This is a genomic window from Pseudomonas fjordensis, assembly GCF_976987115.1.
Genome location: NZ_OZ336860.1, coordinates 5,677,171 through 5,733,124, shown reverse-complemented (window position 1 = coordinate 5,733,124; position 55,954 = coordinate 5,677,171). Strand labels below are relative to the sequence as shown.

Genomic DNA, 55,954 nt, shown 5'->3' with positions numbered 1-55,954 from the left:
GCCTGGTTGCAGCAGAGACCAACGGCGCAGATAAATTCCTGAAAGGGATTATGGGGCTGCTCGGTGGAATGGACTCCGGGGCAAAAGAGTCTGCTCTGGTCGAATGGTCACGGTATCTGCTTTCGTCCAGTACTGGTGGCGGTCGTGCCGGTGGCGTTTACTTGAAGGCCGACACCCTCAAGGTTAGCCGCGAAGGTGATAACAAGAAGGGCGAGATTCATGTCCAATTGTTGGGCATGGACATGAGTACTCCTTACCTGTCGCACAAAGGCATAGATGTGGTCCTGCCCTCGGAAGTAGCGGATGAGATCCAGCCGCGCGCGGAGATGGATCAGTACGGAGGCGTGGTCAAGTCGCCCTACTCGTGGGGTAGCAATATCGTCCAACGTCTGCCGTTCACTGGTGCATTTATCACCGGCGCTACAGGGGAGTTCGGCACCAAAGTTGACTTGGACTTCAAGCTCACGCGCTCCAGCGACGGCGAAGGTTCGGTCGAGTTTGTAGTGGTGCATCGTAATGACGGCAGTGAAGTTGGCCGGATTGTGCGCGAGGCTAAATTTGCGTCCATCCCAGAGCTTGACGATGTCCAGGCGCAACTCAAGAGCGCGCTAAGTGGCTTCATCATGGGGGCTTACAGTACGTCCATGGGCCAGGCAGTAATTGCGGAAGCCGCAGGTGACTTTGCTCGTAAGACCAAGGTGGCCAGCTACTCGCTGACCTACAAGGGCTTCGACCAGTTAAAGGAGTCGTTCGACGAATTCAAGGCCGCTAGCAAGCGTGAGGAGTTCACCGGCTTTTGCAATGAAACAGGCCTATCAGGTTATCAGAGTGACTTTGGAGTCAAGGGCAAGGATCACAGCGATTCGGAGTGCGCGATCGCTCAAAAGCTGGCCACCGATGCCAGGTTTGAAGAGTCCTACATTTTCAAGGAAGACAAGTCGTTATTTTCCGGCCTGTTCGTGAGCAAAAGCTTCACGCTTGAGACGAACTGATCACCACCTTTCCTAGAACCTGGAGTGCGGTCCGCCGTACTCCACGGTCACCAAAAAAAATCTCAAGACAAAGGCAGGCCTTTCATGACGAACGTTTCCAAATGGGCAATCACGGCGTTCTGCTCGGTGCTGCTGGCCGGTTGCGGTTCAAGCCAGGATAAAGCTGAAGAACTGGTCAAGTTGATGGGCATGGACGTCCAATACAAGATGGTAGTGCAAGTCGCCACGTCGGGTTATGCATCCAAATATCGCGAAGTCGCGCCAGAAAAAATCAAGGCTGTGATCGAGGACAACATTTCCCAGGACCTACTGAAAGATACCTTGGTCCAGGTATACGCAGATCACTTTGATGCCGACGAGCTCGAACTGATGATCGAGGCCAACAAGCATCCTGATCAGGCGATGAAAATTATTATGGGCTCTAAGGACGGCATGAAGTTGGCAAAAAAATCCATGGAGGTCCAGGTGGATCTGCAGCGTGATATGGCCAAGGCGTTCGAGGATCGCGATGAGGACATTGTCGACGAACTGGACGACCTCCGAAAGGAAGTCCGCGGCTGATCCGTCATTTGCTCCGAACCACGGTAATCGACATAGCTACTACGAACAGTTCCAGGTAGCGCTCGGCAATTCATGGAGGGTGGGATGAGGCTTGTTTTGGTAATGCTGCTGATGCTCAGCGGCTTCGCTCACGCCGGTTGCGGCAGCATCAACAACGACGATCAACGCGCCTACTGATACGTCAAAGAGGGGAATGGGAGCTGCGCGAGCATTAAAGACGACGATCTGCGCGCTACCTGCTATGTGGAGGCCGGCAATGGCAGTTGCGGGAGCATCAAAAACGATGACTTGCGACGTCAGTGTAAAATGGTAAAGCGCTGACTGGCTTGCTTTAGCCAGGCCGGATGAAGGAATCTCACCTACAAAAAATGCCAGTCAGGTAACTGACTGGCATTTTTAATTCTGCGGCTAACGAATCTTCCAAGCTGAAAATGCGGGTGCTTCAACCGCTCAACCCAGCACTTCGCCCCTGGTCTTGCGCTTGAATCGCCGGCGCAAGAAAAACACCACAAACAAAATCAGCAGCGTGCCTACGGTGAGGAAAATCGTGTTGAACCAAGGAAACGGCTCTTCGCGACTGTTCGTGGCTTCGATGTCTGTGATGTTTGGGAACACGGACAAGATTTGAATGCGCCAGCCGTAATAACGAATGAGAGCCAGCTGCTGGGCATCTCGTGAGTAACCCTGGGCCTTTGCCTGTACGTCGGCCGAGTCAAACTTGAAGTACCACGGAAAACTCCACCCGGTATCTTCATTGCGATAGACCATTACCTTTTTCGATGTTGGGTGTTCAGTGTTAATGAAATACACATCCCGGGTAGGGCCGTCTGCTGGGTTTTCAGCATTGATGACGCCGTCATCGTCCACACGTTTTACCTCAACGCCGGTGATGGCCACCACGTCGTACTGCGGCAAAACGTAAAACAGACCCAGTCCCGCACCAGTGATTACGAGCAAGATTGCGCCGATAACCACCCCTTTAATCCACTTCATTTATGTGCTCCATTCTGATCGTCGAATTCTGCCCCAATTCGATCTTGGGTTTTCACCTTTGACCGCTGGGGTGCTACTAAACTTGGTTAGCAAATGTGTAGGTGCTGCAGTGATAGTAACGACGGCTCAAAAAAAGCCCAGGAAATCTCCCGGGCTACTTGTGTGCTGAAGCATGCGATCGCGTTCCGATCGCCCTGGCTTATGCAGGTGCTGTATCAAATTCCAGGCATTCGGAAAATGAGGTGAACTCAGGTCGCCGGCAGACCCAGGCGGTAAAAGCGGTGTACGCCACCGACAAGCCTGTGATCAGAGCCATTGTTTGCTTCTTCTCTCGACTGTTTCTCGCAGCAGCACGCGCTTGAGATTCACCTTTGCGTCGAGCACTGTTCGAAAAGAGAGACGCGATCAGCATTCCAATCACCGCATAGAACACTGTGATGAGAGTGAGCTTGGCAACAATAACTAGGGTGATACTCAGAGCTCCCTGGTTTGTCCGGAAGGTCGCGTATACGGCGTATGCAATGGCCAAGATAATCCCGGTACCCAACGCTATCCCTGAGACCAAGCCAGGCATTTCAAGCCAGCGAAGGATCAGAGCCGAAACGGCACCGATCGCGGGCAGCGCATTCGTGATCGCAGCATCGGTGTAGTCGGTGTAGATCGTGGCAGCCTCTGTGTGGTGTCTCCAGATCGCCAGGCAGGTGATCATAGAACCTATCAAGAGCGTGTATTTCCATGCCGGGCCTGCCCAGAAGGCCTGCCACATGCGTAGCACTGCTGGTTTCTCAGCTACAGGCTGAGCAGGGCGCACTTGCTGTGCCGAAACCACATAGGCTGGGCTCTGAGAGGAGGGCGCCGGTTGCACACTTTGAGACGGTGTCTGAGCCACCTGATGCTGCTGAGCAGATAGCTGTCTTTGTTGATGGAATTGTTCCTGAGCGATCCGGTACTGCTCATCACTTTGGGCGCTGGCAAGCTCCTCTGCCTGGCGCTGAGCTTCATACTCATCTTTGCGCAGCTTCTCTTCTGCAGCGTATGCCTTACTTTTTTCAACGCGTGAGTAATTATCCAGAAAGGTGACACGAGCTCCCATGGTTTGATCGAGACACTTCTGGGTGGTGCACTGATCTCGCACGGACTTCCGGTCATCCATATCGACACGATCCATTGGCAACCGGGGTGGGTCGAGCGAAACGCAGATGAGAAAACTCGCCTTTGCCACGAGGTCGAGGCTCGCGATCAGTGGATTTTTGAAGGCGGTCATTCGGCCACCTGGGACAACCGTATTGCCAGAGCCGATCTCTTAGTATGGATTGATCGATCGTCGGTACTTCGGTTTTGGCGTGTGCTTCTTAGAACTTTGACCCAACGTGGTAGCCCTCGCCCCGACCTTCCAGAGGGTTGCCCAGAGCAGCTAGGGAACCTTCTAGAGTTATTCAACTTCATGTGGACTACCCGTAAATCGGCGCGTGCCAAGATGAAGCAGCTTGCGGCAACGGTGCCATCAACATGTCGCGTCGTCTGTCTGCGATCCAACCGCCAAACCAGGCAATTTCTGTCGAGTATTGGGGAAGTGCATTGTGTAAAGTCGTCGCGAAAAGTCCAAGTTCAGGCAAAACCGCTGCGTGATTGAAGGGAGCTGAGCGCCAAAGTCACGTTGTATTACTCAAGCCGGCACCCACTGATGCGGCAGCAGTTGGTCGATCTCACTCGCTCGCTGCGTCGGCAGCCGCGTCAGCACATCTTTCAGATAGGCATATGGATCATGCCCATTCATGCGCGCCGACTGGATCAAACTCATGATTGCTGCTGCCCGTTTGCCGCTGCGTAACGAGCCAGCAAACAACCAGTTCGAGCGTCCAAGTGCCCACGGCCTTATCTGATTTTCGACTGCATTATTATCTATGGGCACAGCCCCGTCCTCGAGATATCGAGTCAGTGCCGTCGGTCGCGGTAGGGATGGCAGTTACCTGCCATCCCTACCGCGACCGTGCCGTCCAGCGTTTTAGGCTGTAATCCAGAGCTTTGGCGATAGCCGACCCTTCGGGCACAAGATCGCGCTGGGCCAACATCCAGGTATGTAGTGCGTCGATAAGGGGCGCCGCTTTTTCCTGGCGTATTCGCCAGCGATTTTCGTCGGTCATTTCCCGCGCTTGCCGTTCAATTTCGTACAACCCGCCAATTGAGTGCAGCGCCTGCTCAGCCAGTTGGCTTTTATTCGTCGCGTGCAAATCGAAAAACTTGCGGCTGACGTGGGCCAGGCAGCCGATTTCGGTGATGCCTTGCTGGAAGCTGGCTTTGTAGCCGGCAAAATCATCGCAAACCAGCTTGCCATTCCACTGGCCCAGAAAGTTGCGTGCATGTTCGCCCGCGCGGCTTGGGCTGAAGTCGTACACCACTGCCTTGAGTGGGGATTTCATGACCATCCGGACAGCCATTCCACCAACATCCGGACGCTGATTCCACGTTGATCCGGACACTCATTCCACAAGCATCCGGACACCGACTCCACGGCCATCCGGACACTTTCAAGCAGGCAGCAACGCAGGATTATTCATTGGCCTCTTTTATCGAAGCGAAGAGGTCGTCGTGGAGCGTTTATCCATGCGTAAAATCCGAGAGGTACTACGCCTAAAGTTCGACGCCGGCCTGTCCGTGCGCAAGATCGCCAAAAGTTTATCCATTGGCCATTCGAGTGCGGGAGATTACCTTTGCCGGTTCGCTGCCAGCGGGCTTCAGTGGCCCATCGATCTCTCAGATGCCGAGCTGAATCGACGTCTTTTTCCGCTGGCAGTACCCGCGCCAAGCGACCAACGTCCGACGCCGGACTGGGCTCATGTCCACGCCGAGTTACGCCGTCCCGGCGTCACCTTATCGGTCATAATGATCTCTTGCTGCGCGCCAGACCTCCGCCAGTCCTCGACGAAAATGCTATTGAGGAAGCAGTCGCCCGCTGATTGATCATTGAGAAATATAAACTATGCGCGTTGGGCAGCAAATCAGTCCCGATAGAGGGCGTATGAATTTTGGTGTATATCCGAATATATCCTGCTGACTATAAATTATAGTCAGCAGGATATATTCGGATATTTTCCGCCGGTAGCTATGCACAGCACTGCAGCGTTACCCCTGCGTTCATCACTGAAGGATGGTGTATCCTTGCGTGCAACTGCTGAAATAGGCACTACAGCCGCCGGGGAGACATTCTATAAGAATGCACACTACGTGCTCGCAACAAATACGCCTTTTTACGGGCTGATACTCATCTGGTCATCCATGCGAGATTCCACATATTTCATCGTTCGCAGCATCCAGAACAGTGCCCAGGTCAGTCTGTAACACCTCTTTCGGCTGGCTTCCACCGAGGTAGGAATTGCAGGGGCCGAACTATAAAGCCATACCCCAAGCATTTCTGCGTGTCGCCAACACCTTAATGACAGCCTTTAGTGCTGGGACCGGCTGGTAGCCATCACAAGCGTCAAAGGCGTAGTCAGGAAAGTAATCGATGCTTTCGTAATTTATGGCAAAAATGTGACCTTCACGCAGCAAGCTGCAAAGGTCAACCTTTTGCTCATCAGCCGTCCGCGCCGTTAACTTACTCAACTGTGCAGCCGTAAAGCCAGTCCCCCGAGAACATAATCCGGTGCTTGCCTTTCTCGACGAGCAGGGCGATTCTCAGAGTGTTGTCCATCGTATGTTCATTAATAGCAACAGCTATACAGTGGTCGAAAAAATTTCATTCAAGGTCGATCACATTATTCTTTTTCTCCCAATACTCTGTGACCCAATGAGGTTGATCATGAAAGGCAAACGTAAGGCCAATACAACCAAGTGGCTCATGAAAGGTCAATTCGAGATGGAGGCTAGGCTAATGCTGCAAAAACGATCCCGTGATGCCTCGAACCATTTTCTTGACGCTGAAGCTACGTTTGGAGTCGAGTCTGAACCGGTAGGTTTGCTAGCCGGGAGATTGCGTTGAGTTATCTAAATATTCTCAAAGCTCGCCGCCTGATGTTGTACAAACGCTACCGATAACGGATTGCCGCGGTTTGATCAAGCATTCCTGGCTGGAGAGCGGCGGCGTTTATGGCTATCGCAAAATCCATGACGATCGCGCGAGGTCGGTGAGGATTGTGGTCGTCATCGTGTGGCGAGGCTGATGCGTCTTGAAGGTCTGCGTTCTCAGACAGGTTATCGACGCCGCCCTGGAAGTACGGCGGTAAGCCAGCGGTCGCCTCACCCAATTTGCTGAAGCGCCAGTTCGATGTCGTGAAACCCAACAAGGTTTGGGTCGAGTTTGAAAAGCGTTACGCAATGAGCTTGCAAAGTGTCTAGAGAATCCGGGGCGATTCAGTATTATATAGAGGACCTATATATTGTTCTATCTATCCTGTGGCGCACCACTCTTCACACCCTAGGTCGTGGGCTAGAGCACAATGTTATTGTAGTGGTCAACCCATCCCGGATTGTGGTTTAAGTTTTTCTTCAGCCACCGCTGGCGGTAGCCCGCCATTGTGCTGATGTGGCCTGATCCACTTGTAGCGGTGCATCAGGTAATGGCTGATGTCCCGCTGGGCTTCCATGGCCGTCAGGTAACCAGTCGCTGGAATCCACTCTGATTTCAGGCTGCGAAACAGGCGCTCCATCGGCGAGTTATCCCAGCAGTTCCCCCGGCGACTCATGCTCTGTTCGATCCGGTAACGCCATAGCCGCTGCCGGAACAGGCGGCTGGTGTACTGGCTGCCCTGATCGGAATGAAACCGCACCTGCTGTGGCTTGCCGCGCTGCTCGTAGGCCATGTCGAGGGCCTTGATCACCAGCGCGGCATCCGGCTTTGTGGAAAGCGCCCAGCCAATCGTCCGCCGGGTGTACAGATCCAGCACCACGGCCAGGTAATGCCAGCGACCTTGCGCCCAGATGTAGGTGATATCGCCGCACCAAACCCGGTTCGGGTGCTGGACAGCGAATTCACGGTTTAGTCGATTCGGGATATCCGGACGCTCAACCGTGGCCTGTTTGTAAGCGTGCGAGCCCGGCTGTTTGCTGACCAGGCCCAGCTCACGCATCAACCGACGCACACGAAAACGGCCGATCGTCACTCCGTCTTCGCGCAGCATGCCCAAAATGCTGCGGCTGCCAGCCGAGCCTCGACTTTGGCTAAACAACTCGTTAACCCGACTACGTAGCGCAACGCGACGAGCATCGACACGACGACGTCGAAGCCGATGGGTGTAAAAGCACGATCGCGGCACATCGAAAGCTGAACAGACCACTTCTACCGACTCCTGCTCACTCAATTGGTCTATCAGCGCGTACGATCGAGTTCGTCCGACATCAAGAGAGCGGTAGCCTTTTTTAATATCGCTTTCTCCCGCTCCAGCCGGTTGATCCTGGCTTCCAGCTCTTGGATCTTCTGCTGCTCGGGTGTGAGCGCTTTGCTCGTTGGGGTAACGCCCTGGAGCTCATCCTGGAGCTGTTTTATCCAGCGGCGTAATGCCGAGTCCGCAACGCCCAGCGAACTACAGGCTTCGATATGGCTGTAGCCTTGATCCAGCACCAAGGCAGCTGCTTCGCGTTTGAACTCGGTGGAAAACGTACGTCTTTGCTTGCTCATCGAACACCTCTTAACGGCGAGGATTTTCGCCTAAATCGGTGTCCCGAATCAGTAGACCACTACAAGCCGTCGTGGTTTAGGCAGGCTGGTCACGCCGGCAATTCAGATTGCCGGAATTTTCATGTCATGGTCGATCTAGCGAGGCGATACCTGTCGCTTTGGGCGTCTCTTGGGTTGAGGCGCATCATCGTCAAGTGCAAGAAGTTCAGATTCGCTTCTGACCCGAGCGACAACATGGCCAATTTCCACACCATCTCTCATTGCGTAGGAGAGCGAGAGCAGTGTCACTGGATGAATATTCAGCTGCTCGCTAAGCGCGTCAATCTTGTCGAGCGTGGGGCTGGTGCCTCCACGCTCGAGTAGTCCCATGTAGGATCTTGCAGCGGTTAGAGAGAAGTCGTCTTGAGTTAGATGAAGCTTGTGCCTAACTCTCTTTAAAGCCTGTCCGAATGCTTCTCTGAGCCTCACCTTATGATCCCCAAAAAATGAGGATAAAACGCTAGTTATTCGATGATAACGACGTTGTATATAGGTCTTTTGTGAAGCGTTACCGATCAGAGATTTTGCTCATAAGCCCCCTACGCTAGCGCGCGAGACATGGAGCTTTGGTGGAGTGCCCGTGTAGCCTACGAGCTGTTATGGGTGTGCCTGGTATAAATGGGCGCTAATCCTGGGTCCTGCGAAAAGATTGTCTGGACACCTATGACTCTTCCCAGACTCGCGGTCAGACAAGTATCCATGCTAGTTTTTTCTTCAGCGTCGCAGAGGTAGGCCAGTCTGTTCTGACGGGTTGATCAACTTTGTAGCGACTCTGATACTTTGCTCATTTATCGCAAAATAGGGTTGACGACACCTGTCAGAAATTCGCGATTTTAGACGGTTAGCAATCTAAGCGGCGAAAAAATGTTGAGGTATGGACATTGAGTTGATTTATTGTAAGTGATTGAAATTAAATAGTATTTGTCGTGTCCATAGTTATCAATGAAACCGGTAATTCATATGGCAATATTCCCACTTCACATATTCCACGTACCACTTGCCCGGTGTGCAGATCCAAGTGCCCATGATCTTGCTGCCGTCTTCGCTGGTGTAGGCGTTGAGGTTGACAGTGTGCGGGTCGCCTTCGAGCTTTTCCCATTTGCAGGCATCCAGGACCGGCAGTGGGTGGGTGTCGCGCAGTACGGTGATGGGCTTGGACATGATGACTCCGAGGCAAGGTAAGAAGATTCGAACCCTATAGCGTCGCAGCCAAGGCGGGTGGTCTGGACTCGACATCGGTATGCCCAGAAGCGCAGCAGAATGCGATCCCCGGGGCAGAGTGCAAATCCATGTGGGAGCGGGCTTGCTCGCGAAAGCGGTGTGACAGTCAAACAAATTATTGACTGACACACCGCTTTCGCGAGCAAGCCCGCTCCCACAGGGGGCATCAAATGAAATTTCCCAGCGTGAATAAATCAATTCCTCGCAGTAACTGCGAAAGATTTCCGATGTCGCGCCAGAATTCGCAAGAAAATTCAGACCTGGCCCTCGTATCATTCACCTCAGTACCCCGTGAGAGCCTTGCAATGAACCCAATAAAAACGTGGTGGGATATCAGCCCGCCCTTGAGCACGGCCACCCCGACCTGGCCGGGTGATACGCCGTTTCAGGAAGAGCGCGTGTGGCAGTTCGGCCCGGAGTGCCCGGTGAATGTGGGGCGCGTGACGCTGTCGCCGCACACGGGCGCCCATGTGGATGCGCCGCTGCATTACAGCGCAGGCGGTGCGCCGATTGGCGAAGTGTCGCTGGACGTGTACATGGGCCCTTGCCGCGTGTTGCATTGCCTGGGCAGCGGCGCGTTGGTTGAGCCCCATCAGTTGCAAGGGCGTGTGGATAACGTGCCCGAGCGCGTGCTGCTGCGCACTTATCCACAAGCGCCGCTCACTGAATGGGATTCGAATTTCACCGCCATCGCCCCACAGACCATTGAGCTGCTGGCCAGCCTGGGGGTGCGCCTGATCGGTATCGATACGCCGTCCCTGGACCCGCAACAGTCCAAAACCATGGATTCCCACAACGCCGTGGCTCGTCATGGTATGGCGATCCTCGAAGGCATCGTGCTCGATGACGTACCGGAGGGCGACTATGAATTGATCGCGCTGCCGCTGCGCTTCGCCAACCTGGACGCGAGCCCTGTGCGCGCCATTCTCCGCCCGCTCAAGGAGCCCACGCGATGAGCCAATGTCCTTTCTCACCAGACTATAAGCCTGCTGATAACCAACCCTCGGAAGAATGGCATAACGCCGAATTGAATTTCTCCGAGTCCATGAGCTATGGCGACTACCTGGACCTGGGCAAAGTCCTCAGCGCCCAGCACCCGCTGTCGCCGGACCACAACGAAATGCTCTTCATCATCCAGCACCAGACCTCGGAGCTGTGGATGAAGCTGATGCTCCACGAACTCAAGGCCGCCCGCGAACATGTGCGCCTGGGGGAGCTGCCGCCGGCGTTCAAGATGCTGGCGCGGGTGTCGCGCATCTTTGATCAACTGGTGCACGCCTGGGCGGTGCTGGCCACCATGACACCCTCGGAATACAAGGCAATTCGCCCGTTCCTGGGACAGTCGTCGGGGTTTCAGTCGTTTCAGTACCGCGAGATCGAATTCATCCTCGGCAACAAAAGCCCGGCGCTGCTGCGGCCCCATGCCCATCGCCCGGAGTTGCTGCAGCAATTGCAGGTGGCGATTGCCACGCCGTCGCTGTATGACGAAGCGGTGAACCTGATGGTCAAGGCGGGGCTGGCGATTGATCCCAAGCGCGCCGAGCGCGACCCGACCGCCGCCACGGTGCACGATGAATCGGTGGAAGCGGCCTGGCGCGAGGTGTATCGCGACCCGAGCCGTTACTGGGATTTGTACCAGTTGGCCGAGAAGTTTATCGACCTGGAAGATTCGTTCCGCCAGTGGCGCTTCCGGCATGTCACCACGGTGGAGCGCATCATCGGCTTCCAGCCGGGTACGGGCGGTACGGAAGGCGTGGGGTATTTGCGCAAGATGCTCGACACGGTGTTGTTCCCCGAACTTTGGCGAGTACGCTCCACGCTCTAAACAAAAAGCCCCGGATTACCGGGGCTTTTTTCTAGGTGAAATACAGTCAACTGTGGGAGCAGGCAAGCCAGCTCCCACAGGGGGTCACTGGGTTACTGCAACCTTCCCGTTTCTGATCCTAAACCGGTAGGCGATATAGATAATCCCCACCCACACCGGCATCGCATACACCGACTCGCGAATCCCCGGAATCGCCAGCATCACCCCGATAATCATCACCATGAACGCCAGGCACAGGTAGTTGCTGAACGGGAACCAGAAGGTCTTGAACGACGGCGTCACGCCTTGCTCGCCCATGGCCTTGCGGAACTTGATGTGGGTGAGGCTGATCAGCGCCCAGTTGATCATCAACGAGGCAACCACCAACGCGAACAGCAACTCCAGCGCACTGTGCGGCGCCACGTAGTTGACCACCACGCACAGCATCGTCACCAGCGCCGAAATCGCCAGCGCCCGCAACGGCACGCCTTGTTTGTTGAGCTTCATCAGCGCCTTGGGCGCATCACCTTGTTCGGCCAGGCCAAACAGCATGCGGCTGTTGCAGTACACGCCGCTGTTGTACACCGACAACGCCGCGGTCAGCACCACGAAGTTGAGGATGTGGGCGGCGGTGTCGTTGCCGATCAGCGAGAAGATCTGCACAAACGGGCTGCCGCTGTAGGCATCGCCTGACGCGCCGAGGGTTTGCAGCAGTTGATCCCACGGGTATAGCGACAACAGTACGGTGAGTGCGCCGACGTAGAAGATCAGGATGCGGTACACCACTTGGTTGATCGCTTTGGGGATCACCTTGCGCGGTTCGCTGGCCTCGGCGGCGGTGATGCCGACCAGCTCCAGGCCACCGAATGAGAACATGATGAAGGCCATCGACATCAACAGCCCCATGCCGCCATTGGGGAAGAACCCACCGTGGCTCCACAGGTTGCTGACCGAGGCTTGCGGGCCGCCGGTGCCGCTGAACAGCAGGTAGCAGCCGAGCACGATCATGCCGACAATCGCCACCACCTTGATGATCGCAAACCAGAACTCGGCCTCCCCGAAGAACTTCACGTTCAGGGTGTTGATCAGGTTCACCGCGACAAAGAACACCAGCGCGCTGACCCAGGTTGGAATCTCTGGCCACCAGAACTGGATGTACTTGCCTACCGCCGTCAGTTCGGCCATGCCCACCAGCACGTAGAGCACCCAGTAGTTCCAGCCCGCCAGGAAGCCTGCGTAACCGCCCCAGTATTTGTGTGCGAAGTGGCTGAAGGACCCGGCCACCGGCTCTTCGACGATCATCTCACCGAGCTGGCGCATGATCAGGAACGCGATAAACCCGGCCACCGCATACCCCAGGATCATCGACGGCCCCGCCGACTTGAGTACCCCGGCCGAGCCGAGGAACAAGCCTGTACCAATCGCCCCTCCCAAGGCGATCAGCTGAATGTGCCGGTTCTTCAGGCCTCGCTTGAGGCCCACCGGGTTAACCATGTCATCCGCCATTAACATTCCCTTCTACTTGTTTTTCTCAAGGGTGATTGCACGCCGCATCGGCCCCTCAGAACTGCTGAGGGTCAGATATTACTCTGCGTAAACTTTTCGTAATACAGCTGAACGCCATCAAGTGCCTGATCCACCAGCCATTGTTGGATGGATTCGACCATCGGAGGGGGGCCGCACACGTACATATCCGCCGATCTGTCCCGCAATTCGGCCAGGTCGAAATGCTCGGTGAGGTAGCCGCGTTTGCCCGTCCACTCGGCGCAGGCGTCGCTCAGCACTTCGGTGTAGCGAAAGTTCGGGATTTTCGCCGCGTAGGCGTGGATACGCGCCGCTTCACATAAATCTTCGGCGCCGCGCACGCCGTAGTACAGGTGCACAGGTTGTGTGCAGCCGTTGACGGCCAGCTCATCGAGCATGCCCAACAACGCCGACAACCCGGTGCCGCCCGCCACCAGTACCAACGGTTGGGTGACGTGGCGCAGATAGAACGCACCCAAGGGCGCCTCCATCAGCATTTCATCACCCACCTGGCAGCGTTCACGCAGGTAGTTGCTCATTACTCCATCGGGCAGCAGGCGTACCAGAAACTGCAATTGACTGCCCGGCCGGTTGGCGAAGGAGTAGGAGCGCCAGCTATCGGTGCCGGGCACCGACAGACGCGCGTATTGGCCCGGCAAAAAATCCAGTGGCTGGTCCAGTTGCACCTGCAAGATGGCGGTGCTGGTCGAGACCTGCTGCACCGCGCTCACCGTGCCGCGCACCTGCACGGGGCCTGGGCGTTGCACAGGCTTGAATCGAAGTCGAAATAGAAGGTGGCGTCGGACTTCACCCGGGTCTGGCAACTGAGCATCTTACGTTGTTGCAGGTCGAGGCTGGAGAGGGCTTCCTCGTCGACGTAGTCCTGGGTGTACTCGCCGGATTCGCAACGCCCCTGGCAGGTGCCGCACACGCCTTCGCGGCAATCGAGCGGGATCTTGATGCCGTTGCGCAGGGCCGCGTCCAACAGGATTTCCTGGGCGCCCACCGGGAAGAACAGGGTTTTGCCATCGGCAAAGCTGAAGGCCACTTTGTGATTCATTCACATAACTCCGGGGATAAGTATGAACCCCCTGTAGGAGCGAGCTTGCTCGCGAAAAACCTCAACGATGACGCCGTGCATCCTGGATGCTCGCGGTGTACTTGCGTTTTTCGCGAGCAAGCTCGCTCCTACAGGGCGATGCACCACCGTTACAGGTGGTAGAAATCCAGCACCGAGTTAATCGTGTCGTTGAGCAGCAAGGCGTGCTTGCGCATGATCAACCAGCTGTCGCCCGCAGGCTTGAGGCGGTAAGTGGCATGCCCGTAGAACTGCTCTGACGTGGCCAGGCGATAAAATAACGTGTGCCAGTTCAAACGCACCTCCAACGTGCCGTCGGCCTGCTCGGCAATGCGTACGTTATTGATCAGGTGCAAGGTGCGCGGCATCGGCGTGGCGGAGGCGGCCTTGCCGGTGCGCAGGCGGAACACGCGGTCTTCCAGGCCCGAACGGTTGGCGTAGTAGATCAACGACATCTCGCGCTTGGGGTCTTGGGTGTAGACGTGTTCGGAATCCCATTGCGGCAGGTGGAATTCACTCTGTGGGTCAAATAACTCCACGTAGGCGTCCCAGTCCTGGGCGTCGCACAGCTCGGACTTGCGGTAGAAGAACTGCTCGATCTGGTACTGCAATGGCGCATTCATCACTTCACCTCCCGCAATGTCAAAGCTCGCTGGTCCAAACCCTTGAGCAGAAACTGCTGCCAGTTGCGATGCTGGTTGACGTACAGGCCTTCATGGGTGAATTCGGTGCCGGTCATCGCCGGTTGGATGCCGATGGCCTCGCTGTTGGGTGTCGGCCCGGTTTCCCAGCGGTGGCTGCCGCGGGAAATATCACTCCAGCGTTCCAGGCGGCCCTGAAAGCCGCGCTGGGCTTCACGGAATTCCACCAGGTCGTCGGGCGTGCCCATGCCGGAAACGTTGAAGAAGTCTTCGAACTGACGAATCCGGTTTTCGCGATCGGCGTCGGACTCACCCTTAACGCCCAGGCATTGGCTGATGATCTCAGTCTTGTTCCAGGCCACCGGGCGGATGATGCGCAACTGCGAGCTGATCTGGTCGAGGAAAAACAGGCTGGGGTAGATGTTCAGGTTGCGTAGGCGGTGCATCATCCACTCGGCCTTCTGCTGGCCGTGTTCTTGCACCAGGCGCGGCATGATGGTGGCGTAGCCGGAGCGTACGCTGGGGTTGGGCATATCGCTGAACAGCACGCTATGGCCGTTGTTGAAGGCGAACCAGCCGTCGTCGGTATTTGCGTCGCCGGCGCCGAGCTTGCTGTAGTCCAGCGTGGTGCTGGAACCTGCGCCGTTCTCGGTGTTGACCTGCTGGCGATGCTGCACGGTGGCCACGTAGTTGTAGTGCACGGTGCTGACGTGATAACCGTCCAGGCCGTTTTCGTTTTGCAGCTTCCAGTTGCCGTCGTAGGTGTAGGCGGACTTGCCCGGCAGCACCTCCAACTCACCGGTGGCCGATTGCGCGACCATCATGTCGAAGAACACTTTGGCGTCGCCCAGGAAGTCTTCCAGGCTGTTGGTGCCGTTCACGTCCAGGCTGATAAACACAAAGCCCTTGTAGCTTTCGATGCGCGCTTTTTTCAGGCCGCGGGTGGCCTTGTCGAAACCTTCCGGGTATTCCCCCGGCGCCTTGACCTTTACCAGTCGGCCATCGCTCTTGTAGCACCAGGCGTGGAACGGGCAGGTGAAGGTGGACTGGTTACCCTTGCCCACGCGGGTGAGGGTGGTACCGCGATGCTGGCAGGCGTTGATCAGCGCGTTGAGCCGGCCTTCGCCGTCGCGGGTGATGATCATCGGCTGGCGCCCGGCGCGCATCGTCACGAAGTCGTGGTTATTGGCCAGTTCGCTTTCGTGGCAGGCGTAGATCCAGTTCTTCTCGAAGATCAACTCCATCTCCAGGTCGAACAGCTCGGGCTCGGTGAACATGTCGCGGGCGATGCGGAACACTTCATCCGCCGGGCGAAAGTCCAGGCAGCTTTCGATAAAGGATTTCCATTGCTCGACGGTTCTTGCACCACTCATGGGAGGCACCTTTTGATCATGGCTAAACGGTGAGCCATTAAGCGGCTGCGATGCGGTGGCGGGCTATCCGCTTAATGGGGGAACGTAGGCCGCAAAGTTGGGCAGCAAATACCCATGACGGTGCGCGCCGGTGACGGCATGCGCTACTGTGATAGCGGGCGATGGTGGTAAAACCCTGGGGTTTATCCACATAGTCGACTGTTGCTATCCACCCAGTGAGCACTGCACTGGCGTGGCCTGGAACTTGCTGTCGAGGTTCAACGACGCGCCGCCAGAGCGCGCAAATGCCTAACCGCCGTGGGTGCACCCTGATGACTAGTCAGACACGCGATATTCATATTCAACGCTTCGACCTGGAGGGCGCGTGCAGCTGGATGTCCGGCATCTGCGGGCCCCATCGCCTGGCGACGGCAACGCCCGAGCGCCTGCGCTTTCACCACAGCGCCAACGTGTTCAAATCCCGCGCCACCACCCTGGGCGTGATCGAGTACGGTACCGATGTGACCATCGACATCGAAGACGCCGAGCACTTCAGCAGCTACAGCTTGAGCCTGCCGTTGGTGGGCGAGCAGGAGCTGAGCAAGAACGGCGAGCGTCTTAGCTCCAACCGCGATCAGGGCGTGATCATTTCGCCCAATGAGCATCAGGTGCTGGCGATTTCCGGTGACTGCCGCAAGTTGCAGGTGGTGATCACCCGTGCGGCGATGAGCGAGTCGCTGGAAGGTTTGCTGCAACGGCCCATCGATGCGCCGCTGCGCTTTGAGTCGGTGATGGATGCGGTGGACGGGGCCCCGGCTTCGTGGTGGCGCATGGCGCGTTACTTCATCGCCGAACTGGAATGCAGCAGCGAATTGTACGAACAGGCGGCGTTTACCCGCGACCTGGAAAGCTCATTGATCAAGGGCCTGATCCTGGCGCAACCGAATAACTACTCTGAAGAACTGCGCGACGTGCTGGGGGTGAAACTGCCGCACTACCTGATCCGCGCGCGGCAATTTATCCATGACAACGCCCGTGAAGCGCTGCACCTGGAAGACCTGGAAGCGGCGGCGGGCGTGTCGCGGTTCAAACTGTTCGATGCGTTTCGCAAGTACTTTGCACTCTCGCCCATGGCGTATCTGAAGAAGCATCGGTTGGGGGCGGTGCGCCAGGAAATTCTGGAGCAGGGCTCGATCCGCACCATCTCTGAAATCGCCCTGGGGTGGGGGTTTACGCATTTGGGGCGGTTTTCGGCGGAGTACCGCAAGCTGTTCGATGAGTCGCCCAGCCAGACATTGCAGCGCAAGCGCCTGCGCGTTACTTGAACCGGCTGGGGATCAAAATGTGGGAGCTGGCTTGCCTGCGATAGCGGTCGGCCGATCAATACGATGCCAACTGATCCAACGCCATCGCAGGCAAGCCAGCTCCCACATGGACTATGGGGTGCCTGGAAAATCTCAGATCAACTCTTCAACCAGTTGGAGGCAATGAGTCAGCCCCGGCGACTGATCATTCACCCGCCGGCTAAGGATGATCGGCGAACTCGCCGTCGTCTCCACCACCGGCGTATAGCCAATATCCGCCCGATGCAGCACCTGCACCGACGCCGGCACCAGTGTCACTCCCATACCTGCGCCCACCAGGCCGATAGCGGTCTGCAATTCGTTGGTCCACTGCGCCACCTTCACGCTCAAGCCATGGGCGTCGAACAGCGCGATCACATGGTCGGCATAACTGGGGCGCGGGTTGCCGGGGTAGAGCACAAAGGGTTCGACGGCCAACTGGGCGAGGGTGGCCGGGGCGCCCAGCAACCGGTGACCGCTGGGCAGCACGGCCACCAGGCGGTCTTCCACCAATACACGCTGGACGATGGCCGGGTCGTCAATGCGAATACGCCCGAAGCCCACGTCAATGCGCCCGGCCTTGAGCGCTTCGACCTGCTGCAACGTCGTCATCTCCGACAAACCCAACTCCAGCTCCAGGGCCTCGTGAGTGCGCAGGCGCCGAATCAATTCCGGCAGCACGCCGTACAAGGTCGAGGGCGCAAAGCCGATGCCCAGCCAGGTTTTCTCGCCTTGGCCGATGCGCCGGGTGGTGTCGCAGACCTTGCCCAGTTGTTCGAGCAACACATTGGCATGCTCATAGAAAAACCTCCCGGCCTCTGTCAGCCGCAAGGGCCGGCTGCGTTCCAGCAGCACCACTCCGAGCTCATCCTCCAGTTGCTGGATCTGCCGGCTCAACGGCGGCTGGGCGATGTGCAAACGTTCGGCGGCGCGGGTGAAGTTGAGGGTCTCGCCCAACACCTGGAAGTAGCGCAGGTGACGCAGTTCCATATCGACTCCTTTCATACCTTAAGAGTATTGCACGAGACCAATTCTATATTGGAAGCCCGAAAAAATGCGGAACAGAATCGACGCAAATCTAAAAAGAACCCAACGGGTATTGCCATGCCGATTTGCGCCATCGAGTCGATCGAAACTGTCATCGTCGACCTGCCCACCATTCGCCCGCACAAGCTGGCGATGCACACGATGCAAAACCAGACCCTCGTTATCATCCGCCTGCGGTGTACCGACGGTATCGAAGGCATTGGTGAAGCCACCACCATCGGTGGCCTGAGTTACGGCAACGAGAGCCCCGACAGCATCAAGGTCAACATCGACCGCCACTTCGCGCCGCTGCTGATCGGCCAGGACGCGAGTAACGTCAATGCCGCCATGTTGCGCCTGGAGCGCAGTATTCGCGGCAACACCTTTGCCAAGTCCGGTATCGAAAGCGCCTTGCTCGACGCCCTCGGCAAACGCCTAGGGCTGCCGGTCAGCGAGTTGCTTGGCGGGCGTGTGCGGGACGCGTTGCCGGTGGCCTGGACCCTGGCCAGCGGTAATACCGAACAGGACATCAGCGAGGCCGAGAAGATGCTCGACCTGCGCCGTCACCGCCTCTTCAAATTGAAGATCGGCGCGGGCGAGGTCAATCGAGACCTGGCCCATGTGATCGCGATCAAAAAAGCCCTGGGTGAACGCGCCAGTGTGCGCGTCGACGTCAACCAAGCCTGGGATGAAGCCGTGGCCCTGCGGGCGTGCAAGGTGCTCGGTGACCACGGTATCGACCTGATCGAACAACCGATCTCACGCAATAACCGTGGTGGCATGGCCCGGCTCAACCTGTCGAGCCCGGCGCCGATCATGGCCGATGAGTCCATCGAATGTGTCGAAGACGCCTTCAACCTGGCGCGTGAAGGCGCGGCCACGGTGTTCGCCCTCAAGATCGCCAAGAACGGCGGCCCTCGCGCCGTATTGCGCACGGCGGCGATTGCCGAAGCGGCCGGCATCGGCCTGTACGGCGGCACCATGCTTGAAGGTGGCATTGGCACCCTGGCCTCGGCCCATGCCTTTCTCACGCTGGACACCCTGGCGTGGGGCACCGAACTGTTCGGCCCGCTGTTGCTCACTGAAGACATTCTTGCCGAGCCACCGGTGTACCGCGATTTCCAGCTGCATGTGCCCACTGCGCCGGGCCTGGGCCTGACGCTCGATGAAGAGCGCCTGGCGTTCTTTCGCCGTGACAAACACTAAGAGGCCTCTGCCATGTTGTTCCACGTAAAAATGACCGTGAACCTGCCCCTCGACATGCACCCCGAGCGCGCCGCCAGCCTCAAGGCCGAGGAAAAAGCCTTGGCGCAGAGCCTGCAAGAGGAGGGCAAATGGCGCCACCTGTGGCGCATCGCCGGGCATTACGCTAACTACAGCGTGTTCGATGTCGACAGCGTGCAGGACCTGCACGACCTGCTGATGCAACTGCCATTGTTCCCCTACATGGCCATCGAAGTGAATGCGCTGTGCCGCCATCCGTCGTCGATCCATACGGACGACCGCTGAGCCGGCTTGCACCTATAACTACAAGATGAGGAATGCACCATGTCCATCCGCCTGTCCCAGACTGCCCACGCCCAACAGTTTCTCGAAGAAGCCAGCGGTAACCTCAATGACGCGGGCAACCCACGCACCAAGGCGCTGATCTATCGGATCCTGCGCGACACCGTGAACATCATCGAAGACCTGGAAGTGACCCCGGAAGAGTTCTGGAAGGCGGTCAACTACCTCAATGAGCTGGGCAAAAACCAGGAGGCTGGCCTGCTCGCCGCCGGCTTGGGCCTGGAGCATTACCTGGACCTGTTGATGGATGCCGCCGACGAGCAGGCCGGCAAGTCGGGTGGCACGCCGCGCACCATCGAAGGCCCGTTGTACGTGGCTGGTGCGCCGCTGTCCAAGTACGAGGCACGGCTGGATGACGGCCAGGACGACGCGGTGCCGTTGTTCATGCGCGGGCAAGTGCGCGATACCGAGGGCAAGCCGTTGGCAGGGGCAATTGTGGATGTGTGGCAGGCCAACACGGGCGGGACCTATTCGTGGTTCGACCCGAATCAGTCTGAGTTCAACCTGCGCCGGCGCATCGAGACCGACGCCCAGGGCAACTACCGTTTTCGCAGCATCGTGCCTTCGGGCTACGGCTGCCCACCGAGCGGGCCGACGCAACAGTTGCTCGACCAACTGGGGCGCCACGGGCAGCGGCCGGCGCATATCCACTTCTTCATCTCGGCGCCGGGGCACCGGCACCTGACCACGCAGATCAACCTGTCGGATGACCCGTACCTGCATGATGACTTTGCCTATGCCACCCGGGATGAATTGATTGCCGAGATTCGCTTCAGCGACGACCCACAACTGGCGCGAGAGTTTGGCGTGCAGGGGCGGTTTGCGCAGATTGATTTTGACTTTGAGTTGCAGGTGGCGGATGCGCCAATAGAGCAGCAGCGCATGCAGCGAGTCCGCGCCCTCGAAGACTGATCAACTCGGTCAACTGTGGGAGCAGGCTTGCCTGCGATAGCGGTGGAACATTTACCACCGCTATCGCAGGCAAGCCAGCTCCCACATTGGTTTTTTGGTGATTTAGTTATTTGCGCACGACCAAGTCCAACACCTCATCCCGGTCCTTGATCTTCTGCAGCACGATCTCCGAGCGGATATCCATCACCCCCGCCGTGCGGTTCAGGTGGTTCACGATAAAGTCCGAGAAGTGCTTGAGGTTACGCGCCTGCACCCGCAGCACATAGTTGCTGGCGCCGGTGATCACATAGGCGCTCGCCACCTCTGGCCAGCCTTGCACCTTCTTGATGAACGTCTCATGCCAGTCCTCCACATCCTGGCGCAACGACAGGTGCACGATGGCTTCCAGCTCGATCCCCAACTGCTCGGCGTTCAACACCGCGCGGTAACCGCTGATGATTCCTTCGCTCTCCAACAGGCGCAAACGGCGCAGGCACGCCGACGGCGAAAGCGCGACTTTTTCCGCCAGTTCCTGGTTGCTGATGCGGCCATCCTGTTGCAGGAAATGCAGGAGGCGCAGGTCGGTGGCGTCGAGAATCATGCTTGGAAGATATCCGCGTATTTTGAGGTTAAATTCGAATTTCCTACAGCTTAAATAGCCGTTTACCCACCACTTTGCACGAAAATTCTCTAAAAGTTCGTTCATTATTTGGTCCATCCTCACTTATAAAAACCAGGACGACCCATGACCACTCGAAGCCATTGCCAAGCCCTCGACGCCCAGGACCCGTTGGCCTCCCTGCGTGCCCAATTCGCCTTGCCCGAAGGGGTGATCTACCTCGACGGCAACTCCCTCGGCGCGCGCCCGGTGGCGGCGCTGGAGCGGGCACAACAGGTGATCGCCGAGGAGTGGGGCAATGGCTTGATTCGCAGCTGGAACAGCGCCGGTTGGGCGGATTTGTCCCAGCGCCTGGGCAATCGCCTGGCGCCATTGATTGGTGCGCGTGACGGCGAGGTGGTGATTACCGATACCACCTCGATCAACCTGTTCAAAGTGCTCAGCGCCGCCTTGAGTGTGCAGCGCCAACGTACGCCGGCGCGTAAGGTCATCGTCAGTGAAGCGAGCAATTTCCCGACCGATTTATATATCGCCGAAGGCTTGGCCGAATTGCTGCAGCAAGGCTATTCCCTGCGCCTGGTGAACAGCCCGGCCGAACTGCCCCAGGCCATCGATGCAGACGTGGCGGTGGTGATGCTCACCCACGTCAACTACAAGACCGGCTACATGTATGACATGGCGGCGCTGACCGCACTGAGCCACGAGTGCGGCGCGCTGAGCATCTGGGACCTGGCGCATTCGGCAGGCGCGGTGCCTGTCGACCTGCACCAGGCCAAGGCGGATTATGCGATTGGCTGCACCTACAAATACCTCAACGGCGGCCCGGGCTCCCAGGCGTTTGTGTGGGTCAACCCGTCGTTGGTGGATGTGGTGCGCCAGCCATTGTCCGGATGGTTCGGGCATACCCGGCAGTTCGCCATGGAGTCCACCTACGCCCCCAGCGCCGGCATTGCCCGCTATCTGTGCGGTACCCAGCCGATCACCTCGTTGGCCATGGTGGAATGCGGCCTGGAGATCTTTGCCCAGACCGACATGGCCAGCCTGCGCAGCAAATCCCTGGCACTGACCGACCTGTTTATCGCATTGGTCGAAAGCCGTTGCGCTGCCCACGGCCTGGAACTGATCACTCCGCGTGAACACGCGCGGCGCGGCAGCCACGTCAGCTTTGAACACCCCGAAGGCTACGCGGTGATCCAGGCCTTGATCGCCCGGGGCGTGATCGGCGATTACCGTGAACCACGGATCATGCGTTTTGGCTTCACGCCGTTGTACACAAGCTTCACCGAGGTATGGGACGCCGTGGAAATCCTCGGTGAAATTCTCGACAACGCCACCTGGGACCAGCCGCAATTCAAAGTCCGCAACAGCGTCACCTGACAACAACACAAACCCACTGTAGGAGCGAGCTTGCTCGCGAAGATCGTCAACGATAACGCGCGAATGCTGAATGCACGCGGCGTTCTCAGGTTTTTCGCGAGCAAGCTCGCTCCTACAGAAAACAAGCGCTTCCTGTGCAATCACAATAATAAAGGGGCACACCAGTGACCACGCCAGACAACGGCTTTGCAGAGATTACCCACCGTGAACTGGGCCTGAGGCGCCAGCTCACTTCCGGCCAGATGAGCATGATCGCCATCGGTGGCGCCATCGGCACCGGGCTGTTCATGGGCAGCGCCTACGCCATCGGTTATGCCGGGCCGAGCGTGCTGGTGAGCTACGCCATCGGCGCGCTGATTACCTTGCTGCTGATGGGCTGCCTGGCGGAGATGACGGTGGCCCATTCCACCTCCGGCTCCTTTGGCGCTTACGCCGAGTTCTACATCAGCCCATTGGCCGGGTTCCTGGTGCGGTATGCCTACTGGGCGGCAATTGTGCTGGCGGTGGGCGCCGAGGTCACGGCGGTGGCGATGTACATGAAGTACTGGTTCGCCAACGTGCCGGAGTGGGTGTGGATCGTGTCGTTCTCCAGTGTGCTGATTGTGCTCAATGCGATCAGCGTGAAGACCTTCGGCAACTTTGAATACTGGTTCTCGACGATCAAGATCAGCGCCATTGTCGGTTTCATCATCCTGGCAGTGTATGTGGTGTTCGGCTCCGGCAACCCTGACTACGGGGTGCAGAACTACACGGCCCACGACGGCTTTTTTCCCCATGGCTTGAGTGGCATGTGGATCGCGGTGATCGTGTCGATCTTCAGCTACCTCAGCGTCGAGATGATCGCCGTGGCCGCCGGTGAAGCTGCCGACCCGGAGCAGGCGGTGAAGAAAGCCTTTCGCGCTACCATCGTGCGGTTGGTGGTGTTCTACCTGCTGACCCTGGCGCTGATGCTCGCCATCGTGCCCTGGAACCAGGCCGGCCAGGCCCAGAGCCCGTTTGTCACAGTGATGCAGACCATCGGCATTCCCGGCGCCACCGGGGTGATGAATTTCGTGATCCTGATCGCGGCGCTGTCGGCCATGAACAGCCAGCTCTACATCACCACGCGCATGATGTTCAGCCTGTCGCGCGCCGGTTTTGCGCCCAAGTCCATGGGCGCGTTGAGCAAGAACGGCATCCCGCTGAATGCGCTGCTGCTGTCCAGTTCGGGCATTGCCCTGGCGACGTTGCTCAACGTGGTGTACCCGGAAAGCTCGTTCACCCTGATGATGGCGATCTCGATGTTTGGCGCGATCTTCACCTGGTTCATGATCTTCCTCACGCACCTGTTTTTCCGCCGCTATCGCAAGCGTCATGGCGGGGCGAAGTTGTCGTTCCAGTTGCGGTTTTTTCCCTACAGCACGTTGCTGGGGCTGGTGCTGATGGGGGCGGTGATGATCACCACCTATTTCACCGACGCTTTCAAGATGACGCTGGTGTTTGGCGTGCCGTTCCTGCTGATTCTGTCGGCGGTCTACTACACCTTCTTCCACAAACGTACATCATCTGTAGGAGCGAGCTTGCTCGCGAAAAACCCGAGAGCCCCACGTTAAACCAGATAGCTCGCGTTATCGTTGACGATCTTCGCGAGCAAGCTCGCTCCTACAGGTGGGCGGTGAGCGCAGCGAGTAAGGTGCTGGCGTAACCGGGCAATTGCTCGAACGAGCGTGCGCATAACAACAGTTTGCGGCAGGCCCATTCTTCTTGCAGGGGGTGGGCCTTGAAGCGGCGCGCAGGTGGCCAACGGTCCAAGGCGGCCTGAGGCACAATGCCCAGGCCGGCACCGCCGGCGACCATGCGAATCACCCCGTCAAAGCTATCGGCGCGGATACGTGTGTGCAGGCGAAAGCCTGCGTGCAACGCCTGTTCCTCCAGGTACACCGCCAGCGCGCTGTTGGCTGCCAGGCTGACGTAATCGTATTGCAAGCTGTCGATAAACCCCGCAGCAGTCAGCGGATGGTCGAGGGGCGTGATCAGCACCAGTGGGTCGTCGCGAAACGCCAGGGTCTGCAAGCCGTGGGTGTCTACCGCATCGGAAATAATCCCCAGGTCGGCGGTGCCCTGGCGCAAGGCGTGGGTAATGCGCAGGCTGGGCAACTCTTGCAGGTCGATATCCAGGTTGGGGTGTTTGCACAGAAACTCTGCGAGCAGTTCAGGCAGGTATTCGCTCAGGGCGGTGGTGTTGCACAGCAAGCGTACCTGGCCTTTGACGCCGTTGGCGTATTCGGCCAGGTCTTGTTGCAGGTGGTCGGCCTGTTGCAACAGCAGGCGAGCATGCCGGGCCAGGGCTTTGCCCGCAGGTGTTGGGGTGACGCCACGGCGACCGCGCTCGAGAAACGCAATACCCAGTGAAGATTCCATTGCCCGGATGCGGGCGCTGGCGGCAGTCAGGGACAGATGGCTGCGGGCCGCGCCGGCGGTGATATTGCCGGTGTCCAGGATGTGCAGGTAGAGGCGCAGGTCGATCAGGTCAAAGTGCATGGCTGCAGGTTTCCGGTGACTGGAAGGGCCTCATCGCAGGCAAGCCAGCTCCCACATTTGAATGTATTCACAATTCAAGGTGTGAGAGCTGGCTTGCCTGCGATAGCGTCATCAGCCTCACACAAAACAAGAGGCTGGCTCAGTATATGGCGAATTTTCAGCCACTCTCCAGCCCTGCACAATCGGTGCATGAATACCTTCCTCGCGTTCTACCAAAACCTCGGCCCCGCCCTCACAGCGCTGGTCATCACCACCTTCCTGCTGGCCGGTACGGTGAAGGGTGTCATCGGCCTGGGCTTGCCCACTGTAGCCATGGGCATGCTTGGCCTGGCTATGCTGCCGGCGCAGGCTGCGGTATTGCTGATCATTCCTTCGACGGTGACCAACCTCTGGCAACTGTCCTTTGGCGGGCACTTGGGTGCCTTGCTCAAACGCCTGTGGCCGATGCTGTTGCTGATCTTCCTCGGCACCGGGCTTGGCACTTTGTGGCTGGGCATGGGCAGTGGGCCTTGGGTGGTGCGTGCCTTGGGCGCGGCGTTACTGGTGTATGCCTTGAGCGGGTTATTCCTGCCGACCTTCAGGGTCGCACCCCGCACTGAGCGTTGGCTGGGGCCTTTGTGCGGTGTGGTCACCGGCATCATCACCTCGGCCACCGGTGTCTTCGTGATCCCTGCGGTACCGTATCTGCAAGCATTGGGCTTGAGCCGTGATCAGTTGGTGCAGGCGCTGGGACTGTCATTCACCGTGTCGACACTGGCGCTGGCCGCCGGGCTTGCTTGGCGTGGTGCGTTGGGCGGCGCTGAAGTCGGTGCGTCGGTGTTGGCGCTGTTGCCGGCCTTGCTGGGGATGTGGCTGGGCCAGGTGGTGCGTCGGCGCATCAGTGCCTTGTGGTTCAAACGTGGATTTTTCACCGGCATGGCGTTGTTGGGAGGCCATTTGTTGCTGGCTGGTTAATAATGACCGGGCATTTGTCAGCCGTTTAATGAAGGACTGCCCGTGAAAGCCCGATCTGATGAGCTACAGATTTTTGTCAGCGTGATCGAGTGCGGCTCGATTTCCGCCGCCGCCGAAAAAGTCGGGCAAACGCCATCGGCGGTCAGCCGCACGTTGTCGCGCCTGGAAGCCAAGCTCGACACCACCTTGATCAACCGCACCACGCGGCGCATGGACCTGACCGAAGAGGGCAAGTACTTCTTCGAACAGGCCAAGGTGATCCTGGCGCAAATGGACGAGCTGGAAGAGCGCCTGTCCTCGCGCCAGAAAAAACCGGCCGGGCGCCTGCGTATCAACGCCGCCGTGCCGTTCATGCTGCATGGGATCGTGCCGTACATCGCCGAGTTTCGCAGTCTCTATCCGGATATCCAACTGGAGCTCAACAGCGATGACTTGATCATCGACCTGCTGGAGCAAAGCACGGACATCGCCATTCGCATTGGCGCCCTGGCCGACTCGACCCTGCATGCGCGCTTTCTGGGCAGCACGCCGCTGCATATCCTGGCCAGCCCCGGTTACCTTGAGCAGTACGGCACACCCACGACCGTGACCGAACTGGCCGACCACACACTGCTGGGCTTCACCCACACCGAAACCCTCAACCACTGGCCGCTGCGCCATGGCGAAGGTGACCGCTGGCTGATCCAGCCCGGCGTCAGCGCCTCCAGTGGTGAAACCTTGCGGCAGTTGGCGCTGGAAGGGCAGGGCATTGCTTGCCTGTCCAATTTCATGACGGTGCACGACCTCGAAGCCGGGCGCCTGGTGCCATTGCTGGAGGCGTTCAACAGTGGCTATCGCCAGCCGATCCACGCGGTGTTCTACCGCAACTCGCAATTGGCGTTGCGCATCCAGTGCTTTCTGGACTTTATTCAGGCCAAGCTGGCGCGGTATGCGCGCTGATTCGTGACCTGAGCGCAAGAGTGAATTGGGCCGCACGGGCTTATTCAGGCAGCAGTGGGGCTGGATACTGGGCGCATCACTTACCCAGTCAGGAGCAACCTCCATGAATGTATTCGTTACCGGCGCTGCAGGGTTTATCGGCGGTTCGATCGCTACCGGCCTGGTCAACGCCGGCCATCACGTCACCGGCCTGGTGCGCAGCGCTGAACAAGCCGCCGAAATGACCGCCCTGGGCATCACGCCGGTGATCGGTACCCTAGACGACGCCGTCGTATTGACCGAGCAGGCGCACAAAGCCGATGCGGTAATCAATGCCGCCAGCAGCGATCACCGCGCCGCCGTGGAAGTCTTGTTGGCAGCCTTGAAAGGTTCGAACAAGCCGTTCCTGCACACCAGCGGTTCGAGCATCGTGGGCGATGCCTCAGGCGGCAAGGCCAGCGATGTCATCTACTTCGAAGACAACCTGCCTGAGCCGACCGTCGACAAGGCCGCCCGCGTGGCCATCGACAACCTGATCCTCGCGGCCGCCAATGACGGCGTGAATTCGGCGGTGATCTGCAACACCCTGATCTACGGCCACAGCCTGGGCGTAAAGCGTGACAGCGTGCAATTGCCGCGTTTGCTCAAGCAGGCACGCAAAAGCGGGGTGGTGCGCCATGTGGGCCCTGGGCAGAACATTTGGTCCAACGTGCATATTGAAGACGTGGTGGCCTTGTATCTGTTGGCGTTGACCAAGAACGTACCGGGCACTTTCTATTTTGTGGAAAGCAGCGAAGCGGCGTTTATCGACATGACCACGGCGATTGCCCAAGCCCTGGACCTGGGCAAACCACAGGATTGGCCATTGGCCGAAGCTGAGGCCGAGTGGGGCTATGAAATGGCCAACTACGGGTTGGGCTCCAATAGCCGAGTGCGTGGCAAGCACGCCCGTGAATTGTTGGGGTGGGCGCCTCAGCGCACGTCGGTGGTGGAGTGGATTCGCGACGAGATGGTGTGATGTTCGCTTAGCACCGCGGTGCGGCCATCGCGGGCAAGCCCGGCTCCCACATTTTTAAGGTGTGAACCCTGTCAAATGTGGGAGCTGGCTTGCCTGCGAAAGGCGCGACTCGGTACATCAGACCTGACACTTCACTAGCCCCACCCGCCGCAATTCCGTACCATTCCCCGCCTTATCCCCCGCAATTCCCTGGTACTCCATGAACCTCACCCGTCTGCGCGCCGACGCCCTGGCCGGCCTCACCACGTCTTTCGCCTTGCTGCCCGAATGCATCGCCTTTGCGCTGGTGGCCCATCTCAACCCGCTGATGGGCCTCTACGGCGCTTTCATCATTTGCACCCTCACCGCATTGTTCGGCGGCCGTCCCGGCATGGTGTCCGGTGCGGCAGGTTCCATGGCAGTGGTGATCGTCGCGTTGGTGGTGCAACACGGCGTGGAGTATTTGCTGGCGACGGTGTTGCTCGGCGGGCTGATCATGGTCGCCTTCGGCCTGCTGCGCCTGGGCAAGCTGGTGCGCATGGTGCCGCATTCGGTGATGCTCGGCTTCGTCAACGGCCTGGCGATCATCATTGCGCTGGCGCAACTGGAGCATTTCAAGAGCGGTGAAACCTGGCTCAGCGGCACGCCGTTGTACGTAATGGCTGGGCTGGTGGCGGCAACCATGGCCATTGTGTACCTGTTGCCGCGCCTGACCCGTGCCGTACCGCCCGCGCTGGTGGCGATTCTGAGTGTTGGCGTGGCGGTGTACCTGCTCGGTTTGCCGACCCGTACATTGGGGGATATGGCGCACATCGCCGGTGGCTTGCCGACCTTCGCGCCGCCGCAGATCCCCTGGACCCTGGAAACCCTCAGCATCATCGCGCCCTATGCGTTTTTGATGGCGATGGTCGGCCTGTTGGAAACCCTGCTGACCCTTAACCTCACCGACGAAATCACCGAGACCCGTGGTTATCCCGACCGCGAAAGCGTGGCCCTGGGCGCGGCGAATATGGTCTCGGGCCTGTTCGGCGGCATGGGCGGTTGCGCGATGATCGGGCAAACCGTGATCAACCTCAGCTCCGGCGGGCGTGGGCGTTTCTCCGGGGTGTTTGCCGGGGTGATGATTCTGTTGTTCATAATGTTTCTGTCGCCACTGATCGAGCGGATCCCGCTGGCGGCGTTGGTGGGTGTGATGTTCGTGGTGTCGCAACAGACCTTCGCCTGGGCGTCGCTGCGGGTGATCAACAAGGTGCCGCTCAATGATGTGCTGGTGATCATGGCGGTGACGATCATTACCGTGTTCACCGACCTGGCCACTGCCGTGCTGTGCGGTATCGTCATCGCCGCGCTGAACTTCGCCTGGCAGCAGGCGCGGGAACTGTACGCCGATGAACACCTGGAGGCCGACGGCAGCAAGCTCTATCGGCTGCACGGTACGTTGTTCTTCGCCTCGACCACGCCGTTCTTGAATCAGTTCGACCCCGCCAACGACCCGGCCCAGGTCACGCTGGATTGCCGTCACCTGAGCTTTGTCGACTATTCGGCGATTGCCGCGTTGATGACCCTGCGCGAGCGCTACACCAAGGCCGGCAAGCACCTGCGGGTGCTGCATTTATCCGAGCGCTGCAAAAAACTGCTCAAGCGCGCCAAGGTTCACCACGAGTAGGAGCGAGGTCGTTATTACGAGGGGGCGAGGTCGTTATTACGGGCCGACCAGGTCTTCCAGCTCCTGGGCGCGGGTCTGGGTCATGTCCAGCACGCAGCCTGTGCCATTGACCTGATCAATCGTGCCGCCAGTGGCACTGCCGGCGAAGGCGCAATTGGCGTCGCGGTATTTGATCCACAGGCGCTGCACGTCTTGCAGTTGCTGTTTGCGCGCGCCTTCCTGGGCGGCGAGGGCGGTCTTGTAGGCGCGGTTCAGGCGGTCGTCCTGCACCTTGGTTTGCTTGGCGTTGCAATTGACCATGTCTGCGGTGGTATTGGCGCTGTCCATGCATGTTTTCAAGGCCGCGTTGTCGGCGGCATAAGCGCTGCCGCACAAGAGCAAGACGCTGGCGGCAATTGTGGTGCGAATCATGAGCGGTTTCCTGGGCAGTGGATGCGCAGTCTATGACTCAAGGGCGGCGTTTGAGTTTCCGCCTTCTCTGATCTTCATGTAAGAACACCCCCCGAATTTTCATCCGCCACCGTCGGGCATGTCCCCCAGCGACAGCGCTTATCCGTGGACGAAAATTACTTTCATAAAAATTGAAAATGCTCCTCGGGAATGATTTATGAGTTTCACAACCAATTCGACGTGACCCTTTCCGAGGAGTACCGCATGGCCGCATTACCGGGCTTCGGGCTGTTGGCATACGCTGCCATCGCCATCATTGCATTGATCGTGCTGATTGCACGCTACCGACTCAACCCCTTTATCGTGATTACCCTGGTGTCCATCGGCCTGGCGCTGATGGCCGGGATGCCAGCGGACACCATCATGGGTTCGTACGAGGCGGGTGTCGGCAAGACCCTGGGGCATATCGCCCTGGTGGTGGCGCTGGGCACCATGCTCGGCAAGATGATGGCCGAGTCCGGTGGTGCCGAGCAGGTCGCGCGCACGCTGATCAACCGCTTCGGTGAGCGCAATGCCCACTGGGCGATGGTGTGCATTGCGTTCCTGGTGGGGCTGCCGCTGTTTTTCGAAGTCGGCTTTGTGTTGCTGGTGCCGATTGCCTTTACCGTGGCGCGGCGCGTGGGCGTGTCGATCCTGATGGTCGGGCTGCCGATGGTCGCCGGCCTGTCGGTGGTGCATGCGTTGGTGCCGCCGCACCCGGCGGCGATGATGGCGGTGCTGGCCTATAACGCCTCGGTCGGGCAGACGGTGTTGTATGCGATCCTGATTGGCATCCCCACGGCGGTCATTGCCGGGCCCGTCTACGCCAAGTTCATCGTGCCGCATATTCATTTGCCAGCGGAAAACCCGCTGGAGCGCCAGTTTATCGAGCGTGAACCGCGTACGCGCCTGCCCAGCTTTGCGCTGACGATGGGCACCATCCTGTTGCCGGTGGTGTTGATGATGATCGGCGGCTGGGCCAACGTGATTTCCACGCCGGGCAGCGGTTTCAACCAATTCCTGTTGTTTATCGGCAACTCGGTGATCGCACTGTTGGTAGCGACCCTGGTGAGCTTCTGGACCTTGGGCCTGGCCCAGGGCTTTAACCGTGAGTCGATCCTCAAGTTCACCAACGAATGCCTGGCGCCGACCGCCAGCATCACCTTGCTGGTGGGGGCGGGCGGCGGGTTGAACCGCATCTTGGTGGATGCCGGGGTCACCCATGAAATCCTCGGCCTGGCCCATGCGTTTCAGTTGTCGCCGCTGGTGATGGGCTGGCTGTTCGCCGCGTTGATGCGCGTCGCCACCGGCTCGGCCACGGTGGCCATGACCACTGCGTCCGGGGTGGTCGCGCCGGTCGCCTTGGGCCTGGGTTATCCACACCCTGAATTGCTGGTGCTGGCGACCGGTGCAGGCTCGGTGATCTTTTCCCACGTGAACGACGGCGGCTTCTGGCTGATCAAGGAATACTTCAATATGACGGTCATCCAGACCTTCAAGACCTGGACCGTACTGGAGACCCTGATTTCGCTGGTCGCCTTCGGCCTGACCTACGGCCTGTCCCTTGTTTTATGAGCCTGTAACCCGGAGCCCCCATGGACATCCTCTATCAGATCCGCGCCCGCCAGGACGCTTTCAGTGCCGGCGAAGGGCGTATCGCCAAGCTGATGCTCGAGGATGTGGGCTTTGCCGCCTCCGCCAGCCTGGAGGAACTGTCTGCGCGGGCCGAGGTGAGTACCGCCACCTTGTCACGCTTTGCCCGCAGCGTGGGCTGCCGTGACTTGCGCGATTTGCGCCTGCAATTGGCCCAGGCCAGTGGTGTGGGCAGCCGCTTCCTCGACCCGGCGGGCAAGCCAGAACAGTCAGCGTTTCATCGGCAGATTCTGGGGGACATCGAGGCGACGTTACGTCAGCACCTGTCGGGCTTCAACCAGCGCAGCTTTGGCGATGCGGTCAAACTGTTGGGCAAGGCGCGGATGATCCATGCGTTCGGCATGGGCGGGCCGTCGAGCCTGTGCAGCGATGAGTTGCAGGTGCGCCTGGTGAGGCTGGGCTATCCGATTGCCGCCAGCCATGACCCGGTGATGATGCGTGTCACGGCGGCGACCCTGGGGCCCGAACATGCCGTGATTGTCTGCTCGCTCACGGGCCTGACCCCCGAGTTATTGGAGGTGGTGACGCTGGCGCGCAACTACGACGCGCGCATCATTGCCATCACCCTTGCCGATTCGCCCTTGGCGCAATTGGCGGATGTCTTGCTGCCGCTGCAATCGGCGGAAACCAGTTTTATCTACAAGCCCACTGCGGCGCGCTACGGCATGCTGCTGGCTATCGACCTGCTCGCCACCGAACTGGCGCTGGCCCTGCCGGACGACAACCAGGAACGCCTGCGCCGGATCAAACTGGCCCTCGACGATTACCGCGGCGGCCCTGGCAGCCTGCCGCTTGGAGACTGATATGAAGTACGACACGTTGATTCGCCAGGCGCTGATCATTGATGGCAGTAACACCCCCGGGTATATCGCCGATGTGGGTGTGCACGCAGGGCGCATCCGCACGATTGGTGACTTGTCCACAGCCCAGGCTGAGCAGGTCATCGACGCCCATGGCCGAGTGTTGGCGCCGGGCTTTATCGACGTGCACACCCACGATGACACGGTGGTGATCCGCCAGCCGCAGATGCTGCCCAAGCTCAGCCAGGGCGTGACCACGGTGATTGTCGGCAACTGTGGCATCAGCGCCGCGCCGGTCAGTTTGCGCAGCGACCCGCCAGACCCGATGAACTTGCTGGGCACCCGCGAGGCGTTCTCTTATCCACGGTTTGCCGATTACCGCGCCGCGGTGCAACGCGCCTGCCCGGCGGTGAACGTCGCCGCGTTGATCGGCCACACGGCGCTGCGCAGCAACCATATGGACGACCTGCACCGCACCGCCAGACCCTATGAAATCGCGGCCATGCGCGTGCAGTTACAGGAGAGCCTGGAGGCCGGTGCCCTGGGTTTATCCACAGGCCTGGCCTACGCCAGCGCGTTCAGCGCCGAGACCGATGAGGTGCTGCAACTGACCCAAGAGCTGACGGCCTACGGCGCGGTGTACACCACCCATCTGCGCAGCGAGTTCGAACCGGTGCTGGAGGCGATGGATGAGGCGTTCTTGATCGGCCGCGAGGCGAGGGTGCCGGTGATCATTTCCCACCTTAAATGCGCCGGCGCCGGTAATTGGGGGCGCAGCCCGCAGCTGTTGGCGGCCCTGGAAGCGGCGGCAAAAGATCATCCGGTGGGCTGTGATTGCTACCCCTATGCCGCCAGCTCCTCGACCCTGGACCTCAAGCAAGTCACCGACGCGTTTCGCATCACCATCACCTGGTCCACACCGCACCCGGACATGGGCGGGCGCGATTTGCAGGACATCGCCGCCGAGTGGGGCGTTTCACTGATGGATGCCGCCCGCCGTTTGCAACCTGCGGGCGCGGTGTACTACGGCATGGATGAGGCAGATGTACGGCGCATTCTTGCGCACCCGTTATCGATGGTGGGGTCGGATGGGTTGCCCGAAGACCCGTTTCCTCACCCGCGTTTGTGGGGCGCCTTCCCACGGGTGCTGGGGCATTTCAGCCGGGATGTCGGCTTGTTCCCGCTGCACACCGCGGTGCACAAGATGACTGGCTTGTCGGCGGCGCGCTTTGGGCTGGCCGAGCGTGGTGAGATCCGTGAAGGGCACTGGGCCGACCTGGTGTTATTTGACCCACTGCGGGTGCGGGATGTGGCCGATTTCAAGGCACCCCAGCGCGCCGCTGAAGGGATTGAGGGGGTGTGGGTCAATGGCGTATTGAGCTATCGCGAGGGGCAGGCCAACGGTGAGAGAGCAGGCCGGTTCCTGGCGCGCAACGGGGATTTGCGTGGCGGTTTTTCGTCTCTATAGTTGGGGTTCTTTTAGATGGAGCTGTTGCCATGCACTTAGGAAAAGTCACCCCCATCCTGCGGATGTTCGACGAGGCCAAGGCGTTGGAGTTCTACGTCGATTTTCTTGGGTTCAAGGTCGATTGGCAGCATCGTTTCGAGGCGAATTTTCCGTTGTACCTGCAAGTGTCGCTAGGGGACTGTGTGCTGCATTTGTCCGAGCATCATGGCGATGCTTCGCCAGGGGCGGCCGTGCGGATCCTGGCCCAAGGAGTCGATGCGTATCAGCAGCAGTTGCTGGGCAAAGCGTACCGTTATGCCAAGCCTGGGGTTGAAGACACGCCTTGGGGGACGCGGGAGATGAGCATCAGAGACCCGTTTGGGAATCGGTTGGTGTTTGTTGAGGACAGCGAGGGCTGAGTGGCAAATTGCGGGCAATAAAAAACCGCCTTAGTAGGGCGGTTTTTTTTGCAAACCCAGTTAGTGGCTGGGGTTGCGGCTTCACAGGAGCACTGACGTGGTACCGATACTACTGTTGCTTTAGGGCCTTATGCAACACTCGACGACAAGCGGTTTTCCACCGCAGTACACATCTTTTTTATTAGTTAAATCTGCAAAAAACAGCAACAACTTTTAAGGCGAACTGAGTGGTGTTTGTCACACCTTGGTGCAGAGTGCTGAGCTAGTATCGCTCTCGTTCTGGGTACATCGTGAAGTAGGTTGACTGGGTTAGCGCGCAAATTTTGGACCGACCGCCACGGGCTAGTAATCCGTGCCGGATTCATGCGGGAGGACCATAAACCCAGCCGCCTCACAGGAGCACTGACGTGCATCCAAAGGCTCACATGTTCCGGTAAGTGCGCTGGAGGTAAGGCCCAACTCACGGAGGGCCGAGTATGTCTAAGTTTGCACGACGTACATGGAGCCTCGCAGTGAACTGCCTACGTGCTTATCACGTATGGAAGTTTCTGCGGGACAGCTTCGATGACCGTTAAGGTCTGAAAAGTTGGAGCCGCCTCGGTTCAGGCCGAGGCGGCTTTTTTGGTTTTTAAACCCGGAAATGACTGACCATCTGCTGCAACTGGCTACCCAACCGTGCCAGTTCCACACTCGACTTGGCCGTCTCATCACTGGCCGTAGCGGTCTGCTCGGACACGTCCCGCACATTCACAATACTGCGGCTGATCTCTTCGGCCACGGCGCTTTGCTGTTCGGCGGCCGCGGCAATCTGCTGGTTCATCGACTGGATATTCGACACGGTGCGGGTGATGTTTTCCAAGGATACCCCGGCCTTGCGCGTCAGTTCGACGCTGCTGTCCGTCAGGCTGCGGCTGTTGTTCATCACGCTGGCGACTTGTTGGGTGCCGTTCTGCAAGCCTGCCACCAGGCCTTCGATTTCCTCGGTGGATTTCTGTGTACGCTGCGCCAGGCCGCGTACTTCGTCGGCGACCACGGCAAAGCCACGGCCGGCTTCCCCTGCACGCGCAGCTTCAATGGCGGCGTTAAGCGCCAGCAGGTTGGTCTGTTCGGCCACGGCCTTGATCACGTCCATCACACTGCCGATCTTGTTGCTCTCTTGTTGCAGGTGCGTCATGGCGTCGGTGGAGCGCGCCACTTCGGCCGCCAGGCGTTCGATCTGGGCGATGGCTTCAGCCACCACTTTATCGCCTTCGCGGGCCTGGCCGTCAGCGTCGGAAGCGGCTTGGGAAGCTTGCTCGGCATTGCGTGCAACTTCCTGCACAGTGGCAGTCATTTCATGCATCGCGGTGGCGACCTGATCGGTCTCGATCTTCTGGCTGTTCACACCGGCGCTGGTTTGCTCGGTCACGGCTGACAACTCTTCGGCAGCGCTGGCGATCTGAGTGACGCCGTCGCGGATGCCGCTGATCAGCTCGCGCAAGGTGGTGCCCATGCGCTGGATGCCTTGCTGCAACACGCCCAACTCATCACGACGGGTCACCTGGATGTTGTGGCTCAGGTCGCCCGAAGCGATGCGTTCCACCACGGCCAGCGTTTCCTGGATCGGACGGGTGATCTGGCGCGTGATCACCCACGCGGCAATCACGCCGACCAACAGGGCCAGCAAGGTGCTGATCAACTGCAGGCTGCGGGCCTGGGTGCTTTCAGCGTCGCGACGTTCCAGTTGGATGTCGTACAGCTTGTCGCTGATCGTCACGATATCGGCGCCCTGGGTGGTCATTTCGGCACGGGCGGTGACGATATTGGCGTTGGCCGCTTTGTAGCTCTGTACTGCACTGCGATAAGCAACGAGGGCGGTTTCCAGTGCGGACAATGCGCTTTGCTGTCCAGTACCGAATGCAACGCTGAGGCCTTTCAAACCCGCCACAGCTTTCTCCAGCTGTGTAGCCGCGCGCGCTTCGGTTTCTGCGTTGGGGCTATTGGTATAGCCGCGCACTTCGTAGCGAGCCTGCAGGAATTCGTTCTTGGCCTGGGTCACGGCCACGAACTGCGTGAAGCGTTCCGGGCTGTCGGGTGACTGCTGCACGCTGGTTTCCAGCGCATTGATTTGGGCGTTGGCGATGTCGGCCTTGGCGCCCATGACGTCGCGCGCAGCGTTGCCATTGCGGTAGGCCTCGCGCATTTTGTTCAGGGACTGGCGGTAAGCGGTAATGACGGCTTTCTGCTCATTGAGCAGTTTGAGGTTTTCCGGGCTCTTGAAGCTGTCCAGCAGCTTCTGTTGCTGGGCGGCGAAGGCATCGAGACTGGTCTGCACGTTCTGCGCCACGGCTTCGTCACCGTTGGCCAGCATGTATTGCAAGCGCACGATACGCAGCTTGGTCAACGAGGCGTTGAGCTGGGTGATGTCGCTCATCCAATTGCTACGGTCGATCAAGCCGCCCAGGCTGGTCCAGCCCGTGAGTGCGAGGACTGAAGTGAGGACCAATACCAGGCCGAAGCCCAGGCCGAGTTTGAGATTGACACTGATGTTACCGAACCAGCTGTTCATCGAAAGCTCCTTGAAGAGTGATGTCTGTCTGCTGGACGGTGTGTTTTTGTTTGAGCCAGCCAAGATGTGTAGGGCTGTATCGGCGGGAAAGGATGATTCTGAAATACTTTTATTGGTCGTCGACGAAGGGTCGCTGGCGCGCTACGGCAAAGCCGGGGTGGGGCTGATCACGGCCCGCTCATGTGTGCTAGTCTGCGGGCCCTTTTAGTTCTGGGCGGCGCGGGAAACCGTGGCGTCCTACAGCGGAGCCTCTTCATGTCCGAAGTTAATCTGTCCACCGACGAAACCCGCGTCAGCTACGGTATCGGCCGTCAGTTGGGCGACCAACTGCGCGACAACCCGCCACCGGGCGTCAGCCTGGACGCGATCCTGGCCGGCCTGACCGACGCGTTCGCAGGCAAGCCAAGCCGTGTTGACCAAGAGCAAATGGCGGCCAGCTTCAAAGTGATCCGTGAAATCATGCAAGCCGAAGCCGCTGCCAAGGCTGAAGCTGCAGCAGGCGCTGGCCTGGCTTTCCTGGCGGAAAACGCCAAGCGTGAGGGCATCACCACCCTGGCTTCCGGCCTGCAATTTGAAGTGCTGACGGCCGGTACCGGCGCCAAGCCGACCCGTGAAGACCAAGTGCGTACTCACTACCACGGCACCCTGATCGACGGCACTGTGTTCGACAGCTCCTACGAGCGCGGCCAGCCTGCAGAATTCCCGGTTGGCGGCGTGATCGCCGGCTGGACCGAAGCCCTGCAACTGATGAATGCCGGCAGCAAATGGCGCCTGTATGTGCCGAGCGAACTGGCTTACGGCGCTCAAGGCGTTGGCAGCATCCCGCCGCACAGCGTTCTGGTGTTCGACGTCGAGCTGCTCGACGTTCTGTAAAACCTGCTGGTTACCTGTTGGGACGAACGCGTTCGCCCCAACAGGCATTTGCCAGTTTCTTCATGGATGGAACTTGCCATTGAGCTCCGTCGCCGGGCGCAACGCTCGTGCATAGCAGAACAGAAACAGATTCCTCACCACTTCCTTCAACACCCCAGGCTCACTGGAACTCAGGCCGTTTACGTCCAGATCGCCCTGGTCCTGCAGCTCGTTCAGCGCTTCTTCTTCAAGCACCGCACAGACTTCACCGGTTTCCCGATGCAGGATTCGCAGGTAAGGGTGTGGACGATCCAGCCAGGCATCTATCAAATAAGTCATGGTCGTTCTCCTTGATGGGTTTCAATGAGAATAATTCTTATTCGTAGAATAGCAAGCGTCTATTGGCAGTTTCTGTTTTTTCTGTGTGGGTATTGCGTTCGATCAACGCAGAGGGCAAAACGCCACCCCGCGGCGGGCGCGGGATGGATGCAGCGGATTCAGACCTTGCGCACGAACTCGGACTTGAGCTTCATCGGGCCGATACCGTCGATCTTGCAATCGATATCGTGGTCGCCGTCGCACAGGCGGATGTTCTTGACCTTGGTGCCGACCTTGACCACCAGGGAAGTGCCCTTGACCTTGAGGTCCTTGATCACGGTGATGGTGTCGCCGTCCTGCAGGACGTTGCCCACAGAGTCTTTCTTCACGGTTTCATCGCCAACCACTTCGGCCTCGCCAGTGGCGGACCATTCATGGGCGCATTCCGGGCAGATCAGCTGGGCGCCGTCTTCGTAGGTGTATTCGGAATTGCATTTGGGGCAGGGAGGCAACGTGCTCACTAAAGCTCCTAGAAAGTCAGGGATGGCTAAAAGTCGCACATTATATAGGGTTTTAAACGCGGGTGGGGTTGGACTCGTCCTAATGTGGGAGCTGGCTTGCCTGCGATAGCGGCAGTGAATTCACTACAGTCATCGCAGGCAAGCCAGCTCCCACATTAAAAAGTGCTAGATCAGTGAGTACGGGCGACCGCAAACTCACTCAGCTCAACCAAGGCATCCCGGTATTCGCTGGCCGGCAGCGCTTCCAAGCATGTGATCGCCCGCGCCACGTAGTCACGCGCCAGTTGCGCGGTGTACTCCAGGGAACCCGAGGCTTCCACTGCGGCACGGATGGCTTCCAGGTCTTCGATCCCGCCTTTCTGGATCGCCTTGCGCACCAGGGCAGCCTGTTCCGGCGTGCCTTCGCGCATGGTGTAGATCAGCGGCAAGGTCGGCTTGCCCTCGGCCAGGTCGTCACCGACGTTCTTGCCCAGGGTTTCGGCGTCGCCCTTGTAGTCGAGCAGGTCATCCACCAGTTGGAACGCCACGCCCAGGTGATCACCGAACGTGCGCAGCGCCTCGGCCTGTTCGGCGGTGGCGCCACACAGCGCGGCGGCGCTGTGGGTCGAGGCTTCGAAGAGCATCGCGGTTTTGCCGCGAATCACTTCCATATAGGTTTCTTCGGTGGTGCTGGCGTCGCGGACTTTGGACAGCTGCAACACTTCGCCTTCGGCGATGATGCGCGTGGCCTGTGAAAGAATCTTCATCACGGGCATCGAGCCCAGCTCGACCATCATTTCGAACGAACGCGAATACAGGAAGTCGCCTACCAACACGCTGGGCGCATTGCCCCACATGGCGTTTGCGGTCTCGCGACCACGGCGCATGCCGGACATGTCGACCACGTCGTCATGCAGCAGGGTGGCGGTGTGCAGGAATTCGATGGTGGCGGCCAGCAGGCGCAGGTCATCGCCTTGACGGCCCAGGGCCTTGCCACACAGCAACACTAATAAAGGACGCAGGCGTTTGCCGCCCGCCGACGTAATGTAGTCGCCAATTTTCGAGACCAGCGGCACTTTAGACGTCAGCTGCTGCTTGATGATGCCGTCGACGGCGCTAAAATCGTCCGCGACCGCGCGGTAGAAAGCTTGGGGTTGCATCAGCGACAGTCGCTCCAGAAGGGTTGCGCGGCATGCTAGGACCCTCACCCCCGGGTGTCAAGGCGCGATAGACGGCCCCTTGCAAGCCTCCCATAGCTTGCGTACAATCGCGCACCCTGAACTTCCTGGGCAGCACCTGCCTTACGCAATTGCATTCGGGACGTCCATCCCATGCAGCCATGCCAGCCAATACCTCTTCTTATAAAGCGCTGGGTGAGCAGGATTATCGGAGAAATACCATGTCGTACGCAGTAATTGTTACTGGTGGCAAGCAATACAAAGTCGCCCCAGGTGAATACCTGAAGATCGAGAAACTGGAAGTCGCTACTGGCGAATCCGTTACTTTTGATCGCGTTCTGTTGGTCGCCAATGGCGATGACGTGAACATCGGCGCTCCAGTTGTTGCTGGCGCTACCGTTGTGGCTGAAGTGATCTCCCAAGGTCGTCACGATAAAGTCCGCATCATCAAGTTCCGTCGTCGTAAGCACCACATGAAGCGTATGGGCCACCGCCAGTGGTACACCGAGATCAAAATCACCGGTATTCAGGCTTAATTTCAGCCTAATTCCTCACTAGGAGAATTGACTCATGGCACACAAAAAAGCTGGTGGTAGTACCCGTAACGGTCGCGACTCAGAAGCCAAACGCCTTGGCGTGAAGATGTATGGCGGCCAGAAAATCATTCCGGGCAACATCATCGTGCGTCAGCGCGGCACCCAATTCCACGCCGGTTACGGTGTTGGCATGGGTAAAGATCACACCCTCTTCGCTAAAATCGAAGGCGTGATCAAGTTCGAAGTAAAGGGCGCGTTCAACCGCCGTTACGTGAGCGTTGTCGCAGCTTAATTGCGAGATCGCTGGAAAAGCCCTGTCTTGCGACGGGGCTTTTTCGTTTGTGGAGTGAGTCTCTTGCAAAGCTGTCTGTGATGAGCTCAGGCGCTGGTTTGCGGTCGCTGATTGAGGTCGCTGCGCTCATTTTTGCAAGAGTCTTATGTCTTGGTTTCTTAAGCTCGTCCATGCGGCGAGAGGCGTTTTGTTATGAAGTTCGTTGATGAAGTTTCCATCCGAGTAAAAGCAGGCGACGGCGGTAACGGTTGCATGAGTTTCCGTCGCGAAAAATTCATCGAAAACGGTGGTCCAAACGGCGGTGACGGCGGTGACGGCGGTTCCATCTACATGATGGCCGACGAGAACCTCAACACCCTGGTCGACTACCGTTACACCCGGCACTTCGATGCCGAGCGTGGCTCCAACGGCGGCAGCACCGACTGCACCGGTAAAAAAGGTGAAGACCTGGTGCTGCGCGTACCGGTCGGCACCACGATCATCGACTCCGCCACCCAGGAAGTGATTGGCGACCTGACCAAGGCCGGCCAGAAGCTGATGGTTGTGCAGGGCGGCTGGCACGGTCTGGGTAACACCCGATTCAAGTCCAGCACCAACCGTGCACCGCGCCAGACCACGCCGGGCAAGCCGGGCGAGCAGCGCGACCTGAAGCTGGAAATGAAAGTACTGGCGGACGTGGGCCTGCTGGGCCTGCCGAACGCGGGTAAAAGTACCTTCATCCGCTCGGTATCGGCCGCCAAGCCGAAAGTCGCCGACTACCCGTTCACGACCCTGGTGCCAAACCTGGGCGTGGTCAGCGTAGACCGCTGGAAAAGCTTCGTGGTTGCCGACATTCCTGGCTTGATCGAAGGCGCTTCCGACGGCGCAGGCCTGGGTATCCGCTTCCTCAAGCACTTGTCCCGCACCCGTTTGCTGCTGCACCTCGTCGACATGGCACCGCTGGATGACACCAGTGCCGCCGATGCCGCCGAAGTCATCGTCAGCGAGCTGACCAAGTTCAGCCCGGCCCTGGCCGAGCGCGATCGCTGGTTGGTACTGAACAAGTGCGACCAGATCCTCGAAGAAGAGCACGAAGAGCGCGTCAAGGAGATCGTTGACCGCCTGGAGTGGGAAGGTCCGGTCTACGTCATCTCGGCCATCGCCAAAGAAGGCACCGAGCGCCTGACCCGCGACATCATGCGTTACCTGGAAGACCGTGCCGACCGCCTGGCGGCCGACCCGGTGTACAAGGCCGAACTCGCCGAGCTCGACCAGCAGATCGAAGACGAAGCCCGCGCCCAGTTGCAGGCTCTGGACGACCAGCGCGCCCTGCGCCGCAGCGGCGTGAAGTCGGTCCACGACATCGGTGACGATGATTGGGACGAAGAAGACGTGGATGATGAAGACGGTCCGGAAATCATTTACGTGCGTGACTGATCCGTTGCGATAAACTTGAACGCCGCTCCCTGGAGCGGCGTTTTGGTATCCGGGTATAACGTTATGGGCAGCGCTGGGTCGCGCGGCCCTCACTCTAAGGTTGAAGATGATGCGGAGCAAAGTGACAGGTGCGCAGCGCTGGGTCGTGAAAATCGGCAGTGCGCTGTTGACGGCGGATGGCAAAGGTCTGGATCGTGCAGCCATGAGCGTCTGGGTCGAGCAGATGGTGGCCTTGCATGAAGCAGGCGTTGAGTTGGTGCTGGTGTCGTCCGGAGCGGTTGCCGCCGGGATGAGCCGCCTCGGCTGGACCGCGCGACCCAGCGCGATGCACGAACTGCAAGCCGCCGCCGCCATCGGCCAGATGGGCCTGGTGCAAGCCTGGGAGTCCAGCTTTGCCGAGCACGGCCGCCACACGGCGCAGGTGCTGCTGACCCACGATGACCTGTCCGACCGCAAGCGCTACCTCAACGCCCGTAGCACCTTGCGCGCGCTGGTGGAGCTCAAGGTCATCCCGGTCATCAACGAAAACGACACCGTGGTCACCGACGAAATCCGCTTCGGTGACAACGACACCCTGGCCGCCCTGGTGGCCAACCTGGTCGAGGCCGACCTGCTGGTGATCCTCACCGACCGCGATGGCATGTTCGACGCCGACCCGCGCAACAACCCCGATGCCCAGCTTATCTATGAAGCCCGCGCCGACGACCCAGCGCTGGATGCGGTCGCCGGCAGTGTCGGCGGTGCCCTGGGCCGCGGTGGCATGCAGACCAAGCTGCGCGCTGCGCGCCTGGCGGCGCGTTCGGGGGCCCACACCATCATCGTCGGCGGGCGCCTGGAGCGCGTGCTCGATCGCCTCAAGGCCGGTGAGCGCATCGGTACGCTGCTGTCGCCGGAACGCGGCATGCTGGCGGCGCGCAAGCAATGGCTGGCCGGTCATCTGCAAACCCGTGGCACCCTGGTGCTGGACGCGGGCGCAGTAGCGGCGTTGTCCCAGGGCAACAAGAGCCTGCTGCCGGTGGGTGTGAAGTTGGTGCAGGGCAGCTTCCGCCGTGGCGAGATGGTGGTGTGCGTTGCGCCAGACGGTCGCGAGATCGCCCGTGGCCTGGCCAATTACAGCGCCTTGGAAGCACAGAAGATTATTGGACAACCCTCCGACGCCATTGTCGGACTCTTGGGTTATATGGCGGAACCGGAACTGGTTCACCGCGACAACCTGATCCTGGTCTAACCATAGGAAATACACGATGCGCGTGATGAAGGGATTGCTCGGCCTGCTGTTGGCCGTGCCGCTGCTGGCCTCGGCCGAAGAGGTCGGCCAGGTGTCGACGGTGTTCAAGTTCGTCGGCCCCAACGACCGGATTGTGGTCGAAGCGTTTGACGACCCCAAGGTCGATGGCGTGACGTGCTACCTGTCCCGCGCCAAGACCGGCGGGGTAAAGGGCGGCCTGGGCCTGGCCGAAGACCGTGCCGAAGCCTCGATCGCCTGCCGCCAGGTGGGCCCGATCCACTTCAAGGGTGACCTCAAGGACGGCGACGAAGTGTTCAAGGAGCGCACCTCCCTGGTGTTCAAGACCATGCAGGTCGTGCGTTTCCTCGACAAGAAGCGCAACACCCTGGTGTATCTGGTCTACAGCGACCGCCTGATCGAAGGCAGCCCGCAGAATGCGGTGACGGCGATTCCTATTCTGCCCTGGCCGACCGCTCAGTAACCTGCAGGCGAGTTTCGTCACTGGCGTCTATGATTGCAGCTTTGCCGGTTGTAAGCTCCGAAGGGTTGCAATGCAAAGAACATGGGATATCTGGAGTTCGTCATGAGTGCTTTCCACGATCTGAAACTCAAAGCCTTGGACGGACAAGCACTACCGCTGGCGCCTTTCAAGGGCCAAGTCGTGCTGGTGGTCAATGTGGCGTCCAAATGTGGTTTGACCCCGCAATACGCGGCGTTGGAGAACCTCTACCAGCAGTACAAGGACCAAGGGTTTACCGTGCTTGGCTTGCCATGCAACCAGTTTGCAGGCCAGGAGCCCGGCACCGAGGAAGAAATTCAGCAGTTCTGTGACCTGAACTACGGCGTGACCTTTCCACTGGGCAGCAAGATCGACGTCAACGGCCCTGATCGCCACCAGTTGTACCGCTTGCTGGCGGGCGAGGGCGCTGAATTCCCCGGGGATATCACCTGGAACTTCGAGAAATTCCTGTTAGGTAAAGATGGCCGCGTACTTGCGCGCTTCTCACCCCGTACGTCCCCTGACGATCCCTCCATCATCCAGGCGATCGAAAAAGCCCTGAGCTGACTCCAATCCACTGTAGGAGCGAGCTTGCTCGCGAAAAACGCCAACGATAACGCGCGCTTCCTTAAATACGCGACGTCCTCAGGTGCTTCGCGAGCAAGCTCGCTCCTACAGGTATTCGGGTGCTTCTGTACCTTAATCATTTAGATCAATAGTGCTATGAGTGGCGCTGGGGTCTGCATATTATCCACGTCATAAATTCCTTTGCCGTGGAGCGCTCCATGCCCGTCCAAGCCTTGTTCAAACCCTTCCAGCTCGGTGCATTGCAACTGTCGACCCGCGTGGTCATGGCGCCCATGACCCGTTCGTTCTCCCCAGGTGGCGTACCCAACTCCAAAGTCATCGAGTACTACCGCCGCCGTGCGGCTGCGGGTGTGGGCTTGATCATCACTGAAGGCACCGTGGTCGGGCACCAGGCCTCAAACGGCTATCCCAACGTGCCGCATTTCTACGGCGAAGCCGCCTTGGCTGGCTGGAAGAAAGTGGTCGATGCGGTCCACGCCGAAGGCGGCAAGATTGTCCCGCAGCTGTGGCATGTGGGCAGTGTGCGCCGTATCGGCACCGAGCCTGACGCCAGCGTGCCGGCTTATGGTCCGATGGAAAAGCTCAAGGACGGCAATGTCGTTGTGCACGGCATGACCAAGCAAGACATCAAGGACGTGATCAACGCCTTCGCCCAGGCCGCCAAGGATGCCCAGGCGATCGGCATGGACGGCGTGGAAATCCACGGTGCCCACGGCTACCTCGTCGACCAGTTTTTCTGGGAAGGCAGCAACCAGCGCACCGACGAATACGGTGGCAGCCTGGCCAACCGTTCGCGCTTCGCCATTGAACTGATCCAGGCCACCCGCGCCGCTGTCGGCCCGGACTTTCCGATCATCTTGCGTTTCTCCCAGTGGAAGCAGCAGGACTACACCGCGCGCCTGGTACAAACCCCTGAGGCGTTGGGTGAGTTTCTCAAGCCACTGGCTGACGCTGGCGTGGATATTTTCCACTGTTCCACCCGTCGTTTCTGGGAGCCGGAATTTGAAGGCTCCGACCTTAACCTGGCCGGTTGGACGCGTCAGCTCACCGGCAAGCCAACCATCACTGTGGGCAGCGTGGGCCTGGATGGCGAGTTCCTGCAGTTCATGGTCAACACCGACAAGGTTGCCCAGCCTGCGAGCCTGGAGAAACTGCTGGAGCGCCTGAACAACGATGAGTTCGACCTCGTGGCCGTAGGCCGTGCCCTGCTGGTGGACCCGGATTGGGCCGTGAAGGTGCGCGAAGGGCGTGAGGGCGACATCTTGCCCTTCAGTCGTGAGGCGTTGATGACCTTGGTGTGAGCGGTGAGAGGGCAGGCACTCGCTGACCGTCCTCGCATACCCCACGCAACTGGCGCTCGAATTGCTCGATAATCGCCGGCCAGCCCTGACGGCTGGCATGTTGTCGGGCATTCAAGCGCGCTCTGCGTAGCGTTTCGCGCTCCTCCAGCAGCCAGATGGCCGCATCGCAAAACGCGTTTTCATCCCCAGGCATTGCCAGTGCGCCGCTATAGCCATGACGCAGATGCTGGCTTGCGGCTGCTTGATCATAAGCCACCACTCCCAGGCCTGAAGCCATCGCTTCAAGTACCACATTGCCGAAGGTTTCGGTCAGGCTTGGGAACAGGAACAAATCCCCAGAGGCGTAATGCTTTGCCAACTCCTCGCCGCGTTGAGCTCCGCAGAACACCGCATCGGGCAAGTCACGTTCCAGTGACGAACGTTGGGGGCCATCACCGACGATAATCAGCTTCATGCGCCGCCTTGGGTAGGTAGCTTGCAATGCCTCAAAGCAGCGCTTGAGCAGCCCCAGATTCTTCTCCTGGGCCAGACGTCCCACATGCAGGACGGCAATATCGTCGTTCTCCAAGCCCCAATCATCACGCAAGGCGCTATTGCGTCTGGCTGGATGGAACAGTTGGCTGTCCACCCCCCGCGACAACATGCCCAGACGCTCGAAATGTCGACGCTCCAATTCCAGGCGCTGACTGGCACTTGGCACCAGGGTCAGGCTGGAGCGGTTATGAAACCAGCGCAGGTAATGGGTGACCACGCGGCTCAACAGGCTCAAGCCATACTGGTTCGAATACTGCTGGAAATTGGTATGAAAGCCGCTGACTACGCTGATGCCCAGGCGCCGTGCGGCGCGCAACGCCGAAAGCCCCAGCGGCCCTTCGGTGGCGATATACAGCACATCGGGGCGCTGGCGCGTCCAGCGGCGCAGTAACTTGCGCATTGACGATTGGCCCCATTGCAGGCCTGGATAGCCGGGCAGTGGCCAGCCGCGGCACAGCAGCAGTTCATCGTCGCTGGGGCGGCTTTGGTCGGCACTCTGGCGTGGGCGTACTAGCTCGACTTGATGGCCGCGTGAGCGCAAACCTTCGCACAGGCGGCCAAGGGTATTGGCCACCCCGTTGATTTCCGGCGGGAAGGTTTCGGTAATGAGGGTGATGTGAAGCGAGGCTGTCGTCATGACCCACAGTGTCGGCGTGGGCCATGTCGCCATTGTGTCAGTGCGATGATGGATTTATGACTTGACCACCGCTTGCTGCGCCATCGCTTCGGCGCCTTGCTCACGCACCCAGAACAACGTCGCCCCGGCCACCGCCGCTGGCATCATTAACAGGTTGACCACCGGCACCAGCAGCACCAGGTAAACAATGCCGCCAAAGCTCATGCTCTGCCAGCGCTTCTGGCGCAGCCACGCGAGCATCTCGTTCCAGCCCAGCTTGTGGTTATCGGCCGGGTAGTCGATGTACTGGATCGCCATCATCCACACGCCAAACAGCAGCCACAGCGGCGCCGCGATCAGGTTGACCACCGGGATGAACGACAGGATAAACAGGCCGATGGCACGTGGCAGGAAGTAACCCAGCTTGCGCATCTCCCGCGCCAGGGTGCGCGGGACCATGGCGGCCAGTTCAGCCCAACTGAACGGCGGGAAGTCATCGGTGCCACGTACCACTACCTCAACCTTTTCGGCGAGAAACCCGTTGAACGGCGCGGCGATGATATTGGCGAGCATGGTGAAGGTGAAAAACACCATCAGCACCACCAGCACCACAAACAGCGGCCACAACAGGTAATTCAAAAAGCCTAGCCAGTGGGGCAGCGTTGGCATCAAGCTATCGACCCACAGGCTGAACTGATGGCCGGCGAAATAGATCAACCCGACGAACAACACCAGGTTGATCGCCAACGGCAGCAACACGAACAGGCGCAGGCCAGGGCTCAACACCAGTTTGAGGCCTTCACGCAGATATTGCGGGCCGGAAAGAGCAGGGGCGGGCATGGAGTACTCCGAGCAAAATGGCGAACGCGCCGACCTTACCGGCTTTGCACCTGATGTGAAAGCGTGGGCAGGTAGGCGACATCCAGGGTTACAAAGGTGTCCATTAACTCACTTGCGCGCATAGAGAACACCTATGAGCTGGATTGTTAATGCGTATTTCCTTAATCTTGCCCCCCTCGATACGCTGCACCCATTATTTTTCAGGACCTGGCGAGTTAAAGCCTTCCCCAAGTGCTTCGCCGTCCTTTTTTATTCCCGCCGCCCTGTGGTCTGGGCGGTCGGTAGGAGTGAGTCATGTCAGATACCCGTCATTCCCGAGTGATTATTCTCGGTTCCGGCCCTGCCGGTTACAGCGCCGCTGTCTACGCTGCCCGGGCCAATCTCAAGCCGCTGCTGATCACCGGCATGCAGGCGGGCGGTCAGTTGACCACCACTACTGAAGTCGACAACTGGCCGGGCGACGTGCACGGCTTGACCGGCCCGGTGCTGATGGAGCGTATGAAAGAGCACGCCGAGCGCTTTGAAACCGAGATCGTCTTCGACCATATCAACAAGGTCGACTTCTCGAAGAAGCCTTACAGCCTGACCGGTGACAGCGGTGTGTACACCTGCGACGCGCTGATCATCGCCACCGGCGCCAGTGCTCGTTACCTGGGCCTGCCGTCGGAAGAAGCGTTCATGGGCAAGGGCGTTTCGGCCTGCGCTACCTGCGACGGTTTCTTCTACCGCAACAAGCCGGTTGCCGTGGTCGGCGGTGGCAACACTGCCGTGGAAGAGGCGCTGTACCTGGCCAACATCGCCAGCACCGTGACCCTGGTTCACCGCCGCGAGACCTTCCGCGCCGAGAAAATCCTGATCGACAAGCTGCACGCCCGTGTCGCTGAAGGCAAGATCATCCTCAAGCTCAACGCCACCCTGGATGAAGTCCTGGGCGACAACATGGGCGTGACCGGTGCCCGCCTGAAAAACAACGACGGCAGCTTCGACGAGCTGAAAGTCGACGGCGTGTTCATCGCCATCGGCCACACCCCGAACACCTCGCTGTTCGAAGGCGTGCTGGAAGCCAAAGATGGGTACCTGGTGGTGCAGGGCGGCCGTGAAGGCAATGCGACTGCGACCAACATCGAAGGTATCTTCGCTGCCGGCGACGTGGCAGACCACGTCTACCGCCAGGCCATCACCTCGGCCGGCGCCGGTTGCATGGCGGCCCTGGATGCCGAGCGTTACCTCGACGGTTTGAAGGACGCTTCGTTCTAAACCCGTTGACTTAAAAAAAGCCGGCTGCGAAGCCGGCTTTTTTATGCCTGCGGTCTAGCCCACACAGTAAAACAAATGTGGGAGCTGGCTTGCCTGCGAAGGCGGCCTAACAGCCGACGCCAATCTACCTGACACCTCGCAATCAAACTGTGGGAGCGGGCTTGCTCGCGAAGGCGGTCTGGCAGTCAACACAGTTGGGTTGTGTGCATATCCATTGCTGCGGTAACGGCCACTTAGGGTTCCGCCCAACGGCGGCTCACTTTTGAAAAGCGCAAAAGTAAGCAAAACGCTCTTGCCCCACCACTCGGCACCTCGCTTGGGCTCGGTGTGCCCGTAATCCGCCAGTGATTTGGGGGGCCGCCGCCACGCGCCATCCATGGCGCGGGGCGGCTAAACCGGCATCCCTGCCGGTTTACCCCCCAAATCCCTGTCGAATTCCGGCCAGCGTGGTTTGACGGGGCGCCTAAGATCAAAAGCAGATCAAGAGCGACTCGCTTCGCATCGTGGTTACCGGTCAGTTAAGCGGTCATCGCGTTCTGTAGGAGCGAGCTTGCTCGCGAAAAACGTTAACGATAACGCGTGCTTGCTGAATGAACGCGGCGCCTTTGAGTTTTTCGCGAGCAAGCTCGCTCCTACAGGCATCAGGGCACGCCCGGCGCCCACATTGAGCGGGGTCGGCTATGCAATCAGCGGCGGGTCAGAGGCTGTTCAGCAAACTTCACTGCGGCCAACCCATGGGCAATCAACGCCCGAATATTGCCATGGTCACTGCCGTCCGGAGTGGCCACCACCGACCGGTAATGCTCACCAAACGCCAGCAGTGCTTCCTGATCACTCAACCCTTCCAGTAGCGCCAGACCCAAGGTCTTGCACGACCCTTCATTTTGCCCGGCGGCATTTTCCACACCGCCGTTGGTGAAGGCCTGCGGTTGGTAGTCGTAACAGGCGGCGATAAAGGCCAGGGTGTCGGCAAAGACATGTTCGCCGCTGTTGAGGCTGGCGCGCAGGGTATTCAAATCAGTCATTGGTTCTGGCTCTTTCTTAACGGGTGTAGGTGAGATTACCTATAGTAACTTTTTCGAGGTTATTTCGAACCATGTGCAAGCTTACAGACGGGTCAGAACGTCTTGCTCGCGCCGGCCACTATTGTTGCGCTGCACAGGTTATCGAAGCCGGTAAAGCTGGTGCATTCGGCTTTCGAAAGGTCGGTGTCGATATAGCTCAGCGACCAGTTAACGCCGACCAGCTCGCTGCTGAGCTTGATTTCCCAGTTGTGATAATCGGCACGGCCGTTGCCGTTGTTACTGAAAAATACATCGTCTTTGTAGTCGACGTATTCATAGCGAGCTTCCAGGCCGACCTCTGCGGGCAGCACGGTGTGGTAACCGATGAACCACGATGACAAGTCCTCGTCTTGTTTACCCTTGTGGAACTCGCCATGTTCATCCTCGTAGTCAGGGCCTTTCATGTTGCGCACGTATTTGCCGCCAAGCAGAACGCCGTAAACATCCAGGACAGTCTTGAGTTCGCCCTGGTTGTAATCGCTTTGGCGCGGGTACTCATACTGCGTGTAGAAGCTGTCCAGGCTGATGCGGTCATGGATTTGCCAAAAGTAGCCGGCGAAATATTCGATTTCCTGGCGCGTTTTGGAGCCATTGCCAAAGTCGACATTCGAGGTCCAGACGCCGGCGTACAAACCACTGGCGTGGTTGAGGGTAACCCCCAGTTGTGCGGCAGGGTCACCCAGGGTTTGCGAGATGCCACTGGTGCGATAGTCGCTGACCAGCGCGGGGTTGATGATGAGCTCGAAGCTGTCGTTGAGCTCGACGGCTTGAGCGTTGATCAGAGGCGTCAAGGCGAGCGCTGCAAGCATGAAGACGGAAAGTGCGTTCATAGGAGTCTCTTATTGTTATGAGTGTGTGAGTTATTCCAGGCGCGACCGTGCCCAGCGCCGCTCTGGGAGCGGCGTCAGGTGTTTGCGTAATATTGAGCGAGTGAGTCAGATCTGTTTGCCGGAGAAGAAGGTGTTCAGGACCTTGGTCTCGAATAGCTCGTCGTCGCTGACCTTGAACACATCGCGATCAAGGACGATCAGGTCAGCCTGCTTACCGGGTTCCAAAGAGCCGATCTGTTGATCCAGGCGAAGGGTTTTGGCGGCGTTGAGGGTGTAGGCGTAGAACATGGCCTGGCGATCAAGGCTTTCCTTGGCGTTGAGCACCCCCAACGGGCCTTTACGCGTGCTGGCCTGAGCAATGGCATTCCACGGGTTGGGACCAGAGACGGGCCAGTCACTGCCGCCCGCGATGGTTGCACCCGCGTCATGCAGGGATTTGGCGGGGTACAGGTGATCGTAGGCAGACGTACTGATGTAAGGCTTGACCAGTTCTTCGGTGTAACTCTCGCTGGTGGCCCACAGCAATTGCATGGAGGCAATGACCCCCAGTTGCTTGAAGCGAGGGAAGTCTTCTGGATCGACCACTTGCAAGTGGGCGAGGCTATGGGCCACAGGCGTCGGGTTGAGGCGGCGCGCATAATCGAAGCCATTGAGGGCTTCACGTACGGCGCGGTCACCGTCCGCGTGCACATGCATGATCCAGCCGCGCTTTTCCGCAGCCACCACCAACTCACCGAAATGCTTCGGATCGATCAGCAACTGACCGCGTTTATTAGTGTTTTTGTAGGGGGCGATGACCGCTGCGGTCTGCCCTGGAAACTCCATGATGCCGTCAGCAAAGATCTTGATGCCGGGGAATGTCAGATTGGGCACGCCCTCGAATTTTTTCATCACCTTGGCCACGACTTCCAGGTCGGCCGGCTTGCTTTTGGAGTTGGTCAGCATCAAGGCGGCGACGTGGGCACTGAGTTCGCCCTTCTCGGCCAGTTCGCGGTAGAACGGCAGCACGCCGTAGCTCTGCTCCGTGGCGGTGAAGTCGAACAGCGAGTCGCCATTGCCGGCGTTTGATGCCGCATCCATCCACGCGGTGACGCCATAACCATTATTGACCTTCACCGCTTCGCGGGCAGCCTTGAGCATGATCTCTTTGCTCGGTGCAGGAACCTTATTGCGGACCTGATCCCAGCGAGACTCGGCAAAATAACCGGTGGGGGTGAAGTCGTTTTCGTGACCGATGTAGTCACGCTCGTTCGCAGGCAGGCCTTTTACCAGTGCTGCATCGACTTTCACACGCTTGAGCATGGCGTTGTTGGCCCAGCCGGTGTGGCCGTCGATGCCACTGAGCACCAGCGGTTGGTCGGCCCAGCGGCCGTGGTTGAAGATCTTGCCCAGTTCGCGGCTTTTATCCCAATAGGCCGAGCTGGTGCCGGCAATTAAGATGACGTCCCCGGATCTGGCCCGGCCTGCCTTATCTTGCTCGATGATCCATTGCTCAAGCTCGGGCAATGGCTTTTCTTCATCCAGCAAGTTGGCACCCAGACTCGCGAGGCCCGCAGACACCGGATGGCTGTGAGTATCAATCATGCCGGGCATCAACACCTTGCCCGCAAGGTCGAACCGTTGAGTGGTGGTATCGGCGAGGGCATTGATCTGCGCATCACTGCCGACTTTGAGGATTTTTCCGTTTTCCACCGCCACCGCTTGAGCCAGCGCTTGGCCGGGGACACCGGTGAAAACCTTGCCATTGGTGAATACCAGATCGGCTGCTGCCATGGCCTGCAGTGAGGGCACCGTTAACATCGCGGCCAGAACACAGGGGGTCAATCGCTTCATTCAAAGCTCCTTTATTGATTTTGTTCTATTGAGGTTTTAGCGACGCAGCACATCAATGGCCGGCGAACGCACGGTTCCTTGTTTGAAGTCGATAATGCGGGCGTAAGAAGGCTGGCCTCTATCCGATTTGCGCTTGCGTGCGAGCCTCATTTTGGTGCGCAAGCGCTTGGGGGCCGATTCAGCGGGGACGTAAGAGTGTGCGGCTGGGGAGTTCGCCAAAAAGCTGGTAATAGGCCTGGGAGAAACGGCCCAGGTGCCAGAATGACCAGCGCATGGCGACTTCCGCCACGGTCGTCTCTGCGGGCACCCTGCGCAGTAAGTCGCGGCGGGCAAAGTTCAATCGGCGTAACCGCTGCCATTGGCTGGGTGATACACCGATAGAAGACGTGAAGCGTTGTTGCAACTGACGAACAGACACCCCGGCGCCGTTGGCCAGTTGCAACACATTGAAGTGTTCTTGCGGGCTGGCCATGACCAGGTCGAAAACCCGTTGGATAAGGCGGCGGTCATGGGCTCGGTGTTTCAGGCTTGCCAGGTCCGGCGTCTGACTCGGGCAATCGAGGATATACAGGCAATCGTCGACCAGCTGTTGTGCCAGCCCTGCTTCAGGCACCGGGGATTGCCCCACGGCCAACCGTTGAAGCGTGCTGCTTAACCAGTGGCCAAAAACCTGGCTCTGCCGGGAAACCAGCGGGGTGAGGAGCATGCCATCCAGGCTGCTCAAGTTCAGGCAATCAAGTTGCTTGAGGTATTGAGGGCCGATCACCACCGCGACTTCTTTATAGTTTTGCGGGGTCACCCAGGTGTTCTGACTGTCCTCGTTGAGCAGGTACAGAGATCCGTCACCCGTATCAAAACTAAAGACCAATGAACCGGCGGGCGCATGGAAATGCTGCTCCACCCGCGTGTTCATCTGCTCTTCATACACCTCGATGCCGTCCAACTGCATGTACACAACTTTGCCCCGAAAATACCCTGGGGACATTTGCTGGTAGTGCTCCTGCCAGCCGGAAATCGCCAGTTGCTGATCCACATCCGCAGTATCAAAGGTTTGAATCTGCATGCTTTTGCTTTCCTGGTTTTTCCCGCGGGCGGGTCGCACGTCGTGAGGGCTTAGCGCCTAACCCTGTGGGTTGCCTTTGGCAAACGCGGCCTGTTGGTCGGCGTTGGCTTCTTGCTGGTAGTGGGCTTTCCACTCGGCGTACGGCATGCCGTATACCACTTCACGGGCGTCATCGAGGCTGAGCTCGATCTGGCGCTCGTCGGCTTCGGCCTTGTACCACTTGGACAGGCAGTTGCGGCAGAAGCCGGCAAGGTTCATCAGGTCGATGTTCTGCACATCCTTGCGGCTGTCCAGGTGGGCCACCAGTCGGCGAAAGGCGGCGGCTTCGAGTTCGAGGCGTTGTTGGTCGTTCATAAGGCTCACTTGCTATCAGCGGCTGGCGGCCAGAGTGATCGAAACCGACTCGGCAAAGCGCAGCGCGTGGGGTTTGTCTACTTCGACTTCGGCGTACAGTACCGATTCGTTGCTCATCACCAGGTCCAGCAGTTCCTGGGTCAGGCGCTCCAGCAGGGCAAAGCGATTGCCTTCGACGTGAGCGATGATGGCCTTGGTGATGGTGCGGTAGTTCAGGGCGTGGTCGATGTCGTTGTCACGTACGGCTTCCTGGGCGGCATACAGGATGGTCAGGTTGATCAGCACATCCTGCTTGTTGAGGATCTCGTCCTCGTTGATGCCGATAAAGGTGCGCAGGCACAGGTCCTTGACCCGGATACGCGCCATGCCTGGTTGAAGTTGTGGCATTGCTACTTGCTCCGTCCAATCAGTTGCAGGAACTCCATGCGGGTGGTGTTCGACTCGCGAAAGGCGCCGAGCATCACCGAGGTGTTCATGGTTGAATTCTGTTTCTCCACGCCGCGCATCATCATGCACATGTGCTTGGCTTCGATCACCACCGCCACGCCGGCGGCCTGGGTCACGTCCTGGATGGCGTCGGCGATTTGCCGTGTGAGGTTTTCCTGGATCTGCAGGCGCCGGGCGAACATGTCGACAATGCGCGCCAGTTTTGACAGGCCCAGCACCTTGCCGGTCGGAATATAGGCCACATGGGCCTTGCCGATAAAGGGCAGCAGGTGATGCTCGCACAACGAATACAACTCGATGTCCTTGAGGATCACCATCTCGTCATTGTCAGACGCAAACAGCGCGCCGTTGACGATTTCTTCCAGGTTCTGCTCATAGCCATGACACAGGTACTGCATGGCCTTGGCGGCACGCTTGGGCGTATCGAGCAGGCCCTCGCGCTGTGGGTCTTCGCCCAGGCCCTTGAGGATTTCGCGGTAGTGGTGGGGCAGGGATAAGGTCATACAACATCCTCAAAAACGGCTTACTTGATATGCCGCCCACCGTTGACGGTCAGGGTGGTACCGGTGACATAGGGGTTGTCCAGCAGGTAACGCACGCTCTGGTAGATCACCTCGGGCCCGGGCTCGATGCCCAGGGCCGACTTGGCCAGGACCTTGGCGCGATAGGCTGCGTCATCGCCTTCGTTGAACATCACCATCGCCGGGGCGATGCCGTTGACCTTGATCAGCGGCGCAAACTGCGCGGCAAACGATAACGTGAGGCTGTCGAGCCCGGCCTTGGTGGCGCAATAGGCGATGTGATGCCGGCTGCCCTTGCGCACCACGTCATCGCTGATATGCACGATATCGGCGGGTGTCGAACGTTGCAGCAAAGGTGAACAATGCAGGTTGATCAGGTACGGCGCAAGCATGTGCACGCTGAACATGTCGATAAAGGCACGGCTTTCGTCGCCCGGCGTTTCGGCGACCCAGGCTGAAGCGTTGTGGATGATTGCGCGCAGGCTTTGGGTATGGGTTTTGACTGCGCCAATGAAAGCCAGCACGCCGGCTTCGCTGGAGAAGTCGGCAAACACGCCGATGGCGCCCCGTTCACGCAGCGCCTGCACGCCGGGGCGTTCGCTGCGGTAGCTGAACATCACGGCTTGGCCTTCATCCAGCAGGCGCTCGGCGCAATGCAGGCCGACACGCTGGCCGGCACCGGTGATCAGGATCGGAGCGTTGGTTGCATTCATGGGAGGCTCAAGTCGCTGGCAGGCTCAAACTATACCAGCGCCCCGGCCTCCCTGTACTCAAGCGGCGGCTTCGGTGACCTTGCGAGTGGGCGAGGGGTGCAGCCAATTCGCCAGCAGATGGGTCGACAGCGGTATAAAGAGGTAGACCATCAACGGGGTCAGGGCAGCGGTGCTGACCAGTA

At 59.0% G+C, this 55,954-nt stretch carries 52 protein-coding genes and 7 pseudogenes (2 of these 59 running past the window's edge); 30 read left to right on the top strand and 29 right to left on the bottom strand.

Going from position 1 to position 55,954, the window contains the following annotated elements; translation table 11 throughout:
• On the top strand, positions 1-992 hold the 3' portion of the coding sequence (locus ACWHXD_RS26250; RefSeq protein WP_236299928.1) for a hypothetical protein. The gene continues 220 nt to the left of window position 1, outside the view; only the last 992 of its 1,212 coding nucleotides appear in the window; its start codon lies beyond the left edge, outside the window; it ends in the stop codon at positions 990-992.
• Between the two features lie 84 nt (positions 993-1,076).
• The gene (locus tag ACWHXD_RS26245; protein ID WP_236299945.1) at positions 1,077-1,553 is read left to right on the top strand and encodes a DUF2059 domain-containing protein; all 477 of its coding nucleotides are present in this window, start codon (positions 1,077-1,079) and stop codon (positions 1,551-1,553) included.
• A gap of 450 nt (positions 1,554-2,003) precedes the next feature.
• Here the strand turns inward: ACWHXD_RS26245 and ACWHXD_RS26240 are convergent, their stop codons facing one another.
• Both ACWHXD_RS26240 and ACWHXD_RS26235 read right to left on the bottom strand, forming a co-directional pair.
• Positions 2,004-2,546 (bottom strand): DUF1523 family protein, encoded by a 543-nt coding sequence (locus ACWHXD_RS26240; protein WP_046071058.1) that lies wholly within the window; start codon positions 2,544-2,546, stop codon positions 2,004-2,006.
• A gap of 199 nt (positions 2,547-2,745) precedes the next feature.
• Complete coding sequence (locus ACWHXD_RS26235; protein ID WP_236299959.1) at positions 2,746-3,639, bottom strand: hypothetical protein; 894 nt, start codon at positions 3,637-3,639, stop codon at positions 2,746-2,748.
• Positions 3,640-3,681: 42 nt separating this feature from the next.
• Here ACWHXD_RS26235 and ACWHXD_RS26230 point away from each other — a divergent pair.
• A pseudogene (locus tag ACWHXD_RS26230) lies at positions 3,682-4,179 on the top strand (P-loop NTPase family protein); the annotation flags it as partial.
• A gap of 33 nt (positions 4,180-4,212) precedes the next feature.
• On the opposite strand, the pseudogene tnpC reads toward ACWHXD_RS26230, so the two are convergent.
• A pseudogene (gene tnpC, locus ACWHXD_RS26225) lies at positions 4,213-4,960 on the bottom strand (IS66 family transposase); the annotation flags it as partial.
• A gap of 190 nt (positions 4,961-5,150) precedes the next feature.
• Between tnpC and ACWHXD_RS26220 the strand changes: the two are divergent.
• Positions 5,151-5,429, top strand: a pseudogene (locus ACWHXD_RS26220) (IS21 family transposase); the annotation flags it as partial.
• A gap of 1,163 nt (positions 5,430-6,592) precedes the next feature.
• A pseudogene (locus tag ACWHXD_RS26215) lies at positions 6,593-6,839 on the top strand (IS3 family transposase); the annotation flags it as partial.
• A gap of 158 nt (positions 6,840-6,997) precedes the next feature.
• Here the strand turns inward: ACWHXD_RS26215 and ACWHXD_RS26210 are convergent.
• A protein-coding gene (locus tag ACWHXD_RS26210; protein WP_236299961.1) for an IS3 family transposase occupies positions 6,998-8,160 on the bottom strand; the annotation gives its coding sequence in 2 pieces (ribosomal slippage) (positions 6,998-7,905 and positions 7,905-8,160; 1,164 coding nt in all).
• A 999-nt stretch (positions 8,161-9,159) separates the two neighbouring features.
• Positions 9,160-9,360 (bottom strand): annotated as a pseudogene (locus ACWHXD_RS26205) (cupin domain-containing protein); the annotation flags it as partial.
• Between the two features lie 365 nt (positions 9,361-9,725).
• Between ACWHXD_RS26205 and kynB the strand changes: the two are divergent.
• Positions 9,726-10,376 carry an arylformamidase gene (kynB, locus tag ACWHXD_RS26200; RefSeq protein ID WP_138763275.1) on the top strand — a complete coding sequence of 217 codons (651 nt, stop codon included), beginning with the start codon at positions 9,726-9,728 and terminating at the stop codon, positions 10,374-10,376.
• Positions 10,373-11,245 (top strand): tryptophan 2,3-dioxygenase, encoded by an 873-nt coding sequence (kynA, locus tag ACWHXD_RS26195; protein WP_032895315.1) that lies wholly within the window; start codon positions 10,373-10,375, stop codon positions 11,243-11,245. The genes kynB and kynA overlap by 4 nt, the downstream gene beginning before the upstream one ends.
• An 84-nt stretch (positions 11,246-11,329) precedes the next feature.
• On the opposite strand, the gene ACWHXD_RS26190 is transcribed toward kynA, so the two are convergent.
• From ACWHXD_RS26190 to antA, 4 genes and pseudogenes are all read right to left on the bottom strand, one after another.
• Positions 11,330-12,730, bottom strand: a complete 1,401-nt coding sequence (locus ACWHXD_RS26190) for an amino acid permease (RefSeq protein ID WP_005791366.1) — start codon at positions 12,728-12,730, stop codon at positions 11,330-11,332.
• A 71-nt stretch (positions 12,731-12,801) separates the two neighbouring features.
• A pseudogene (gene antC, locus ACWHXD_RS26185) lies at positions 12,802-13,808 on the bottom strand (anthranilate 1,2-dioxygenase electron transfer component AntC).
• A gap of 149 nt (positions 13,809-13,957) precedes the next feature.
• The gene (gene antB, locus ACWHXD_RS26180; RefSeq protein ID WP_032895317.1) at positions 13,958-14,449 is read right to left on the bottom strand and encodes an anthranilate 1,2-dioxygenase small subunit; all 492 of its coding nucleotides are present in this window, start codon (positions 14,447-14,449) and stop codon (positions 13,958-13,960) included.
• Positions 14,449-15,840 (bottom strand): anthranilate 1,2-dioxygenase large subunit, encoded by a 1,392-nt coding sequence (gene antA, locus ACWHXD_RS26175; protein ID WP_138763273.1) that lies wholly within the window; start codon positions 15,838-15,840, stop codon positions 14,449-14,451. Before antA ends, antB begins: the two co-directional genes overlap by 1 nt.
• Before the next feature lie 311 nt (positions 15,841-16,151).
• Here antA and ACWHXD_RS26170 point away from each other — a divergent pair, with 311 nt between their 5' ends.
• Entirely contained in the window at positions 16,152-17,144 is a 993-nt protein-coding gene (locus ACWHXD_RS26170) for an AraC family transcriptional regulator (protein WP_078468027.1), read from the top strand.
• A 132-nt stretch (positions 17,145-17,276) separates the two neighbouring features.
• Here ACWHXD_RS26170 and ACWHXD_RS26165 read toward each other — a convergent pair whose 3' ends face one another.
• The gene (locus ACWHXD_RS26165) at positions 17,277-18,152 is read right to left on the bottom strand and encodes a LysR family transcriptional regulator (RefSeq protein ID WP_138763272.1); all 876 of its coding nucleotides are present in this window, start codon (positions 18,150-18,152) and stop codon (positions 17,277-17,279) included.
• A 114-nt stretch (positions 18,153-18,266) separates the two neighbouring features.
• Between ACWHXD_RS26165 and ACWHXD_RS26160 the strand changes: the two genes are divergently transcribed.
• From ACWHXD_RS26160 to catA, 3 genes are read left to right on the top strand one after another with little or no spacing between them, the layout of a single operon-like run.
• Positions 18,267-19,394, top strand: a complete 1,128-nt coding sequence (locus ACWHXD_RS26160; protein WP_098950375.1) for a muconate cycloisomerase family protein — start codon at positions 18,267-18,269, stop codon at positions 19,392-19,394.
• 12 nt (positions 19,395-19,406) lie between these two features.
• Entirely contained in the window at positions 19,407-19,697 is a 291-nt protein-coding gene (gene catC / locus ACWHXD_RS26155) for a muconolactone Delta-isomerase (RefSeq protein WP_032895322.1), read from the top strand.
• Positions 19,698-19,736: 39 nt separating this feature from the next.
• Positions 19,737-20,666 carry a catechol 1,2-dioxygenase gene (gene catA, locus ACWHXD_RS26150; protein ID WP_138763271.1) on the top strand — a complete coding sequence of 310 codons (930 nt, stop codon included), beginning with the start codon at positions 19,737-19,739 and terminating at the stop codon, positions 20,664-20,666.
• 106 nt (positions 20,667-20,772) lie between these two features.
• Here the strand turns inward: catA and ACWHXD_RS26145 are convergent, their stop codons facing one another.
• Complete coding sequence (locus ACWHXD_RS26145; protein ID WP_003176072.1) at positions 20,773-21,246, bottom strand: Lrp/AsnC family transcriptional regulator; 474 nt, start codon at positions 21,244-21,246, stop codon at positions 20,773-20,775.
• Positions 21,247-21,390: 144 nt separating this feature from the next.
• On the opposite strand from ACWHXD_RS26145, the gene kynU reads away from it, so the two are divergent.
• On the top strand, positions 21,391-22,641 hold the full coding sequence (kynU, locus tag ACWHXD_RS26140) for a kynureninase (RefSeq protein WP_138763270.1): 1,251 nt from the start codon (positions 21,391-21,393) through the stop codon (positions 22,639-22,641).
• Positions 22,642-22,805: 164 nt separating this feature from the next.
• Positions 22,806-24,233 (top strand): amino acid permease, encoded by a 1,428-nt coding sequence (locus ACWHXD_RS26135; protein ID WP_138763269.1) that lies wholly within the window; start codon positions 22,806-22,808, stop codon positions 24,231-24,233.
• Between the two features lie 49 nt (positions 24,234-24,282).
• Here ACWHXD_RS26135 and ACWHXD_RS26130 read toward each other — a convergent pair whose 3' ends face one another.
• Positions 24,283-25,161 (bottom strand): LysR substrate-binding domain-containing protein, encoded by an 879-nt coding sequence (locus ACWHXD_RS26130; protein ID WP_138763268.1) that lies wholly within the window; start codon positions 25,159-25,161, stop codon positions 24,283-24,285.
• Positions 25,162-25,350: 189 nt separating this feature from the next.
• Here ACWHXD_RS26130 and ACWHXD_RS26125 point away from each other — a divergent pair, with 189 nt between their 5' ends.
• The 4 genes from ACWHXD_RS26125 to ACWHXD_RS26110 all read left to right on the top strand — a co-directional run bounded on the left by ACWHXD_RS26125 (position 25,351) and on the right by ACWHXD_RS26110 (position 29,696).
• Positions 25,351-26,115, top strand: coding sequence for a sulfite exporter TauE/SafE family protein (locus ACWHXD_RS26125; protein ID WP_138763267.1), 765 nt, complete (start codon positions 25,351-25,353; stop codon positions 26,113-26,115).
• A gap of 42 nt (positions 26,116-26,157) precedes the next feature.
• The gene (locus ACWHXD_RS26120; protein ID WP_138763266.1) at positions 26,158-27,054 is read left to right on the top strand and encodes a LysR family transcriptional regulator; all 897 of its coding nucleotides are present in this window, start codon (positions 26,158-26,160) and stop codon (positions 27,052-27,054) included.
• 103 nt (positions 27,055-27,157) lie between these two features.
• A complete protein-coding gene (locus tag ACWHXD_RS26115) occupies positions 27,158-28,051 on the top strand; it encodes an NAD-dependent epimerase/dehydratase family protein (protein ID WP_138763265.1) in 894 nt (297 codons plus the stop codon).
• 199 nt (positions 28,052-28,250) lie between these two features.
• Complete coding sequence (locus ACWHXD_RS26110) at positions 28,251-29,696, top strand: SulP family inorganic anion transporter (protein ID WP_138763264.1); 1,446 nt, start codon at positions 28,251-28,253, stop codon at positions 29,694-29,696.
• A 36-nt stretch (positions 29,697-29,732) separates the two neighbouring features.
• On the opposite strand, the gene ACWHXD_RS26105 is transcribed toward ACWHXD_RS26110, so the two are convergent.
• Positions 29,733-30,107 carry a lysozyme inhibitor LprI family protein gene (locus ACWHXD_RS26105; protein ID WP_003194095.1) on the bottom strand — a complete coding sequence of 125 codons (375 nt, stop codon included), beginning with the start codon at positions 30,105-30,107 and terminating at the stop codon, positions 29,733-29,735.
• Positions 30,108-30,296: 189 nt separating this feature from the next.
• On the opposite strand from ACWHXD_RS26105, the gene ACWHXD_RS26100 reads away from it, so the two are divergent.
• From ACWHXD_RS26100 to ACWHXD_RS26085, 4 genes are read left to right on the top strand one after another with little or no spacing between them, the layout of a single operon-like run.
• Positions 30,297-31,700 carry a GntT/GntP/DsdX family permease gene (locus tag ACWHXD_RS26100; RefSeq protein ID WP_138763263.1) on the top strand — a complete coding sequence of 468 codons (1,404 nt, stop codon included), beginning with the start codon at positions 30,297-30,299 and terminating at the stop codon, positions 31,698-31,700.
• A 20-nt stretch (positions 31,701-31,720) separates the two neighbouring features.
• A complete protein-coding gene (locus ACWHXD_RS26095; RefSeq protein ID WP_138763262.1) occupies positions 31,721-32,581 on the top strand; it encodes a MurR/RpiR family transcriptional regulator in 861 nt (286 codons plus the stop codon).
• Between the two features lies 1 nt (position 32,582).
• Positions 32,583-34,046, top strand: a complete 1,464-nt coding sequence (locus tag ACWHXD_RS26090) for an N-acyl-D-amino-acid deacylase family protein (RefSeq protein ID WP_138763261.1) — start codon at positions 32,583-32,585, stop codon at positions 34,044-34,046.
• Between the two features lie 29 nt (positions 34,047-34,075).
• Complete coding sequence (locus tag ACWHXD_RS26085) at positions 34,076-34,444, top strand: glyoxalase superfamily protein (protein WP_138763260.1); 369 nt, start codon at positions 34,076-34,078, stop codon at positions 34,442-34,444.
• 628 nt (positions 34,445-35,072) lie between these two features.
• On the opposite strand, the gene ACWHXD_RS26080 is transcribed toward ACWHXD_RS26085, so the two are convergent.
• A complete protein-coding gene (locus ACWHXD_RS26080; protein WP_370706066.1) occupies positions 35,073-35,936 on the bottom strand; it encodes a methyl-accepting chemotaxis protein in 864 nt (287 codons plus the stop codon).
• Positions 35,928-36,857: pseudogene (locus ACWHXD_RS26075) on the bottom strand (methyl-accepting chemotaxis protein); the annotation flags it as partial. The pseudogene ACWHXD_RS26075 and the gene ACWHXD_RS26080, both read right to left, overlap by 9 nt.
• A 390-nt stretch (positions 36,858-37,247) precedes the next feature.
• On the opposite strand from ACWHXD_RS26075, the gene bamJ reads away from it, so the two are divergent.
• Positions 37,248-37,865: a BamJ family beta-barrel-assembly machinery protein gene (bamJ, locus tag ACWHXD_RS26070; RefSeq protein ID WP_032895337.1), complete on the top strand. Its 618-nt coding sequence runs from the start codon at positions 37,248-37,250 to the stop codon at positions 37,863-37,865.
• A gap of 60 nt (positions 37,866-37,925) precedes the next feature.
• On the opposite strand, the gene ACWHXD_RS26065 is transcribed toward bamJ, so the two are convergent.
• From ACWHXD_RS26065 to ACWHXD_RS26055, 3 genes are all read right to left on the bottom strand, one after another.
• Positions 37,926-38,183 (bottom strand): PA4570 family protein, encoded by a 258-nt coding sequence (locus tag ACWHXD_RS26065; protein WP_003194088.1) that lies wholly within the window; start codon positions 38,181-38,183, stop codon positions 37,926-37,928.
• Between the two features lie 158 nt (positions 38,184-38,341).
• The gene (locus ACWHXD_RS26060) at positions 38,342-38,683 is read right to left on the bottom strand and encodes a zinc ribbon domain-containing protein YjdM (RefSeq protein ID WP_003194087.1); all 342 of its coding nucleotides are present in this window, start codon (positions 38,681-38,683) and stop codon (positions 38,342-38,344) included.
• A 170-nt stretch (positions 38,684-38,853) separates the two neighbouring features.
• On the bottom strand, positions 38,854-39,822 hold the full coding sequence (locus tag ACWHXD_RS26055; protein ID WP_003194086.1) for a polyprenyl synthetase family protein: 969 nt from the start codon (positions 39,820-39,822) through the stop codon (positions 38,854-38,856).
• Positions 39,823-40,061: 239 nt separating this feature from the next.
• Here ACWHXD_RS26055 and rplU point away from each other — a divergent pair, with 239 nt between their 5' ends.
• The 7 genes from rplU (at position 40,062) to ACWHXD_RS26020 (ending at position 45,700) form a co-directional block, all read left to right on the top strand.
• Positions 40,062-40,376 (top strand): 50S ribosomal protein L21, encoded by a 315-nt coding sequence (rplU, locus tag ACWHXD_RS26050; RefSeq protein WP_007950961.1) that lies wholly within the window; start codon positions 40,062-40,064, stop codon positions 40,374-40,376.
• A gap of 34 nt (positions 40,377-40,410) precedes the next feature.
• Positions 40,411-40,668 carry a 50S ribosomal protein L27 gene (rpmA, locus tag ACWHXD_RS26045; protein WP_003176049.1) on the top strand — a complete coding sequence of 86 codons (258 nt, stop codon included), beginning with the start codon at positions 40,411-40,413 and terminating at the stop codon, positions 40,666-40,668.
• 192 nt (positions 40,669-40,860) lie between these two features.
• Positions 40,861-42,084 carry an Obg family GTPase CgtA gene (cgtA, locus tag ACWHXD_RS26040; RefSeq protein WP_003194084.1) on the top strand — a complete coding sequence of 408 codons (1,224 nt, stop codon included), beginning with the start codon at positions 40,861-40,863 and terminating at the stop codon, positions 42,082-42,084.
• Positions 42,085-42,193: 109 nt separating this feature from the next.
• A complete protein-coding gene (proB, locus tag ACWHXD_RS26035; protein ID WP_003194083.1) occupies positions 42,194-43,312 on the top strand; it encodes a glutamate 5-kinase in 1,119 nt (372 codons plus the stop codon).
• 16 nt (positions 43,313-43,328) lie between these two features.
• On the top strand, positions 43,329-43,793 hold the full coding sequence (locus tag ACWHXD_RS26030; protein WP_138763258.1) for a CreA family protein: 465 nt from the start codon (positions 43,329-43,331) through the stop codon (positions 43,791-43,793).
• Positions 43,794-43,895: 102 nt separating this feature from the next.
• Positions 43,896-44,378, top strand: coding sequence for a glutathione peroxidase (locus tag ACWHXD_RS26025; protein ID WP_138763257.1), 483 nt, complete (start codon positions 43,896-43,898; stop codon positions 44,376-44,378).
• Between the two features lie 218 nt (positions 44,379-44,596).
• On the top strand, positions 44,597-45,700 hold the full coding sequence (locus tag ACWHXD_RS26020) for an NADH:flavin oxidoreductase (RefSeq protein ID WP_138763256.1): 1,104 nt from the start codon (positions 44,597-44,599) through the stop codon (positions 45,698-45,700).
• On the opposite strand, the gene ACWHXD_RS26015 is transcribed toward ACWHXD_RS26020, so the two are convergent.
• Both ACWHXD_RS26015 and cysZ read right to left on the bottom strand, forming a co-directional pair.
• Positions 45,669-46,871 carry a glycosyltransferase family 4 protein gene (locus tag ACWHXD_RS26015; RefSeq protein ID WP_138763255.1) on the bottom strand — a complete coding sequence of 401 codons (1,203 nt, stop codon included), beginning with the start codon at positions 46,869-46,871 and terminating at the stop codon, positions 45,669-45,671. The two genes, ACWHXD_RS26020 and ACWHXD_RS26015, sit on opposite strands and share 32 nt — an antisense overlap.
• 54 nt (positions 46,872-46,925) lie before the next feature.
• Positions 46,926-47,690, bottom strand: a complete 765-nt coding sequence (gene cysZ, locus ACWHXD_RS26010) for a sulfate transporter CysZ (RefSeq protein ID WP_003194077.1) — start codon at positions 47,688-47,690, stop codon at positions 46,926-46,928.
• A gap of 294 nt (positions 47,691-47,984) precedes the next feature.
• Here cysZ and trxB point away from each other — a divergent pair, with 294 nt between their 5' ends.
• Positions 47,985-48,947 carry a thioredoxin-disulfide reductase gene (gene trxB / locus ACWHXD_RS26005; protein WP_003194076.1) on the top strand — a complete coding sequence of 321 codons (963 nt, stop codon included), beginning with the start codon at positions 47,985-47,987 and terminating at the stop codon, positions 48,945-48,947.
• A 686-nt stretch (positions 48,948-49,633) separates the two neighbouring features.
• Here trxB and ACWHXD_RS26000 read toward each other — a convergent pair.
• The 9 genes from ACWHXD_RS26000 to ACWHXD_RS25960 form a co-directional block, all read right to left on the bottom strand.
• Positions 49,634-49,972 (bottom strand): HopJ type III effector protein, encoded by a 339-nt coding sequence (locus ACWHXD_RS26000; protein ID WP_138763254.1) that lies wholly within the window; start codon positions 49,970-49,972, stop codon positions 49,634-49,636.
• A 92-nt stretch (positions 49,973-50,064) separates the two neighbouring features.
• Entirely contained in the window at positions 50,065-50,841 is a 777-nt protein-coding gene (locus ACWHXD_RS25995; protein WP_138763253.1) for a TorF family putative porin, read from the bottom strand.
• 105 nt (positions 50,842-50,946) lie between these two features.
• On the bottom strand, positions 50,947-52,674 hold the full coding sequence (locus ACWHXD_RS25990; protein ID WP_138763252.1) for an amidohydrolase: 1,728 nt from the start codon (positions 52,672-52,674) through the stop codon (positions 50,947-50,949).
• A gap of 178 nt (positions 52,675-52,852) precedes the next feature.
• The gene (locus ACWHXD_RS25985) at positions 52,853-53,737 is read right to left on the bottom strand and encodes a helix-turn-helix domain-containing protein (protein ID WP_056788735.1); all 885 of its coding nucleotides are present in this window, start codon (positions 53,735-53,737) and stop codon (positions 52,853-52,855) included.
• A 57-nt stretch (positions 53,738-53,794) separates the two neighbouring features.
• A complete protein-coding gene (locus tag ACWHXD_RS25980; protein WP_032895346.1) occupies positions 53,795-54,091 on the bottom strand; it encodes a DUF1244 domain-containing protein in 297 nt (98 codons plus the stop codon).
• A 15-nt stretch (positions 54,092-54,106) separates the two neighbouring features.
• Positions 54,107-54,478: a dihydroneopterin triphosphate 2'-epimerase gene (gene folX, locus ACWHXD_RS25975; RefSeq protein WP_003194073.1), complete on the bottom strand. Its 372-nt coding sequence runs from the start codon at positions 54,476-54,478 to the stop codon at positions 54,107-54,109.
• A gap of 2 nt (positions 54,479-54,480) precedes the next feature.
• Positions 54,481-55,041 (bottom strand): GTP cyclohydrolase I FolE, encoded by a 561-nt coding sequence (gene folE, locus ACWHXD_RS25970; RefSeq protein ID WP_003194072.1) that lies wholly within the window; start codon positions 55,039-55,041, stop codon positions 54,481-54,483.
• Between the two features lie 20 nt (positions 55,042-55,061).
• The gene (gene folM, locus ACWHXD_RS25965) at positions 55,062-55,772 is read right to left on the bottom strand and encodes a dihydromonapterin reductase (RefSeq protein WP_138763251.1); all 711 of its coding nucleotides are present in this window, start codon (positions 55,770-55,772) and stop codon (positions 55,062-55,064) included.
• A 57-nt stretch (positions 55,773-55,829) separates the two neighbouring features.
• On the bottom strand, positions 55,830-55,954 hold the 3' portion of the coding sequence (locus ACWHXD_RS25960) for a putative antibiotic biosynthesis monooxygenase (protein ID WP_098950396.1). It continues 433 nt past the right edge of the window; only the last 125 of its 558 coding nucleotides appear in the window; its start codon lies beyond the right edge, outside the window; the stop codon is at positions 55,830-55,832.

Coding starts and splice junctions, on each gene's coding strand:
- ACWHXD_RS26245 (WP_236299945.1), top strand. CDS start 1,077: ATGACGAACGTTTCCAAATGGGCAATCACGGCGTTCTGCTCGGTGCTG.
- ACWHXD_RS26240 (WP_046071058.1), bottom strand. CDS start 2,546: ATGAAGTGGATTAAAGGGGTGGTTATCGGCGCAATCTTGCTCGTAATC.
- ACWHXD_RS26235 (WP_236299959.1), bottom strand. CDS start 3,639: ATGGGAGCTCGTGTCACCTTTCTGGATAATTACTCACGCGTTGAAAAA.
- kynB (WP_138763275.1), top strand. CDS start 9,726: ATGAACCCAATAAAAACGTGGTGGGATATCAGCCCGCCCTTGAGCACG.
- kynA (WP_032895315.1), top strand. CDS start 10,373: ATGAGCCAATGTCCTTTCTCACCAGACTATAAGCCTGCTGATAACCAA.
- ACWHXD_RS26190 (WP_005791366.1), bottom strand. CDS start 12,730: ATGGCGGATGACATGGTTAACCCGGTGGGCCTCAAGCGAGGCCTGAAG.
- antB (WP_032895317.1), bottom strand. CDS start 14,449: ATGAATGCGCCATTGCAGTACCAGATCGAGCAGTTCTTCTACCGCAAG.
- antA (WP_138763273.1), bottom strand. CDS start 15,840: ATGAGTGGTGCAAGAACCGTCGAGCAATGGAAATCCTTTATCGAAAGC.
- ACWHXD_RS26170 (WP_078468027.1), top strand. CDS start 16,152: ATGACTAGTCAGACACGCGATATTCATATTCAACGCTTCGACCTGGAG.
- ACWHXD_RS26165 (WP_138763272.1), bottom strand. CDS start 18,152: ATGGAACTGCGTCACCTGCGCTACTTCCAGGTGTTGGGCGAGACCCTC.
- ACWHXD_RS26160 (WP_098950375.1), top strand. CDS start 18,267: ATGCCGATTTGCGCCATCGAGTCGATCGAAACTGTCATCGTCGACCTG.
- catC (WP_032895322.1), top strand. CDS start 19,407: ATGTTGTTCCACGTAAAAATGACCGTGAACCTGCCCCTCGACATGCAC.
- catA (WP_138763271.1), top strand. CDS start 19,737: ATGTCCATCCGCCTGTCCCAGACTGCCCACGCCCAACAGTTTCTCGAA.
- ACWHXD_RS26145 (WP_003176072.1), bottom strand. CDS start 21,246: ATGATTCTCGACGCCACCGACCTGCGCCTCCTGCATTTCCTGCAACAG.
- kynU (WP_138763270.1), top strand. CDS start 21,391: ATGACCACTCGAAGCCATTGCCAAGCCCTCGACGCCCAGGACCCGTTG.
- ACWHXD_RS26130 (WP_138763268.1), bottom strand. CDS start 25,161: ATGCACTTTGACCTGATCGACCTGCGCCTCTACCTGCACATCCTGGAC.
- ACWHXD_RS26125 (WP_138763267.1), top strand. CDS start 25,351: ATGAATACCTTCCTCGCGTTCTACCAAAACCTCGGCCCCGCCCTCACA.
- ACWHXD_RS26115 (WP_138763265.1), top strand. CDS start 27,158: ATGAATGTATTCGTTACCGGCGCTGCAGGGTTTATCGGCGGTTCGATC.
- ACWHXD_RS26110 (WP_138763264.1), top strand. CDS start 28,251: ATGAACCTCACCCGTCTGCGCGCCGACGCCCTGGCCGGCCTCACCACG.
- ACWHXD_RS26105 (WP_003194095.1), bottom strand. CDS start 30,107: ATGATTCGCACCACAATTGCCGCCAGCGTCTTGCTCTTGTGCGGCAGC.
- ACWHXD_RS26100 (WP_138763263.1), top strand. CDS start 30,297: ATGATTTATGAGTTTCACAACCAATTCGACGTGACCCTTTCCGAGGAG.
- ACWHXD_RS26095 (WP_138763262.1), top strand. CDS start 31,721: ATGGACATCCTCTATCAGATCCGCGCCCGCCAGGACGCTTTCAGTGCC.
- ACWHXD_RS26090 (WP_138763261.1), top strand. CDS start 32,583: ATGAAGTACGACACGTTGATTCGCCAGGCGCTGATCATTGATGGCAGT.
- ACWHXD_RS26085 (WP_138763260.1), top strand. CDS start 34,076: ATGCACTTAGGAAAAGTCACCCCCATCCTGCGGATGTTCGACGAGGCC.
- ACWHXD_RS26080 (WP_370706066.1), bottom strand. CDS start 35,936: ATGGGCACCACCTTGCGCGAGCTGATCAGCGGCATCCGCGACGGCGTC.
- bamJ (WP_032895337.1), top strand. CDS start 37,248: ATGTCCGAAGTTAATCTGTCCACCGACGAAACCCGCGTCAGCTACGGT.
- ACWHXD_RS26065 (WP_003194088.1), bottom strand. CDS start 38,183: ATGACTTATTTGATAGATGCCTGGCTGGATCGTCCACACCCTTACCTG.
- ACWHXD_RS26055 (WP_003194086.1), bottom strand. CDS start 39,822: ATGCAACCCCAAGCTTTCTACCGCGCGGTCGCGGACGATTTTAGCGCC.
- rplU (WP_007950961.1), top strand. CDS start 40,062: ATGTCGTACGCAGTAATTGTTACTGGTGGCAAGCAATACAAAGTCGCC.
- rpmA (WP_003176049.1), top strand. CDS start 40,411: ATGGCACACAAAAAAGCTGGTGGTAGTACCCGTAACGGTCGCGACTCA.
- cgtA (WP_003194084.1), top strand. CDS start 40,861: ATGAAGTTCGTTGATGAAGTTTCCATCCGAGTAAAAGCAGGCGACGGC.
- proB (WP_003194083.1), top strand. CDS start 42,194: ATGCGGAGCAAAGTGACAGGTGCGCAGCGCTGGGTCGTGAAAATCGGC.
- ACWHXD_RS26030 (WP_138763258.1), top strand. CDS start 43,329: ATGCGCGTGATGAAGGGATTGCTCGGCCTGCTGTTGGCCGTGCCGCTG.
- ACWHXD_RS26025 (WP_138763257.1), top strand. CDS start 43,896: ATGAGTGCTTTCCACGATCTGAAACTCAAAGCCTTGGACGGACAAGCA.
- ACWHXD_RS26020 (WP_138763256.1), top strand. CDS start 44,597: ATGCCCGTCCAAGCCTTGTTCAAACCCTTCCAGCTCGGTGCATTGCAA.
- ACWHXD_RS26015 (WP_138763255.1), bottom strand. CDS start 46,871: ATGACGACAGCCTCGCTTCACATCACCCTCATTACCGAAACCTTCCCG.
- cysZ (WP_003194077.1), bottom strand. CDS start 47,690: ATGCCCGCCCCTGCTCTTTCCGGCCCGCAATATCTGCGTGAAGGCCTC.
- trxB (WP_003194076.1), top strand. CDS start 47,985: ATGTCAGATACCCGTCATTCCCGAGTGATTATTCTCGGTTCCGGCCCT.
- ACWHXD_RS26000 (WP_138763254.1), bottom strand. CDS start 49,972: ATGACTGATTTGAATACCCTGCGCGCCAGCCTCAACAGCGGCGAACAT.
- ACWHXD_RS25995 (WP_138763253.1), bottom strand. CDS start 50,841: ATGAACGCACTTTCCGTCTTCATGCTTGCAGCGCTCGCCTTGACGCCT.
- ACWHXD_RS25990 (WP_138763252.1), bottom strand. CDS start 52,674: ATGAAGCGATTGACCCCCTGTGTTCTGGCCGCGATGTTAACGGTGCCC.
- ACWHXD_RS25985 (WP_056788735.1), bottom strand. CDS start 53,737: ATGCAGATTCAAACCTTTGATACTGCGGATGTGGATCAGCAACTGGCG.
- ACWHXD_RS25980 (WP_032895346.1), bottom strand. CDS start 54,091: ATGAACGACCAACAACGCCTCGAACTCGAAGCCGCCGCCTTTCGCCGA.
- folX (WP_003194073.1), bottom strand. CDS start 54,478: ATGCCACAACTTCAACCAGGCATGGCGCGTATCCGGGTCAAGGACCTG.
- folE (WP_003194072.1), bottom strand. CDS start 55,041: ATGACCTTATCCCTGCCCCACCACTACCGCGAAATCCTCAAGGGCCTG.
- folM (WP_138763251.1), bottom strand. CDS start 55,772: ATGAATGCAACCAACGCTCCGATCCTGATCACCGGTGCCGGCCAGCGT.